Below are 56,297 nucleotides of genomic sequence, written 5' to 3' on the forward strand. Positions count from 1 at the left end.
AAACGGACCCACCGCCGACGCGAGTCTCCATCACGTCGGGCTTTTTCTTCGGGACGCTCGGGACGGCGTCGGGGACGGTGTGCGTAATGAGTCGCACGTCCCCGAGGTCACCGGCCTCGAGTGCGTCTCGTACCTGTTCCTCAGCAGCGTCCGGATCGTGGTCCTCCGGAACGTCCAGGGTCCGGTCGAGTTCCGAGTGGAACTCGTCGGTCCAGACTTCCGTCAGCGGACGCTGACCGTACGGCGTGTCTTCGTACGCTCGCAGGGCGACGGCGCGCATCGGCGGCGTCTCGATGACTGTCACCGGGACAGTCTCCTCCATCCCCTCGCGGGGAGAGTTGGGTTCGTCGTTGACGAGCACGACGTGTGTCATGCCTGCCTTGTAGCCGGCGAACCCTTGGACGCCCGGCTGCCCGTCGTCAGACGGCCAGCTGTTGAAGCGAGGCGTCTCGCTCGTCGAGCGCTTGCGCGGGCCGAAGCCCAGCGAGCCTTTGCGTGGTCTGCTTGGTTGTGGCATTCGTTTACTCCGTGAGGGTTAGACAGGTGAGGGAGGCGAACAGAGCTTCTTCCGTTCGCACGACCTCACTGCCCTGGTTCGGAACCGTATTCAGCCAGAGGTCGAACCCTTCTGGTTCGTCGCTCGTCTGGTCTCCCCCGACGGCGTCCGGGGCAACGTCGAGTATCGACGGTAACCCGCGCTCGGGTGCCCCGAAGGCGACGGTCATGCCGCCCTCGGCGTCGCGCCGCTCGGCCAACTGGCCGAGACGGGTCGACGTTACCGGCTCGCCGTATCGCGAGGACGCGATAGCGAGCCCGGCATCGTCGCGCGAGAGTGCCGCATCGAGGTCCGCGGCGACAACGTCGAATCCCGTTGTGGGGGCGTCGACGAGTTTCGCCCGGACCGGCCGTCGCGAAGAGACCCTGACGGTCACGCGCTCCCCCTGTTCCACGTCCATATCCGCTGGGACGGGAAGGGAGATCGGGTGTTGCATGCCGCAATTGACCCGGACGCGCCCATCAGCTCCGACCTCGGTCACGATTCCCTGTCTTAACGACCCCGAACCCTCAGATCCGGAGCCGGTCTGTGAACGCACGCGGAGCGGCGGCAGGACGCCGACGTACTCCAGTTCGTCCCGCTTACCCCACATCTCCTTTCGGAGGTGCGGGGGCGTCGCGGCGTACCGCAGCACGGTTTCGACGAACCCGTCTTCCCACTTGCCCGCCCCGTCAGGGTCGGGGTACACTGTCAGCCGATCAACCCGGTAGACCGCGGCCGCGCGGGCCACGTAACCGAGCTTGCGAGTTGCCTCGCGTCTGTCTTCGGCTTCCCGTGCGAGGGAAGACGGCACGAGTACGCTGGTCGTCATGCCGTGACGCTTCCACGTCGCGCCACTAGACTGTGCCGATATCTCCCCTTCCCGGGCTTAAAAAGGCCCCGTTTCGCGTTCGCGATGCGTCGCGTTCACATGGTCCGTCATGCCGGTTCGGGACCGATGGGACCGTTCACTGGATTGCCGCTTCCGAAAGGCCATGCCCCGTGAAGTCATCACACGATACGGCTCTCAGACGGGGCGGCGATTGCCCTCACTTCCCATGGTTTTCCCCGGAAAACGGAAGGCTTTTTACTCTCACCCCCGCCAGATTTGATTGCAACGAGGCGTTGCGCGCTGGTACCGAGCGGCCGACGGCCGTGAGGGTCAGTGCAGAACAAAGCGAGCGCTGGTAGTGTAGTTGGTATCACGTGACCTTGCCATGGTCACAACCTGGGTTCAAATCCCAGCCAGCGCATTTCTCTTCATCCAAACTCCTGAGCGGTGCGTTTTATCGCGCCGCGTACTGGATGCTGTAATCGCACTGGATTTGAGCCCTGCCAGTCGCAGCGCCCACAACGAGCGTAGCGAGTGAGGACACGGGTCTGTTTTTCCGTCCAGTTCCCTCAGTGAATGTCTGTCAGCAACCACCGTTTCGTGGGCCTCACCATTTGTGCGTCCGAGTTCTCACTGTGTAGAGTTATCATCTATCCGCAACAAAACCCGGCAGTTAACAGTCTGCAAGCCAGTTAGAGGGTACGATGGATTCTGCTGGGGATATCAGTGTACTCGTCGTTGATGACAGTGATTTCTTTGTCGAGATAGCGTCGGAAAAGCTCAGTGACGCACACGGCTTCACCACCAAAACGGCAAGTACAGGACAGGAAGCGCTTGCGTCGTTACGAGAGCAGCGTGTCGACTGTGTCGTCAGCGACTACAAGATGCCAGGCATGGACGGGCTGGAGCTGTGTACCGAGGTGAGTGAGGAGTTTGACATACCGTTTATTCTACTAACCGGGCAAGGCGGGGAGGACGTAGCCAGTGACGCAATCGGGACCGGTGTCGATGATTACCTTCAGAAGAAGAAAATCATAGACGGAGAACGACTCCAGTTGCTCGCCACGCGGATACGCAACGTTGTCGGGCAACACCGTGCACAACAGAAGTACGAGAAACTGGTCGACAATACACCGGACGAAATCGTGGAGGTCTCCACCGACGGACGAATCCGTGCAGCGAACAAGTCGATGGCGCGGGCACACGATACCACGCGCCCGGAACTCATCGACTCGCAGTTGTCGGACGCACTCCCGGCCGAAATAGCGTCCGACCGCCTCGAATACGGTCAACGCGCCATTACCGCCGGGAGCGCGGTGACGTTTCAGGATTCCATTGGGGTACGTCACTTTCACAACATTGTCACGCCGCTCAGCGAGACTGGGGACACAAACACTGTCCAGTTCATCTCCAGAGAAATTACACAGCAGAAACACGACGAGCAGAAACTCAAAAAGACAAAGCGAGAGCTCGAACAGTCCAACGAGAAACTGGACAAGTTCGCGAGCGTCGTCTCGCATGACCTCCGGAACCCGTTGATGGTTACGAGGGCCAGAGTGGATTTCGTCCGAGATGATGCGCCCACGGAGCACGTCGAGACGATGGAGAGGAACCTCGACCGGATGGAAACGATGATAGACGAATTGCTGACACTCGCTCGTGTGGGCGAGAGCATCACCGACTTGTCTCGGGTCGCACTCGCTGCCGTCGCTGAAGACGCGTGGGAACACACCCAGACAGACGGCGGGACGCTCGAACTGAACCTTACAAGAGATGTCGCGGTTGAGACAGACCGTGACCGCCTGCTACAGGTTTTCGAGAATCTCTTTCGGAACGCGTTCGACCACAACGACACGCCGCTGACTATTCGAGTGGGGACACTCGACGATGCGGACGAAACTGAGCTTTCGGGCTTCTATATCGAAGATGACGGCCGCGGCATCCCCCCAGAGGACCGGACGACTGTTCTTGAACACGGGTACACGACGAGCAACGACGGGTCCGGATTCGGACTCTCTATTGTCACGGACATCGTCACCGCCCACGGCTGGGAAATCACCATCAGTGAGGGCCGCGACGGCGGGGCACGCTTCGACATTTCTCTCTGATTCTGTAATGCCCTACGTGGCGGATTCGTCCCACAGGTGCCACTCGTTGTTATGCTATCGAAATCGACAGTGTCAGTGCCTGACGAGTAGCGGCGAATTCACACAGCGTACTTCTCTGTCCCGAATTGGAAGGAACCTGTCGCATGGGGTCGCGTAGCCCTTCGTACACACCCGTCAGTCGTCGTTCCGGTTCGACGACCTATTACGTGCCGTCGCGGGAGAGCTGTCCACCAGAGGGTGTATCGTGCCAGCCGAGACCCTGTTATTTCGGTCAGCTGTTCTGAGGAGGTCGGGTGCCGTTTTGAGTATGGAGTACCATTATTTGTTGTCCCATCGTCAGTCCGGTTGTATGACAGACGAGACGGTCCACGAGTCACAGGAAACGCGGAGCCGAAGAGGAATTGCGTCGTACTTCCGACGGCTGGCGAACAGGCTCAGCCGCGGTGAGCCGGCCCCGGCAGATGAGGAACAGACTGTGACGGTCACGCCGCCGGCCGAATCCGAGTTCGAGGTTGAGGTCGAGCAGGAAGACGGCACTGTCACACTTGAAATCGATATGCAGTGGGACGAAGACGAGGGGGAGGTAGCGACTGACGTGGCTGCGAGCAAGGCGACCTTCGAGGTGTACGAGGACAATGCCGAGCAGTACCGCTGGCGGCTCGTCCACGACAACGGAAACATCATCGCCGACAGCGGGGAAGGCTACGCCTCCAAGCAGAAGGCCGAACAGGGGCTCGAAAGCGTCAAATCCAACGCACCCGGCGCGTACGTCGTCGACGAGTCCAAAGACGACGACGGTGTTGTCGAAGAGGGGGGCAGCAAAGCGACGTTCGAACTCTTCAAAGACAGCGAGGGCAAGGCGCGCTGGCGGCTCCGCCACGACAACGGGGAGATAATCGCGGACTGCGGGCAGGGCTATGCCTCCAAGCAGAAGGCGAAGCAGGGACTCCAGAGCGTGAAGACGAACGCTCGCGGGGCTCCGGTCGAGGAAGGCGAGTAAGCGCTTCGAACGGGAGTTTCTTCGGTCCAGTCCCCAGGCGAGTACCACAGCGGTTAGGTCGCGGGCACGCGTCGGAACCGGTATGACCTGCATAGGGTTTCTCTCGGTCGCACCGGTCATCGAAGGGAGCATGTCTTCCTACGTCGCCGACGCCGTCGCGGCGCTGGAAGCGTTCGACGTCGAATACGAGACGACGCCGATGGGGACCATCATCGAAGCGGAGGACAGCGAGGAGCTGTTCGCGGCCACCCACGCGGCTCACGAGGCCGTCGGCGAGCAGAGCGACCGCGTGAGCACGTTCCTGAAGATCGACGACAAGCGGACCGTCGACCAGCAGGCGCGGGACAAGGTCAACGCCGTTGAGGAGCATCTGGGTCGGGCAGCCAGAAGCGACGCGGCCGAAGGCGGAGATTAAAGGGAAGGGTGCCAAAGACGGCGTATGGACAGTCTCAATCGGATGGCCACGGAACTCGTTGACGAGGCCATCGACTTCGCCGACGAACTCACGATAGACGTACACGCGCTGGAGGGCGACGCCGCGGTGCTGGACTTCGGCGTCGAGGTCCCCGGCGCTGTCGAAGCCGGAATGTTGCTCGCGGAAATCCAGACGGCCGGGCTGGCGACGGTCCAGTCCACGATGGCCACCGTCGACGGCGCGCCGCTGAACCACGTCGAACTGTCGACGGACCACCCGGCGCTGGCCCTGCTGTGCTCGCAGAAGGGCGGCTGGGAACTTGCCGTCGACGACTTCGAGGCGCTCGGGAGCGGTCCCGCACGCGCGCTCGTCGCTGAGGAGGAGGCCTTCCAGCGCATCGGCTACCGCGAGGACGCTGACTTCGCCGTGCTGGCCCTGGAAACCGACGAACTGCCGGACGAGGACGTTGCGAGCCAGGTCGCCGAGCGCACCGGCGTCCCCGAGACGGGCGTGTTCCTGCCGTCGTTCGCAACCGCGAGTGTCACCGGGAGCGTCGTCGCCGCGGCCCGGGCCGCCGAACTGGCCGTCTTCCGGCTGGCCGAACTCGGCTTCGACCCGGTGTCGGTGCTGTCGGCCAGCGGCCGCGCGCCGGTCGCGCCGGTCGCCGGCGACGAAGCGACCGCGATGGCCCGGACCACGGACGCGCTCGCCTACGGCAGCGAGGTCCACCTCACTGTCGACGAGTCCTTCGACCGCTTCGACCAGGTGCCTTCCGTCGCAGCCGAAGAATACGGCGAGCCGCTGGAAGGCGTCTTCGAGGACGTCGGCTGGGACTTCGCGGAGCTCCCCGTCGAACTGTTCGGCCCCGCGGCGGTCACCATCGACGTGGTCGGCGGCGACACGCACGTCGTCGGTGGGACGAGCGAGGGCGTCTTGGCCGAGAGCTTCGGCCTGTAATCGGGTATGCGTTACAAGGTCGCGCCACCGGCCCGCTCGCACTCGTTTCTGGAGAGCGCCAGAGACGCGATTCCGCTCGTCCCCGACAGCGAGGCCGACTGCTGTCGCGCGATTCAGACGGCGACTGACGTGTCCGACCGCGAAACGGCCCAAAAATATCTGGTTTTCCTACAGGCGCTGGGACTGGTCGCCGAGAGCGACCGGGGCTACTACCGGACGCGGACCGACCACGACCAGGCGGCCCTCGCAACAGCGTTCGAGAAATCAGTCTTCGGCGTCGACGTGCTCGTTGAGGCTCTCAATTCGGAGCCGGTAGATACTGATGATGCGTTCGATGCCCTTCGGGCTGAGATTCCCCGCTGGGAGCGAGAGCGTCACGCTGACTGGGAAGCCGTCTGGCAGGAGCGCACGGCGAATCTGCTGGAGTGGGCCGTACTGTTCGGACTCGCCGAGAAAACGACTGACGGCTACAGACAGCCGACTGAAGACGGGAAAGACCAGTGAGACAGCGGACCGCTACTCCGCCGGGTCGATGTCGGTGACGGTCCCGACGCCCTTCGAACTCCCCTCGCGGAAGACGAACTTCTGGCCTTCCTCGACGAGGTAGGAACGGAACTTGAACCGAACCCGGGCCTTGCCCGCGTCGCCCGGGAGCAACTGCCCGCCCTCTGGATAGAAGGCCGCGGCCTCGCTGACCGTTTCGAGGTGGACGACGGGTTCGTAGCCGTCGCCGATGCGGGTCGGATGGTTCAGCACCATCACCTCGGCCTCGAATTCCCGGACGGGCGAGGGGTCGGCGTCGGCCGGGAGCAGGACCATCCCGCGCTCGATGTCCTGCTCGCGGACGCCTTTCAGTGCGATACCAACGATGCGACCGGCCTTTGCCTCGTCGACCCGGTGGTAGTGCATCTCGATGGACCGGACCTCAACCTCGCGGAAGCTCCCGTCCTGCATCGGGCCGAGTAGCAGTTCGTCGCCAGCTTCGACCTCGCCGGATTTGATGGTGCCCGAGGCGACCGCGCCGACTCCCTGGACGTTGTACGTCCGGTCGACGTACATGCGGAAGTCGCCCACCTCCCCGGCGGTCTTTGGCAGGGCCTCGAACATCTCGTCTAAGTCGTCCAGCCCCTCCTTCGTGACGGCGCTTGTGGTGACGACGGGGACGACGGTCTCGGAGATTTCGTCGATGGCCGTGTCGACGCCGTGGCGCTCGACCCGAAGTGGCGTCTTGTCGACCTCCCGCAGTGCCTGTTCGACGTCCCGTTCGACTTCTGCGACCCGTTCCTCGTCCACCAGATCGGTCTTGGTGATGGCGACAATCGTCGGGAGATCCGTCGCCAGCAGGATCCCGAGGTGCTCCCGCGTCGTCTCGGTCACCCCGTCGTCGGCCGCGACGGTCAGGAGGCCGTAGTCGAGTTTCTGCCCGACGAGGCCGCGGATCGTCGTCCGGAGCCACGGCTCGTGGCCCACAGTGTCGACGAAGGAAACGAGCCGGTCTGATGCTTCGACGACCCGCGCTCGATCGTCCTTCCGGTGCGGATTGTCCATGCGGATCGGCTCACCGTCCTCATCGAAGCCGTAGACGCCGTAGGAGAGGTCCGCCGAGAGACCTCGGTCGACTTCGTGTGGTTGCACGTCGAGGAAGCCGCGTGTCCCGCCTTCCCCGTCGTCTGCGTCACCAGTGACCAGCGACCCCACGAGCGTGGATTTGCCGTGGTCGACGTGGCCGGCGGTTCCGACGACGATGTGGTCGTCGTCCGCGAGGACCGATCCCTCTGAGACGGTCGCGACACCGACGATGCCATCGGAGGCTGTCGACCCGTTCTCCGAGACGCCGTCGACGCCCCACGTTTTCACCTCTTCAATGTGTGCACCGGCTTCCTCTGCCAGCAGGCTGAGTACGTCCATCGACTCGGAGAACTCCGCCGGTGAGATGCCGGCCAGACCGCCGTCGTCGGTGACGCCGACGACGTACGTCGCCTCCCCATCCCCGGAGAGAACGCGGTGGCGGAGTTGCGCTGCAAGGGATTCGAGTCTGCCCTCTGACAGGTGGAGATCTTCGGTGAGCCGTTCTTTGAACTCGACGCTGCCGCCCTCCCGTTCACCGCGGTCAAGCGCGCGCCGGAGGACAGCCCGGTCGGGGCTCATACCCACCCGTTACTGTGGGGTAGATATAAGCCTTCCCCGGATTTACGGCTCCAGAGAACTCCTGAGAGCGGTGGCTGAGTGTATCTCTCACAGTATCAGTCGGACGGATATTTATACGCGAAGGCGCTGCCAGACCGGGTCGTGGACTGAGTCGCCACACGGAGTTTGCGGTTGTGTGACGCCGCTCCGTGTGCTGGGTTGCGCCGATGGCGTCACCTGTTTGCCCATCTGATTAGCGACTGGTCTAAAAGTGAATCACACGACTGTCACTCCCGGTACGGCGCGACCGCTTCGAGAAAGCCGTCGCCGTAGGTCCCGTCGGTAACCCGGTCGGCGCGTTCGAGCGCTGTCTCGTCGGCATTGGCGACGGCCACGGCCTCTCCAGCCAGGTCGAACATCTGGGCGTCGTTCACTGAGTCGCCGACGGCGAGGAACGTCTCCGGAGCGAGGTCCAGTTCAGCACACACCGCTTCGAGGCCCGTCCCCTTGTCGACGACCGGGTCTGTAACGTGGTACGCGAAGCCGGTGTCGAGGACGACGAGCCCGCGTGCCGCGGCCAGGTCCTCCAGCGGTTCGAGCGGCTGGTCGAGCGACACGACGAGTTCCGTCTCGCGCCATCGGTTTGCCAGGTCGACCTGTCCGAACCCCAGGTCGCGATAGGCCTCGCCGACCGCGAGCGCCGCCTCGTGGTCGCCTTCGAGTCTGAGCTCGTCGGTAGCTTCGACGAACACCACGCCGCCGTTCTCGGCGACGACCGTCCGTTCGATGCCGAGAAACTCACAGAGCGCAATTGGAAACGGCATCGCTTTTCCGGTCGCGATGACGACGCGTGCAGGCCACTCGCGAAGGACCGGCATGACGCGGGGGTCAATCGCTCGGCTTTCGTCAGTCAACGTTCCGTCGATGTCGACGATGAGCGGCGGCGTGTCGTTGTCCATACGTCCGGGTTCGGAGCGCCGCATATGGGAATTGCGGTCAGTCGTCAGTCAGCGTTTCGTAGGCCGCTTGCACCTGCTTGAACTCCCTTTCGCTCCCGCTGTCAGTGTCGGGGTGGACCTCCTTGACTTTCTCCCTGTAAGCCCGCTTGATCGTCCCCTGATCGGCGTCCGGCTCGATGCCGAGCCGCTGGTAGGCCTCCGCCGGACTCGGTCCCGACGACTGAACCCGCTGTCGGCGCTGCCGGCCGCCCGCTGCCTGGCGACGCTGTCGCTGCCGCCCCTGGCGACGACGCTGGCCACCCTGCGACGCTCGCGAGCGGCGCGCTCGCCGGCCGTCTCGTGGCGGTTCCCATTCTTCGCGTGGGCCGGCCCCGAACCCACCGCGGCGGGCGTTCCCCGTGTTCTGTGCCGCCTGTCGTTCGACCCGCTCGTAGAGGCTCGCAGCCATCTTCCCGCTGAGGTGGTAGTACATGAAATACGTCGACGCGCCGAACATGAGCGCCAGGAAGAGCACCGCGGGATTGATCACGAGGCCCACCGCTGTCAGGACGACTGTCAGGCCTCCAAACACCACTGCGATTCCCTTGGTGAGCCCGTCGTACTGCACGCACACTCCTTCGGTCCACAGACCTGTAAGCGTCCCGCCTCTCGCCTTCCATTCGGTCCGGCCTCGAACTGAATACCGGGCACGTTCCCGGATGGCACAGGGACGAACTGAGCTACCACCACACCATATCGACACCGCACGGACTGACAGGCCTGTTTCATCGAAACCGCACTACGGCGGGGCGTCTGACACAGCCTTATTACATCCCTACGCACTGTTGGCGAGCGTATATCCTCACCCGCAAACCCCCGCCAGTTTCCATTGGATATCTCGCTTACGTCTGGTGGTTCACAGGGCCGGGGTTTCACTTTCACCTCGGTCTGGACAGTATTAAGGAGAATCGACGGCATCTATTCCGTTGTACGCGGCTATCGTTTCACGCGTCACCAGCACAGTTCGTCGAGTACCGTAGCCACGACTCCCGAGATTGCTACGGCCGCCGCCGAATCGCAGACAAGAAGGATTAAACGCTATCGATGAATACGTATTCGCCGCCAGAAATGACAGGATCACGGGTAGCTACGACGAGGGGTATCGACCGACAGACGGCCGCTGTCGGGAGGAGGAGCGGGCGATGAGTAACAGCGACCTTTCCGCCGACGAGATCACGCTCCCGATCAAACGTACCGACGGTGACACTATCGAAGAGCGACTTACAGGCAACGCCTACCACAACATCCTCCCGGCTCGCTACCTCCGGAAGGACGCCAACGGTGACCTCATCGAGGAACCCGAAGATCTCTTCGACCGTGTCGCGAAGAACATCGCGCTCGCCGAGGCCGTGTTCGAGGCCAACAAGCAGGACGTCGACGTACACGTCTCGCCGGACCAGCTGAAGCCCGACCACCCGCGCCGCGACGAACTCGCCGACGAGGTGTTCGGCAAGGGAACGTCCGTCGACGACGACGTCGAGACCGAGCTCTCTGTCTACAACGTCAACAAGTTCGCCTACGAGACGGTCGTGCCGGAACTTCCTGAGGGCGTCCGCGACCACGTCGAATCGACCGCCGACGCATTCCAGGAGCAGATGGAGCAGCTCTCCTTCATGCCGAACTCGCCGACGCTGATGAACGCTGGCGACGAACTCCAGCAGCTTTCGGCCTGTTTCGTCGACTCCCCTGGTGACGACATCGACGACATCCACCAGACCGCCAAGGAGGCCGCACAGGTCTTCCAGTCCGGCGGTGGCATGGGCTACGCGTTCTGGAAGCTCCGCCCGTACGGCGACCCCGTCGGCTCGACCGGCGGCATCGCGTCCGGCCCCATCACGTTCATGCGGACGTACGACCAGATGTGCGAGACTATCGCCCAGGGTGGCGCCCGCCGCGGCGCACAGATGGGCGTCATGCGCGTCTCCCATCCGGACGTCATCCAGTTCATCCACGCCAAGAACAAGGACGTCTCGCTCGCCGAGACGCTGCGCCTGAACGACCCGGACGACTTCACGCACAACTCCTTCGCCGAGGCGCTGGAGGAGGCCCGCGAACTCATCGACGACGACGGAAAGGTGCCAAAGCACCTCCGCAACGCCGTCGAGGGCCACCTCTCGAACTTCAACATCTCCGTCGGCGTCACCGACGACTTCATGGAGGCGCTGAAGGCCGGTGAGGAGTTCACCTTCACCAACCCGCGAACGGGCGAGGCCCACATCGCCACCGAGGAGACGAAGGAACTGTACGACATGTTCGGCCTCGGCGAGCACGTCGAGGTCGGCGAGGAACTCTCGATTCCGGCCGAGGAACTCTGGGACGACATCGTCGAGGGCGCTCACGAGAACGGCGAGCCCGGCGTCATCTACCTCGAACGGGTGAACAAGCAGCACTCCTTCGACGTGGAGGAGCACCCCGACCACGAGATTCTCGCCACGAACCCGTGTGGCGAACAGCCCCTCGAAGAGTACGAGGCCTGTAACCTCGGGCACATCAACCTCTCGACGCTGGCCGCCACGGACGCGCCGGACTGGCGCGTCTGGTCGGAGGCCCACGCCGACGAGTACGACTCGACGGAAGCCGCCATCGACGCGTTCCTCGAGGACGCCATCGACTGGGACGAGTTCGACCGCCGCATCGAACTGGGCACCCGCTTCCTCGAAAACGTCGTCACGATGTCGGACTTCCCGGTCGAGAAAATCGAGCAGAAGGTCCGGGAGATGCGCAAGATCGGCCTCGGTATCATGGGCCTCGCCCAGCTGTACATCCAGCTCGGCGTCGCCTACGGGACCGAGGAGGCCAACGAAATCGCCCGCCAAACGATGCGCCACATCAACCACGGGTCCAAGGCTGCGAGCCACGAGCTTGCGACCGAGCGCGGCACCTTCGAGGAGTGGGACAACTCCAAGTACGCGAACCCGACGGACTACCCCGACTGGTTCGAGAAGCAGACCGGCGAGGACGCGGCGGACTGGGAAGACGGCTACCCGATCCGTAACCACAACACCACGACCATCGCCCCGACCGGGACGACTTCGATGATCGGCAACACCACCGGCGGGTGCGAGCCCATCTACAACGTCGCCTACTACAAGAACGTCTCCGACGACGTGCAGGGCGACGAGATGCTCGTGGAGTTCGACGACTACTTCCTCCGCGCGCTGGAGGACAACGACATCGACGTCGAGGCCGTCAAACAGGAAGCCCAGGAGCAGATGGCCAACAACGAGTTCGACGGCGTCGACGGGCTGACGACCGTGCCCGACGCTATCGGAGAGCTGTTCGTCACTACTGGCGACCTCTCGGCGAAGCAGCACGCGGGCATCCAGGTTGCCTGTCAGGAAGGCGTCGACTCCGCTATCTCGAAGACGGTCAACGCCCCGAACGACTCCACGACCGAGGACGCCGCCGAAGTCTTCGAGTACATCTACGACCACGGCGGCAAGGGCGTCACCTACTACCGCGACGGCACCCGCAGCAAGCAGGTGCTGACGACGCGCGCCCAGAACACGGAGTTCTCGGACATGGACGCCGACGAGATCGTCGCCCAGATCGAGGAGGTCTTCGGCGGTATCGAGGGCTTCCTCGAAGACGAAGCCGTGCAGGCGGCTATCGACGACTCCATCGAACAGGTGCTTGGTGTCGCCGACGGGGACGCCGAGTACGCCGAGAAGCAGACTCGGCCGGACGTGCTCCACGGCGTGACCCAGCGCATCGACACCGGCTACGGGAAGCTCTACGTCAACATCAACGAGGACCCCGAAACCGACCGGCCGTTCGAGCTGTTCGCCAACATCGGCAACTCCGGCGGCTTCACCGCCTCCTTCACCGAGGCGCTGGCCAAGACCATCTCGACGGCGCTACGCTCGGGCGTCGACCCCGAAGAAATCGCCGACGAACTGCAGGGCATCCGGTCGCCGAAGGTCGCCTGGGACAAGGGCGAGCAGATCCAGTCCATCCCGGACGCCATCGGCACGGCCCTGCGTCGCTACCTCGACGGTGACGTCGACAAGGCCTACCCCGACCAGACCACGCTGGAGGAGACTGCCGAGAAGGCCGACGGCGAGACCGCCACGCAGACCCAGACTGACGGCGGTGCGGCCGCCGCCGCATCTGACTCAGGTGGCGACCAGCAGGACATCATCGACGCCGGCGAGAGCCCGGAGTGTCCTGACTGTGGCTCGCTGTCGCTGTACTACTCGGAAGGCTGCAAGACCTGCGAGTCCTGTGGCTGGTCCGAGTGCTGAGTCGGTGACACACGGAGTCGGATTTCACCGCGATTGACGCCGTTTCTTTTCTAGTAACAGCGTGTCATAGAACTATTCGCAAACCCCGTGTCGGTTATTGATAAATTGTCAATACAGATGACATACTGATTAAAACATCAAAAACTATTGGTTAATATTATCCGCTCTTTCTCAATGGTTCCGGCAAGAGTGTCCACCCGGTATGGGGCCTATATGAGTTGGATCACAAAGTATTCACTCGATAACACTAACCAAACTGTAATGGATTCCTCACGATCGGTCTTTCTGGCAGTACTTGTCCTATGTCTGGTTGGCGCGGGTTGTGTGTCTCCGAATAGTTCTGAGATCAGCACATCAACCGAGTCTTTACGTGAGGATACAACAACCGATGAGCAAACTCCTCAACTAGTGGTAAATAACAGTGCAAAAAAACGAGCACTATCCGCTGAGGAGGATTATATTTTTAATCAGCTACAAAATGCTTCTTGTGCAAGTGGTGCACCTGGAGGGCAAACTGGAACGAAATATGCTGAAATAATAAATGAGACAAATCGTGGAAAGTATGTTGAGGTAAACGTCCCGTATCACTACTCAACGAAAGAATTAGAAGCGGATTACGAATCAAAGGCCCTCTATCTAATTGATGGTGCGAATATAATGAGAGTTAATGGAGATGAGATTACCCCTTGCTGAATAAACATCAGTTATTCTTATCACTCTATGAAATATTTAGTGTCGGTATCCGGTGCGTCCGCTACCGGAATTCCGTGACGTCGTACACACCAGTAATCGTCGTTTCCTCGACAGCCGCCGTGATTTCCGCGCCCTCCTCGGCCGCCGAGTCCGCGACGAGCGTCACCGGCTCGATAGGCTGGCGGCGGAGAAAGGCCGCGATCCGTTCGAGCCACGATGGCTTCCCGCCCTTGCGACAGACGATGACGTAGCGCGAGTCCGCGAGCGACGCCATCTTGGGCTCGAAGTCGTAATCCTCGTGCTCGGCCGGCTCCACGACGTGGATGACCTCGCCGGCAATCGTCTCGTCCATACCCACGATAGCGACTACAGCGGTATGTGCCGCTCGCTTTGCACTACGAATACTGCTTCGACACCCAGCCCGAGGGACCGCTGGGATAGGAGTCCGTTTCTTCTTCGGGCTGCACCTCGCCGCGCTGGTCGACCATTCGGACGACGACGGTGTGGCCGCCCGAGGGCAGGTCGTAGGTGTACTCCCACTGTCGCCACGCGTCCTCTGCGGGGCCGTTGCCGTCGGCCGCCGGCAGTTGGTCCGAGAGCGTCGCGTCAGCCCACGTCTCGCCGCCGTCGGTGGAGACTTCGACGCGCTGGACGCCGTGCAGGCCGGCGTAGGCGTGGCCACCGATGCGGCGGCGGCCGTCCGAAAGCGTCGACTCGTGGTGGAGTTTGGCAACCGGATTGACGGGGCCGGTCCCCTGCCAACCGCGTTTCTCCCAGTAGCCGTCGGCCTCCTCGTCGAGAATTTCGATCTCTGAGAGCCACTTGACGTTGACCTCGCCCCAGTGGCCGGGGACCAGTGCTCGGACGGGGTAGCCGTGGCCCCGCGGGAGGACCTTTCCGTTCATGCCGTAGGCGAGCATCCCGCCCCGGAGCGCGTCGATGGGGAACTCCTCGTAGTAGTCGTCCTCAGCCCGGAGCATGACGCATTCACAGCCGCTCTGAACGCCGGCTTCTTTGAGGAGGCTGTCGACGGGAACGCCGGTCCACAGCGCGGTGTCCGTCTTGTAGCCGTTGAGGCGCTCGCCCACGCAACGGAGCGTAACGAACCGGTTTTCGGCATCCATCTCCAGCAGGTCCGCGTAGGTGAGCGTGACCTCCTCTTCGACAGCACCGGTGATAGAGAGCGACCAGTCCGCGGCCGAGAGCTCCGGGTCGATGGAGTTGATGTCGACCTCGTAGAAGTTTTCGCTGACCAGCGGGTCGATATCGCCGAGGCCAAGGGAATAGTCTGCCGCGACGGCGAGCTTTTCGTCGACATCGTCAAGGTCCGCTCCCGGCGCATTCAGCACGGGCGCATCGTCACCCGTCGCGACGACCGACCGCTGGTTGCCAGTTGCGCAGCCGACCGTCGCCGCGCCGATGGCCGCGCCAACCGTCGAGAGGGCCCGCCGGCGTTTCGAGGAGATGGGCGTCATCGGACCGCCGAGTCCGTCCAGCGCCTGCGCGAGGCCGACCACGGCAGCGGCGGGAACCGCCGGACCGGCCGCGAGGACGACCTCGCCGGTGAGAACGACACTCACGGCCCAAGTTACGACGGCCGTTCCGACGACCGGGAGGGCGCGATTGTTCGCCAACTGGCCGGTGAGGATGGCCGCTCTGGCCGCCAGCGCGATGAACAGCCCCGCGAGGCCAATCGCGAGCAGGAGATTGAGTTGCTGACCGAGGCTACCGAGCGTCGAGATGGCAGTCGAGACGACGACGCCGGGCATCGACCGCGCGAGCGTCCGTTCGATTGGCGAGGCGATGAATGTGGGTGCGTAGCCGGTCACAGCGTAGGAGCCCGCCAGGCCTGCGACGGCGACGGCAACGCTAACCAGCAGCCGACCGCCGGGCGAGTCAAGGAGGTCGTCAGTCATGACTCAATCGAGGGTCTACCTCGCAAAAGGGATTGTTCCAATTTCGTCCGGATTCCGTTCCGAAACTCCGGAAGACACAAGCGAGCGGAGCTGTTCTACGAAATCATGGACGAGCAGCCCGGGGGTCGGCCCTGCCCACTCTGTGAACGGGCAATGTACCACCGACACTGCAAGTACGTCTGTCCGGAGCACGGCGTCGTATATGACTGCGCTGACACGTTCTACTGACGATACGCTCGCGGGTTTAATATCTTGGAACAACGAAAGAAGTGATATGAGTGGCCACGGGGGAGAGATTTCGGTGCTGCACGTCGACGACGACCCCGACCTTGGCGATCTCGTTGCGGTCCATCTGGAGCAAACTCACAATGATATCTCCGTCTGTACCGTGCGAAGCGCGGCAGATGGGTTACAGCGGTTGTCCGAGCGTACGTTCGACTGTGTCGTCAGCGATCACGACATGCCGGGCATGGACGGACTCGAATTCCTGAAGGTCGTCCGCGAGGAGTACGAGGAGCTACCCTTTATTCTCTTTACTGGCAAAGGAAACGAGGAAATCGCGAGTGATGCCATCTCCGCTGGCGTCACCGAATACCTCCAGAAAGGAGTCGGGACGGACCAGTACACCGTCCTTGCCAACCGTATCGAGCGGGCTGTCGGGGAACGGCGGGCCAAGGCCGCGCTCGAAGAGTCCGAGCGGATGCTGTCGACGCTCATCTCGAACCTGCCGGGAATGGTGTATCGCGCACGGAACGTGCCCGATTGGCCGATGGAGTTCGTCAGCGACGGTGCGACGGAGTTAGTCGGCTACAGTTCGGAGGCGCTTGAGAGCGGCGACGTCTCCTGGGGGACGCTGATCAAAGAATCCGAGACGGAGCGTCTCTGGGAGACGGTCCAGACTTGTATCGCCGCCGACGAACCGTTCGAAGTCTCCTACCAGATCGAGACGGCCGACGGTGAGACCCGCTGGATGTGGGAGCGCGGGCGCGTCGTCGGCACTGACGACGACGGGGTCGAAATCCTCGAAGGGTTCATCACTGACGTAACCGCGCGCGAGGAGCGCGAGCGCGAACTCGCGAATCAGCGGGCATTTACCGAGAAGCTCATCGACTCCGTCGACGATATGTTCTACGTTGTCGGTCCCGATGGCAGTCTGGTCCGATGGAACGACACCGTCTCGTCGGTGACCGGCTACACAAACGAGAAGCTAGCGTCGATGGGCATTGGGGAACTCATCGTGGATTCCGACCACGAGAAATTATGGCGAGTGTTCGAGGAGACGCTGGAGACCGGATACGGAACCGTTGAAGCAGGTGTCGAGACGGCTGACGGCAGGGCGCTCCAGTACGAATTCAAGGGCTCGCTCATCGAAGACGAGCGCGGCGACCTGTTCGGGATTGCCGGTATCGGCCGGGATATTACGGAACGGAAACGCCGGGAACGGGAGCTCAGGGAGTACCGGACGCTGGTCGAAAACGTCGGGGACCCGATGTACGTCCTCGATACTGACGGGACAGTAGAGATGGTAAACGAGGCGATGGCCGCCCATCTGGGGTACGACCGCTCGGAAATCGTCGGCTCGGAACCAGTCCGTTTCATGCCCGAGACGGATGTCGAAAGAGCGACAGCACTCATCTGTGACCTGCTCGACGACGACGAGCGGACGTGGGGGGCCTACGAGATGCGGACGATATCCGCTGACGGGACAGTCCGGATCAACGAGGACAGGATCGCACCGCTGTTCGACGAGGACGGGAACTTCGACGGCTCGGTCGGCGTGATGCGCGAGACGACGGAGCGCAAGCAACGCGAACGGGAACTCGAACGCTACGAGACGATCATCGAGGCCGTCGGCGACCCGGTGTACACCCTCGACGACGAGGGTGTGTTCACCTACGTGAACGAGGCGATAGAGCAACTGACGGGGTTCGAACCGGACGAGCTGATCGGCGAGCACATCTCGACGATCATGACCGGCGAGGACATCAACCGCGGAAGCGAGCTCATCCGGACCATCCTGTCTGACCCGACCCGACAGAACGTGACCTTCGAAACGGATATTGTCGACCAGACCGGGAATCACACGCCTATCGAGATCCATATCGCGTTGCTTCCAGCCGCGGACGGGGAGTTCAACGGCACAGCGGGCGTCATCCGCGATATCAGCGACCGGAAAGACAGGGAGCGACAGCTTGCGGAGTTCGCCTCTGTCGTTAGCCACGACCTGCGAAACCCGCTGAACGTGGTCAAAGGGCGAATATCGGTCGCTCGGACGTCGGGCGACGTCTCGCACCTCGAAGCGGCAGAGTCCGCGGCCGACCGGATGGACGAACTCATAAACGACCTGTTGACGCTCGCCAGACAGGGCGATACGGTCGGCGAGACGACGATGGTCGACCTCGCTGCCCTCGCGAGCCAGGCCTGGATCGATGTCGAAACCGGCGAAGCCACGCTCGAAAAACACGGGACAGCGGCGGTCGAAGCCGACGCGGCACGGCTTCGCACGGTGTTCGAGAACCTGTTCCGGAACAGCGTAGAACACGGCTCCACGAGCAGTCGGACGGAGTCCGACGACAGTGTGGAACACGGACGTTGTGCAGACGGCGCAGCCCCGGTCACTGTCTCCGTCGGAACAACGGACGACGGATTTTACGTCGCCGACGACGGCGTGGGAATCCCACCGGAAGAGCGAGATGACGTGTTCGAGCGCGGCTACACCACGAGCGACACCGGGACCGGGTTCGGGCTGGCAATCGTCGTTGAGGTCGCACAGGCCCACGGCTGGTCTGTGTCGGTGACCGAAAGCGAGGACGGCGGCGCGCGGTTCGAGTTCACGACGAGTTCGGAGCGCTGACATGGCGGTAAGCCGGGCCGGCGAGTACCAGCACAGCCAGTGCCGCGGAGAACAACAGGACGTGCGGGAGCGCGTCGACACTGAGCCCCGTGAGCGTCAGCGACCGCAGCGACGCGCCCGCGGTGACCTCGACCGCGACCCACGGAATCTCGCCGAGGAACGTCCCGACCGCAAAGGAGCGCGGCGAGACGCGGGCGAACCCGGCTCCATAAGAGACGGGGTCCGCAGGCACCGGTGAGAGCCGTGCCGCGAGCACCCCCCGCGTCTCGCCGGTCACCTCGATAATCCGGCGGCCTGAGTCCCCCAGCCAGCCGAACATCCCGCCCTGTTCGCCGGCCCGGAGCGCGAACCGGTAGGGGATGAGGCAGGTGACGAGTGCGCCCATCAGTGCGACCGGGAAGCCGTATTTGACGCCGAGGACGAACCCGACGAACGCGGACAGCGGCATCGTCGGCCACGCGAAGAACGGGCGAACTAGGTACAGCCCGACGATGACGCCCGCGAGGTAGACAGGGTGGTCGGCGAGATGCGTCGTCTGGGCTACCACCCGCTCGGGGGTGAGCAGCGTTGTCGCGACGGCGACGACTACCACCAGCCCGGCGGTCCCGACCAGTTGTCGCTTCGCGAGGCGGTCCATCTACCCAATTGAGCGGTAGCAATCGACAAACGCTTTGTGGTATCTTTTAGGTTGTTCGGGGTTGAATCGGCGATTGTGTCCGAGAGGCGTGATCCGGTCGAACTCGGCGTCGAACTGCTCGCCCATCTGGAACACGGGGAGCTGTCCGTCGCCGACGCGCTCGACCGTATCGAGACAGTGACGACCAACCCACAGGTCCAGCGCGAGATACTCGATACTGCAGTGATGCGTGGCCTCATCGAGCGCGAGAACGGCGTCGTCCGCCCGCGGTCACAGGGGTCGTACGTGAACTTCGACAGCGACGTGGTCGTCCGCGAGGGGGAGTTCTCGTGTCAGCGCTGTGGCGCAGCTATCAGTACGGGCCACTTCGTCCAGTTCGACGGCGGCGAACTGGGACCGTTCGGGTCGACGTGTATTCGGAAAGTGTTAGGGCGGGAGTAGCGAGGGGCGCGAGCGAAGCGAGCGGCCCTCGGAATTACGAGCGGCGAACGAAGTGAGCCGCGAGTAGCGAAGTCGTGGACGGAGTGAGCGCCCCTCGTTGTGAAGAACAGGCAGTCAAAAACAGACCGTTCAGCGGCCCTGGCGGAGTTCCTTGATGAGCTGTTTGATGGTGCGCTCCTGCTTCTGGAGCTGTTCGTTCTGGGCCTCGACAGCGGCGGTCAGTTCGGCGACCTGTGCTTCGAGTTCAGCGATATCGGGGTCTGCCGAGGTGTCCGGCTCGACCGAGTCGGTGTCTACGCTGGTTACGTCACTGGATTGGGTATCCGTCGTGGCTTCGGCGGTGGTTCCCTGCTCGGTGGTCGCTGCAGTCGTGGCCTGTGTCCCGGCGCTCGCAGATTCAGCTTCGGAGCCGTCACCGCCCTCCTCGTCGTTGCTCACGAGCGGGTCGATACCGGATTCGAGGCCGAGACCGTTGCCGGATTCGTCAGCATTCTTCTCGGGGTCGGCCCCGACCTTGGCGTTGAGGTCGGCAAGCGAATCAACTTCGTGGTACGCGAAGAGAGCCTCTTCGAGTGTTTTCCGGACCATCGGTGCCTGCTCGGACGGGGCCTTGATGCGCTCTGGCCGCTCGTTGAACGAGAGCACGACAGCCGTGGCGACGCTGCCCTCCTCGAACTCCAGACCGGTCACGTCGTCGAAGGAGAACGCCTCGTAGTCGGCGTCCCAGGTGACGTTGCCGATGTGCTTGAGTAGCTGGCGGTCGGTGACGACCAGCGTCAGTTCGCTGAACCGGAACACGCCGGCGAGACTCTCGTCTGGGGCGATACCGCCCGAGACGGTGAGCTTCCCTTCGAGCAGCCGTTCGAGGACGGCATCGCCGCGGCTGCCGGGAACGGATAGTTCGAGCTTCTCACTGGTGTAGATGAGCGAGAACTTGGTCTTGCGGCGGCCTTCCGAAACCGTGAGCCGTTCGAAGTCGTGCGGATAGCTGGCGACCTTCTCGTCGCTGAGAAGGCCCTCACCGCGGTAGACGAGCGTCCGGGTCGGTGTGAAACAGGCCGCGTCTTCGTCGCCGAGGTTGACACCGCCCCGGATCTCCTCGTCCCCGAGTTCCTGCTGGACGAGGTCTGGTATCTCCATACTGCCTGCATACCTGCGTGGTGGCTTAAATCCGCGGGTCGATTATCAGCGCCGATCAGGCGGACAAAGCGTGGGACTGTGCCACAGTCCCGGCAGAGATGAGAACCTTCAAGACGGCTAACGGCCAACGGCTGAATGCACCCGCGCCCGGGTGGCTTAGCTGGACATAGCGCCGCACTCATAGGGTCTTTCGACTCATGCGGCAGTGCACCCGTCATGACCCCGGGGCGCTCGTCACGCCCCAGACCTGGGCCATGCGGAGATCGAGGGTTCGGAGCCCTCCCCGGGCACTACTCTGAAACTTTACATACCCATCGGCAGAACCGGCATAGAGACGCCTCACTGACCGGTCAACACGGCGATGAATTATATAACGCAATAGATATTTCTTCAGATACTCCAGCGGAAACGGTGGGGTGTCTGTCATGAGCGGGCGCTCGTACTCCGGTGACCCGCTTGATGGCACCGTCCAGTACATCACCGAGCGGCCGGAACTGGACGATACCGGTGAGACCATCGATGTCGTCGATGACCGTCTCGATGCCAAGGGCGAGGCAACGGTCGAGAATGTCCCATTTCCCGACGATGGAAGTGAACGGTCCGATCCGGAGGGACAGACAACCCTCAATGACTGGAGGTGGTCGGCGTGACCGACCTGTCGTTGCGAGAACGCATCGAGAACTACCTCCAACGCAACCTCGACGCCAGTACGGTCGCCATCGCTGGGGCACTCAGCGAATCGCCAACCGCAGTCGCGGATGTCCTTGACGAGGATCCCCCTCATTCAGAGCAAAGTTCAAGTGAAGATACCGGAGACCGCTTTAGAGGGTCGTCATCACGGCCGCAGCGAGTCCCTGAGTGGGACCGTTGGAGCGACGCCGACTGGACCGACCCCGAGGCAGACATCTATCCGCCAGCGCTGCTTGACCGTGAGCAGTGGATGGGCCATCAAGACAAGAAGCCCTTCGCGCCGTGGGCTGATGCCGATGCCCCTGCCGAGTGCGGCGAGGACGGCCACGACACCGCAGCGACGTGTGACTGCGACGCCCGCTACAAGTGGGGCTACGACGGCAACTACCTCGACGGCGAGGGTATCGCGATGGCCGAGGTCGACCCACGGCTTGACGGTCGGGCGTTCCTGCAGCAGCCCGAGGACCCCTTCGCTTACGTCGACGGCGACGACATCCGTGACCCAGAGACCGGCGACGTCCATCCGGCGTTCATCGCAATCCTCGAACAGTTGGGGCTGACCTACGCCGATATTTCCCAGTCCGGCAGCGGGGCCCATGCCATCTACCGCGGCGAACTCCCCGAGGGCGTCAAGCAGGCGTCATGGCAACTCGACGACGACCCATGGGGCGACAACGAGGACCTTCCGAGCATCGAGATCTACGCCCGCAAGCGTGTCTGCGTGATGACCGGCGACCACGTCGCCGGCACGCCGACCGAGGTTCGGGAGTGGGACGACGACGTCCTCGAAATGCTCGTCGAAGCCAACGACCCAGTGGCATCCAGCCAGCGCGACCGCGTTGAGGACGTCGACACCGCTCGCGAAAAGTTCGACAGTTCCGACTACGAACCTACGGCGACCTCGACGGACGAGACGACGACTGATATCCGAGACATCTTCCACGCCCTGGACCGCCTCGACGCCCAGCGCGTCGCCGAAGCGACGATCGTCCACCGGTGGAACGACTCAGCGTCGACGAGCGATGGCGAGCGTGCCTTCGCACCGACCTGGGGGCCCAACAGCAACGGGACGGCGAACATCGTCAACGACCAGCGCTGGATGGACACCGGCGACCGTGGCGGCTACGGTGGCCCCGTCGTGATGGCGCTCATCGACGCCGGCGAACTCCGACCGGAGCAGGCTGCCGGTGGCGTCTCTGGCGCCGACTGGTGGACTGGTGTCGAGCACCTTCGGGACCTCGGCTTCGACATCCCCGAGCTCGAGGACGACTACGACCCCGAGCAGACCAGTGGCGGTGTCTCCGAACACTGGCCCATCGAGGAGTGCGAGCCACCGGGCCTGGACCGCCAGTCGGTCACGCCCGAGGACCGCTGGGACGAACTGCAGGGTGAGCGCTTCGAAGAGTTCGTCGACGCCGACGGGCCCGTTGCCTGGGCTGATGACCCCGGCAACGGCAAGACGACCAACGCTGCCATCGGCGCCGCAAAGCGGGATCGGCCACACGCTGTCCTCTTCGACAAGCACCAGAAGGCTCGGGAGTTCATCGAGGACGACCCGACGGCTGACGACTATTACCACCTTCGTGGTGGTGCTCAGAAGCGTGGCGACGTCTGCATGGACGTCGATCACGACGACGAACGGGATATGTGCCCCGAGCACGGCCACGTTGCCGACTGCCCGCATATGTGCCCCATCTACGACTTCGCGAAAGACCACGAGGGACGCAAGCGCTACGAGGTACTGGCTGGCGAGCTCGGACCGGTCAAGGCCCACCAGATACTCGCTGACGAACTGCCGGGCCACGACGAGCACGGTCACTGTGCCTGGCTCGACCAGTTCGACGATCTGTCGAGCGAGGACCGCGTCGTCGGTGTCCACCAGTACCAGCTCTTGAAGACGGTCCAGCGCCGCGGATCCGATGGCCCGCAGCGAGACATCCTCGTTGACGAGAGTCCGGACTCACTCCGGTCGGACCGTCGCGTCACCGTCGAGGACCTGGCCCGTGTCGGGAACGCGCTGGAGGGCATGGCCTCGAACGCTCACGAGGAGTATCAGGATGCACTCGGCGAGTTCGCTCGTTTCTCGCGAGACCTCGTCGACGCCATTACCGACCCCGACGGGCCTGACGAGCTTGCCGACCTGGACGCGCCGGCGGTCGACAGCGACACCATCACCCGCGAGGTTGACGTCGACGATCTCCCTGACAGTGTCGACGAGGACGACGTTCAGACCAAGACCGTTCGAGAGTACCCTGGGATGCCGCGCGAGGGGTACAAAGAGGTCGAGAAGGCCGTCGTTGAGGAGACGATGCTTGAGGAGTCGCTTGCCCAATGTAAGGTCCACTACAACGAGACCCTCATCGCACGGATGCGTGACGACCGATGGTCGGGAACCCCGCTCGTCTTCGACGCGCTACTCGGCGCCGCAGCGGCGGCCGGCCTCAACGAGGAGAGCTGTCGACAGGCCATCGCCGTTCCGACGACCCTGGACAACTGCCCCTGGTGTGCGTCCGATATCGTCTTCGACAACGGGGCCCGCCACTGCGAGGACGAGACCTGCGACTGGCACGAGGAAAAGCACAACATCACGCGTCGTGACGGCCCCACGGCCAGAGCACGTGCCGAGCTCGACCTCGAACCCGAGGAGCTTGACCAGCCTCAGGGCATCTTCTACGAGGAGCTTCCCCGGCCGACTGACCTCCCCGACTCGCCGCTGATCCTCGACGCCACGACGACGAAACGGAAGATCGCTGGGCTCTACCAGACGCCCGTCGACGAGGTCCTCGTCACCGGCGACGAGCCACAGTCGTTCAATCTCCGGGCCACGCAGGTCCTGGACGGCCAGTACCACGCAGGGACCATCGACGACAGCGAGTCTCTCCAGGAGCGTATCCAGCGCGTTATCAATACCGCCGCCGATGTCCACCAGTCACCACTGTACGTCGTCAAGCGCAGCCTCCAAGACCACTTCGAGTTCCCCCAGGGAGCGCCGGTACTGCACTATCACGCTGCTCGTGGGCTCAACTACAACGACTGCGACGCTGTCGTCGCCATCGGCGCTCCCCACCCGAAGGTCGAGGATCTCCAGCGCGAAGCCGAACTCCTCGCGATGGATCATCCCGACCTCGACGCTGGCGGGGCTGAGTACTCCACCCGTGCCGATACCGAGGACCCAGTCTACCGAAAGCTCCACTTCGAGGACGGCAACGGACGGGGCCGCGCCGTTCCCACGAAGCACTTCTCCGGGCTGACCGGCGATCTGTTCGAGGAGAGTCGCTCGAAGGAGCTGACGCAGGTCATCCACCGCACCCGGCCCGTACTGGCCGACGAGACCAAACACGCCTACCTGCTGACGAACGTCCCGACCGATGTTCCCATCGACGAGGTCGCGTCGTTCGACGAGCTCGCCGACCCGCTCGAAGCGATGCTTCCGGTTCCCGAGGGAGCCATCGATCTCCTAGAGGCCGTCGACGACGTCGTCCGTGGCGACGGTCCCGATGGGTTCCGCGCTGGGCGTCTCGTCGACGAGGGCGACGACGGTACGATCGCGAACAGAGTCGAAGGCTACCACCGACTGGCCCAGCTGTCAGGGCTCGATGTCACCCAGCGGACGGTCTACAACTGGGTCCACGCTCTGGAGGACGTCGGCCTCCTCTCCCCCGAGCGGTACGAACAGCACGCTGGGGTGGCTTATGCCATCGATTCTGCTACTTTGAAATCAGCGTTATCAGTACTATCTAGTAACGGGAGTTTCAAAGTAGCGGCCAAGCGCCGCTTACGGTCGCTACTTGCCGAATCGGAATCTGGCCTCGACTGGCTGGAGTGGGCCCAACGCGTCTTCGAACTCCACAGTGAGGAATCGGGGGCGGTATCCCTCGGTGGAGGTGCCTCGTCGGCGTGACTGGCCCTGAGTCGGGACGGTTCGACGACCTCCCGCCCAGTGCCAAGTACGTCTACCGCGTCCTCGACGAGGAGGGTCCGCTGTCTCGCAAGGAGCTACAGGAGGAGACACAGCTCTGCGAGAGCACTCTCGACGACGCTGCCGATACTCTCGAAAAATGCGACTTTATACTCAGGACCCGCGATACCGACGACCTCAGACAGGTAGTCATGAAAACCGTGACTATGCGGACGTATAACCCCTCCCGGAAGTGATATAAGATCGACTGCTTCCCCAGCCGCTCTACACCGGCGGTGACCCCACCAGCCATGTCTATCCAGTTATCACCTACCACGAGCATCGCGACCGACGATGTCGCCGTTCCCGAGCAGCCGGGCGACATCTTCGAAACACTGGTCGCCGATTCCGAGCTCTGCTGCCAGCAGTGCTACCGCCGCATCGGGGCACGGCACAACTTCGACCATCTGTCGGGCCGTCGATGGGGCGATATCCTGAGCTTCGTCGACTACGACCTGCCCGAAGACGAGCCCCGGTGGAACACCTCGGACCGCGAGTACCATGAACAGGCGCAACTCGCCGATAGGACTGAGCATGCGAACCCACCGGGCGACGACCTTGACTCGGGCTCGGCCTGCTCGTTCTGTGGCGCCATCGACTCGCACCGATCGCCGTCGACTCGGTCTCGCAGCGAGGCCCTGGAGGCGGCGGTGGGCATCATCACGACACTGACCGAGTTCGGCTGTTCGCACGACCCGCTGGCGCTGATCGTCGAGGTCGGGGACCTCAAGCGGGATCCCGATTACGCCGGAGACGATTTCGCGACGTTCCGGATGGCAACCGAGCGGGCCGTTCGGGCCGGGCGTCGGCCCCGATGACCTGCCATGTGTTCTCTACCCCCATTTCTCCCATCCACCGACTGGCAGCGAGGGTCCGCACCGTACGTTAACCGGCCGGCCCCAGCTTGTCCCTGACGTCGGCCGCCCAGTCCGGATCCAGTGCGCTCACCGAGAGCGCGGGGTGCAACTCCCCAGCCGGACAGTTATGATACAGCACTGTACCGACGACTCACCCGGTTCTGGGGTTGGGGCCCACGATGCATCATGAGCCATACAACTCCACGACGTCCCTGGTACGTTCCGGACGCACTGGCCGACGACTACTGCGAGATCGCACTCTCGGGCGGTGATCTCCGGATGCTTAAGACGCTGAAAATCTTCCGGAGCATCCTCGTCAACGCCGGCATCATCGGCATCACGCTCACAGCGCTATTCCTGACTGCCGCCGACGCGACCATCATCACCGTCCTGAGTCTCTCAACGCTCGCACTCTACAATGGCGTCGAGGTGGCCGACTACGCTGCTCTCGCAGCCGCCTTTGCTGAGGTTCGAGCACAGCAAACGGAGGAGGGGGAGAAGTGACGATGTCCCGCACCCGTCCCATCCGTACCGTCGTCGCCGGCGGTGTCATCGTCGCGTTCCAGGCCATCTGGGCCGCGATGCTCTGGGCTGACCGTGAGCTTGACACGCTCATCCTGCTCCTGGGTGTTGCCATCCTTCTGGGCGCCGGGTACTACCTCTGGGACGACGCGATGGGCGAGGGCGTCGACGCTGCACAGGAACTCCAGAGTGCCGGTGGCGAGGATGGAACGGAGAATGACTCGTGAAAGAGCTCATGTTTGAGAACGGCGAGGTCCGGGACGCCGATCAAGACGATGTCGACAGCGAGGAGACTGAAGACTGATGCTCCCCAATCCGTTCATCGAACTGTTTCGGTCACCCGTCGAAACGCTGGCGGCGCTGGGTTACGCCCTCTTGCTTGCGACACTACTGGTCCTGACCCTGGCCGCCTGCTGGCGCAACGCTATTACAGTCTACGTCCGCTGGGACCGCCAGCGTCCTGGCCAGTGGGAGTACGTCCCACCGCTGGCGTGGCTGGTCCGCGTCGCCGCTATCCCGTTCGTCCTCGCCGTCGACGCGTGGGCTGTCGCGGCGCTCGTCTGGCTGCTAACCTCATGAACCCCCCAGAGTCGGTGATAACCCCATGAGCCCCAACATAGACTACGGAGAGCACGGCCGTTGCGAGGCGACCGCCAAGTCGACTGGCGAGCGCTGCGGACGTCCTGCAGTTGGCGACCATGGGAAATGTGACATCCACGGCGGCGACTCTCCGAAAGGAGAGGACAGTCCGTCGTTCAAACACGGTCTGTTCTCGGACCACCTCAACGAACAGGATCGCGAGGCCGTCGCGGCTCTGGAAGATCTTGACAACACCGAAAAGCTCGAGGAACTGATCAACTGGCGGCTGGCCCGTCTCCGCCGATACCTCCGGCAAAAGAACGACGCCGAGCGCGAATCGTTCTTTGACAAGTTCGATGCGATGGTGCGGGAGGGTCGAAAGAACGGCGAGCCAGGCCTGTCGGCGAAACAGATCAAAGAGCTCGCGAAGGCACTGAGCATGAACAACCGCGCGGCTCAGGAAGAGATCGACCTCGTCCGAAAGCTGATCAAAGCCCACGACAAAATCGCCGGCGACGGTGGCGGGGTCGGCGGGCTTCGTGATCTCTTTGGAGGTGATGGTGAGTGAGCTCCGACGCCGCCGATATCGACCTGTCGCGATACACTGACGGCCGCGACAGGTACGTCAACTTTGCCGAAGAGGTGCTTGACATCAGACTGACCGAGCAGCAGCGTCGGCTCCTCCGTGCACTGGCCGAACACCGGCGTGTCATCATCATGTCGGGTAACGGTCCGGGGAAGTCCTTTGGCATCGCCATCGCGAAGGTCGCGTTCCTGGTGACGAACCTCAACTCCACAGTACTAGGGACGTCGGGGTCGTACTCGCAGTACGTCGACGCTGTCTGGCGGCCGATGAAACAGCTCCACGCGCAGCTGAACGCGCGCCTGCCGGTCGACCTCGGGACGCCGAACGACGGCGGCCAGCCAACACTCGAGATTGAGGACGACTGGTTCGCGAAGGTGGTTTCCCCACGTGACCCTGGCGACCTCGAGGGACGGCACGCCGAGTCGATGCTGGTCATCATCGAGGAGGCAGACAAAGCGTACATCACCGAGGAGCACTTCGACAGCGCGGGCTCGTCGATCACCGACGGCAACGACCGCATGGTCGCCATCTGCAACCCACCGGAAGACGAGGCCAATCCGGTCTACCAACGGCTGGAGTCCGATCGCTGGCACACCATCCAGTTCTCCAGTCTGGAGGCGCACAACGTCATGGTCGACGCCGGCGAGATTGACGCCGAGAAGATACCTGGAGTCGTCGGGCTGGAGATGGTTCGCGAGGACTGGGAGGCCTGGAACGACGAACCGTGGCCCGGTCTTGAGGAAGCCCGTCGCGTCTCCGACCCCGACAGCGAGGACTTCCGCGAGGATCTCGACGCTCGCTGGTATCGAAGGCGGGCCGGAGTGGTCCCGCCGGCTGGCGCCCGGGCCCACCGTCCGTTCACGAAGTCCGACGTCGAGGCGGCGTGGGAGCGTGAACCCGAGTACTACCCAGCTCAACCCGAGGCGTGGTCCGTCGACGTGGCCCGTGCTGGCGGTGACGAGACGGTCGCCGGGGCTGTCTTCGGTGACATGCTTGAACTGCCGTACCGCTCCCAGGGCACCGAGCACGTTGAGCAGGCTGAGCGCATCACACAGACGTTCGAGTCCTACGACGACGGCCCGGCCGCCGTCGACGCCGTCGGTGAGGGATCTGGACTGGCAGACATGCTTGCCGCCCGGTTCCCTGAGGTCATCCGGTTCAACGCCGGCGGTGAACCTTCTGACACCAAGTCCTTCTACGACGCGTGGGCTGAGGGTCTGCATCTGTTGGGGAAGTGGCTCCAGGAGGGCGGCTGCATCGACGATCGGAAGCTCTACGAAGAACTCCTCGTGGCCGCTCGCACGCTTGAGTTCGAGGAGCGCCACCTTGCTAGCCGTGGCCACTCCGGGTCAAAGGTCCTAAAACTCACGTCGAAGTCAGAACTGAAAAAGCAACTCGGCCATTCCCCCGACCGCCTCGACGCCGCGTACATGGCTGTGTGGGCCCGGGACGCCGAGGCCGGTGTCCCATCGGCGACAGCGTCGCTGGGCGGGGACAACGACGACGCCCGCAACGAGTTCAAGAACTCCGAAATCGGGCAGGCTGTCGCTGAGTTTCAAGAGCGCAACCGGAAAGGGTTCCGGCGATGACGCTGCGTGGCCCCATCGATCACCCGGTTGAGAACCAGCGGCCGGCGGACCCACCCGAGACTATCCAGGCGCCACTGGAGACCATGCCGACGTCGTCGTTCTCGTCGACGAACGTTCACTCGGCACTGTACGACTTCGGCCAGAACGAACTGTACGTCCGGTACCTGCGCGACGGTCCGGACGCCATCTACCGGTACTGGTCAGTCGGTGCGCAGACGTGGTCGGGACTCGTCGACGCAGGTTCAAAAGGCGGATACATCAACCGAAACATCGCATACGACTTTCCGTACACGCTGCTGACGAAGGGCGACTTCCCGCAGCGAGGCCACGGGCTGGACAACGACCTCGCTCGACGGTTCGTGACCACTCCGTAGGAGGACTGACATACATGGGCATCTTTGATGACGCGACCCGAGAGGTAGCGAACCGGATAGACACCAGCGGCAGCGACGACGCCGGCGCCGCAGACGCGGCCTCGATGGCCCGGGCGACAGACGCCCGCGAGGTTACAGCGACCGTTGAGGGCAAGTCGGTAAGCATCAAAGACCCCGAGACAGTCAAGACCGACGAAGAGGGAACATGGCTCACTGGGACACAGTCTTACGGGCGACCCCGGGGCAGCGAAGCTATCGAGGCTCGGGAGATCGTCCAGACGTCGGCGATGCAGGCCATCGGTAACGGCATCGTCGATCAGTTGCTCGGTGGCGACCTCACGTTTGAGTCTGAGGTAGACACCGTCAGCAGCACGGAGGCCGCGGTGCGGGACCTCATCCGGGACGTCCTCACAGGCCCACATCTGGGCAGCAAGGATCTAGACGACCTCATCACCGGCGCCGTCTTCGACATGCTCGGTCCAGCACAGGCGTACTGGCAACTCCACCCGTCGGAGAGCGATGAGTTTCCCGTCGTCGCGCTGTCAAACCTCGATGCGCTGACCATCCGGCACAACGTCGACAGGCACGGCATGTGGGACGACCCGCCGTTCTACCAAGCGACGGGAGCGTTCTCCGGCGACGGCGTCGGTACGCTCGGCAATATCAACCCGACAGCACTCCAGGACGAGCAGCTGGTCGTGATGCACTACCCGCGCGGCGAGCGGCCGTACCGATACTACCCGATGTCGCCGTCGCTGCAGGTCAAGGAGTGGCTGGAGATCCTCGCCAACTCGACGACCCATCACAACCGGTTCTACGCCGACAACGAAATTCCGCCGGGCCTGATCCAGGTGATGGGAGCTCAGAACGTCAGCGACATCAAAGAGAAGATCGAGGCCGCCAGCGGTGACCCGCGGGATGTCCCCGTCATCGGCGGCGATGGCGGCGCCCAGTGGCTGGAGCTCGGCGGGACTGCGGTAAATCTCAACATCATCGAAGAGCAGCGGTGGTTCTTCAACATGTGCCTTGGAGCACTCGGCCTCGGCAAGCACGAGCTCGGCTTCACCGAGGACGCGAACCGGTCGAACGGCGAGATAGAAACGACGCGCATCTACAAGCGCATCGCCGGCCCGTTCAGCAAGCAGTTCGAACGTGCGTTCCACCACATCGCCAGCCAGTTCGACGTCTATCAGGCGCTCGAGCAGCCCTTCGACATCCGTCTGCGCTTCACCGACCCGCGGGAGGAGCAGGCTCGCGAACAGCGTTTGCGAGAGATGTGGCAGGCCGGCGGCCTCACCTATCGGCAGTACGTTCGGCGCCGCGGCGACGATGACCTCGCCGCAGAGGACATGACCGTTGAGCTGAACGGCAACATCATCGACTACGGCGCGTACCCGAAGCACGTGCTTGACGCACTCCTCCGGGACGCCCGGTCGGACCCTGATGCCAACGCCGACATGGGTGACGGCGATAGCGGCGGCGAGGATCCACTGACGTAGACGCCGTCACTGACTCCCGATGACCGCGGCCCACCGTGGGGTCGCGACGGTCAGGGCAGCATCACCACGGCTCGCTTCTAGAGGATATGAATTGATATGACCGACCACGACGACGCGCAGCATCGCGCCTATCACCAACCCAGCGCCGTGCGGGTGTTCGTCCGCGAGACCGATGACGACGGCGTCTTCGTCGTGCGGATGCCCATCGCGTCAACGGGCGAGGTCCGCAACCAAGGCGACGAGCCACTCACTCGGGACGAACTCGACGGTATGGCTGAGCAGATCGAGGGCGGCGGCGCCGGCGTGTTCCTCGACCACGGCTCGAACATGGATATCTCGGGGTCACGCTACTCGGCGGTCGGCAAGGTCGGCGAGTGGCAGAATCCCGACCTGACCACAAACGACGCCGGCGAGACACTCCTTGAGGCAGAGGCGCGGATGATGGATCCCGAGACGCTGTCGGAGACGACCGGTAGCGTTCGGGAAGCCCTTTCTGCGCTGAAGGCACAGGTCGACCGCGACATCGGCCTGTCCTCGTCCATCGGGTGGCGGGACGACGACTCGTCTCCCGGCGGTGTCGACCTCATGGAGGCGTCGATCGTCGGCATCCCGGCCGATCCACGGACGACGTCGCAGAACGCAGCCGCCGCGATGGCGCGGGCTGTGGTGATGGGCTCTGATGCCGACCAGCACCGCCACCTTTCCGCTCAACAGGCCGAGACTGCCGAGACACTTCTTGATGCCTATCGCAACGAGCAGGGCAACGGCAGTGTCGAAAACTTCGAGAGCTGGCTGTGGAACGTCGCGTACCACCAGTTCGATGACAACGAGTTCCACGCTGCACAGACCGCACTCCAGGAGTTTTACCGCGAGACGACACCCCTGGAAGAGCCGGTCGATACGCAGTTCATTCCGTTTCTCGACAGCCAGCAGTCCGGCGACGAGAGTGGCGATGACAACGACGACGAGGGCGGTGACGCCCGTGATTCTGTGACTAACAGCAACACCCAGTCCGGCGACAACCCGGACAACACGAACGACGACCAGGACGGCATGGACCAGCAGGAGTACCGCGAGTCCATGCTCGAGATGCAGCGCCAACAAACCGAGACGCTGTCGGCGCTCGCCGACTCGCTTCGCGATGACGACGATGACGGCGATGATGACGATGACGACGATGAAGACGAGGGCAACGAGCAGTCCCTCGACATCGACGGCGACGAGGTGACCGCCGAGGACGTTCGCGAGATGCGCGAGCAACTCGGCGACGCCGAACCCGACACCGACGGCAACCGTGACGCTGACGACGACAACGAAGAGCCCGACGACCAGCGCGACGCTGATCCGAAGAACCTCCTGTAGGAGGCACTGATGTCCGCAACTTCTGACACTAACAACTTCGACGATCTGCAGACGGACCGCGACATTGCGGCCCGACTCGCAACGCCAACCGACAACAACGCCCGCACTATCTACGACACTATCCTGCGTGCGATGGGGCTCCCCGAAGTCCCCATCGAGCGCGGTCGTGTGGGCATACCCATCTCGCACATCCAGGACAAGCTCGTCGATTCTCACCGCGAGCACGGCGATGACCCTGAGGCGACCACGCGCGCCGAAGAACAGTTCGGCACGCGTTCGCCGTTCGCCGCTGCGGCGGCCGCCGGCGAGGGGTATCACGACGTCGACGAGAACAACCGAATCGCGCCGGTCGAAGACATGTCCGAGCGCGCTGCCATCGACTACTCCGTCGTCGGCGCCGCATCGCCGGTCGAAGTCGACCCACGACTCATCGACATCCAGCGGGGGGCAGCGCCGGTCCTCAGCGTGATCCCCACGCAGGCACAGGCCGGATTCGAGGCGCAGTACAACATCATCGACGGCCGCAACGACCCCATCGGGATGGTCTCCGAAGCTGAAGCCGCCGGCGACATCTCCAGCCTGAGCGAGGGCGACTTCTCCATCTCGACGGACAACAAGAAGATGAAGATCTACCTCGACCAGGCCCGGATCTCGGACTACTCCCAGCGTGCTGAGGACACGCTGAACTACATGGACCTGTCCCAGACGACCCTCGGGCAGCGCACCATCGCCCATGCGCTATTCAAGGCGAAGCAGATCTTCTACGGCGACCCCAGCGTCGGTGCTGGAGACAAGTCGATCGAGGATGGCGACGCCTACGAGGGTATGGCGAAGATCTTCGATGGTGCCGGAAACTCCATCGACAAGACGACGACGTCCTCGGGCTTCCTCGAGGACATGCTGGACGAGGTGACCGTCCAGGTCACCAACACTGGCCTGATGTGGGACGCCGCCCGCTACCTCGTCTCGCCCCAGTTCTACAACGCTATCTACGACGAGGTCACGCCAACCGTCCGTCTGGACGGCTACGATGCCGACGTCGAGTACGGGCCCCAGGGTCTCGCGATCGGGACCGAACAGGGGAGCGTCCAGATTACGCCCTGTGACAACATCCGCAGCTACAGCGGTCTTACTGGCGTTGGGTCCAACTCCGACAACGGCGACGTCTTCCTCATCGACGAGCGCGCCACGCAGTTCCGCCAGCTCGCGCCGTTCTCGACCGTGCCGCTGGGACGGACCGGGCTCGCCGACAAGGTCGCCATGTTCGAGTACGGCACCCTCATCGACAAGGCGCACGGCAACCACGGCCTCTGGCTGCAGGGGTACGACATCTAACTGGAGTGTGACATGACGCACACCACTACCGTCGAGGACCGACTGTCGGCGGGGAACTTCAAGAGCGTCGTCGCGACGCTCGACATTACCGGCCTCGACAACGCCAACAACGAGGCGTTCAACGCGGCGGCCGAACTCGGCTTCGACACCGTCTTCGGCGTCAGCGTGCTGGGCGTAGAGAACGCCGACTCCTACGTCGTCCAGTGGGACCACCTGGAGACTGATCTCTACGTGGAGGGTTACGGCGGCACCGATCCCACAGCTGGCACTGACGTCGGGGAAGTGCGCGTCCGCGTCGACGGCGACCCGGGAGCGTAACCATGCGTGTCGAGCATCCCAACGCCGGCGAGGGCGACGGCGTCGCGCCGGCGCAGGTCGACGTCGACGGCGACAACACACCTGTCGGAGAGGAGGGTACGTTCGAGATACCAGACGACGCCACCGGCTGGCTTCGTCGCTTCGCCGAGCGTCACGGAGTCGACCCTGACGACGTCGTTCGTGAGGAGGACGGTCCTCCTGATGCCGGTGGCGCTGATGCCCCGGATCCGAGCGACCACCCGGTCGCAGATCTCCGCGATATCCTCAACGATATCGACGACGTCGACGTGCTGGAGACGGTTCTCGAACGCGAACGCGACGGCAAAGACCGCGAGACTGGCGTCGAAGCCATCGAGAGCCGTATCAACGCTGTCCAGGAGGACTAACGGATGGCGACGGGATACTGCGAAGAGAACGATGTCCGCAAGGCGTTACAGGACAAGAACCTCGACGAGACAAACGTATACGGTCCAACCGGAACGGAGTTCGTACTGGCTGCTGTCGAGAAGGTGAGCGACTGGCTCGCCAAACAGAGCAATCGACACTTCTACGACTCCAGTGGCGCCGACAGTGATGCGGTCCCGACAACTGCAGCGTCTGCGTCGATGGTCCGGCTCGACGTCCCGTCGTCACCCCACGCCCAGCGCGGGCAGTTGTTCACATCGGCTGATGGCGCGCGGTATCCTGTCACCAACCATGGCCCGTACGTTCGAATCACGCTGCCACACGGTTACGTGTCCTCGCTCAGCTCGCTGGAGGTGCGGCAACTCGGCGGCGGTGTTGAGGACTGGGTCGCTGCTGTGGATCGGGACGAGGGCCGCGGCGAGGACTATTACGTCCAACGCGAGGGTCAGGACTCCTACGGCCGCACCCATCTGTACATCAGGGCGCGGTCAATCGGGAAGCGCTACAATTTCGATGGCCTGCTGACGCTGAAATACGACTACGGCGCCGACGCCGGTGAGGAGTCGTGGCAGGATGTCCGTCGAGGCGTCGCCCAACTCGCTGCTGCAGAGCTGGTCATCGAGGATGACGTGGTCACGTCGATCCCCGACAATGGCCAGTTGGTCGGGGTCGACACACAGCGCCAGCAGCTCGTCGACGACGGAATGGACGCGCTCGAACCCTATCTCACGCCGCCAGGTGGTGCGTGATGCGCCGATGTCTGCCGCTAAGACCTCGGTTACCATCGAGTTCGACCTGGAGTTCGAGACTGACCCCGTCGGGGCGACGCTCGATATCGCCGTCCCGAGTGCGCCATCCGATGAGGCCCGGCAGGCCCTGCTCGACAACGTCGAACAGACTATGGTCGGCGCTCGCGACAACCTCGTGTTCCAGTCGGTCCAGCGCGTCCACGGTCGGCTGGAGCGGTACGCCGGCCGAGTCGGCGACTACAAAGTTGAGTCGCTCATCGAGAGCTTCGCCGGCGTCGACTACCAACGCGACCGGACGTCAATCCACGTCGAGTGGTCGTGGGCCCACGAGGCGTTTCGGTTCATGGAGTTCGGCACCAGCGATCACACCGTCGAGGGCGATCCGCTGCTGGTCTTCGAGTTCGATGCCGGCGAGTACCCCTACCTCGAGGACATGTTCGGCGACGGGCCGGCGTTCCTCCCCGAAGTCGAGGTCTCGGGCCTGCCGGAGGCTCGTGCGGTGCGCGACTCGCTCAACTGGCTCCGTCGGGAGGTCGGACAGTGAGCGCTGACGTTGACTGGGTCCTGGACCAGCTGGCCAGCGTCGTCGACAGCGTTGCGACGGACTACTCTATCACCAACCAGGACGGCACGGCCTCCGACGTGGTCATCAAGCGCGTCGACCGCGACGATGCCCAGGTCTACGAGGGGTCCCAGTCAGTCGACATGACGACGCCGATCACCGAGCGCACCGGAGAGTTGCAGACGGGCTGTTTCATCGGTGCGACGCAGGCATCGGGAGCCGAGGAACCGATCGGCACGGAGTACGACCTTGATATCGAGCACGTCGTCGGCCTGCGCGTCGAAGGCCTGCACGAAAGCCAGTTCGGTCACGTTGATCCCGCCGGCGAGGACGGCATTCCGTTCGACGAGCTCAAGCATCGCATCCGGATGGCGCTGTACAACGGGCGCGAGTACCCCAGCGCCGGCCGTTCGAACGTCTCGTTTACGCATCTGCAGTTGACGAACCCAGCACCGCAGTCCGACGACTGGCAGCACTACTTCCGCTGGGACGTCGACGTCGTCTTTGACGGCTTCGAGGACCTCTCCTAACCCCTTCTTTTCGAGTGATAGATATGATACACACACACCGAGACGAGGCCACGTTCAGGCCCGTCACTGACGGAGGTATCGAGTAATGCCGGGTGCGGGTAGCGGCAACCTGGCGTTCGGCAAAGAAACATCGTTCATGGAGAGTCTCGCTGATGAGGACAACGACGGCAACCCAGACTACTGGCAGTTCGGCCGAAATCCCTCGTTGACCGAGCTCTCGCTGGACAACCAACTTCAGCGGATGCGAGACGCGGGCGTCGTCGAGAACGTTGAATCCGTCAAACAGGCCTTCGAGGGCGCGGTCGGCGTTGAGGCAACCATCTCTTCGGACACGTTCGACGACGTGGAGGACATCGTCTTCAACGACGCGGGGACCTCGTTCACGAGCGGCCAGGCGGCCTCGTCCCGTATCTACGCCGGCGTCGACTACGTCGGCGGGACTGCCGAGCGGGAGCTGATTGGCTGTATCCCAACGGAGTTCACCCCGATCAACTACACCGAGGGTGGGTTGCTGACGTTCAGTATCTCGTTCCTCTACGCTGACGAAAACAAGTCTGCGTCGATAACGCCGTCGAACGTGAACTCGGTCAGCAACGCCACGTCGGCACCAGACCACGCTCTCACGCTGGATATCGACGGTGTCACGGTCACTCAACTGCAGTCAGCACAGCTCTCTATCAGTAGTATCGCCCGCTTCATCCGCGGCGCTGCAGGGCCGGCGCCCGTCGACGCTGTCATCGCGGCGCCAGAGTCGACTGTCGAGACATCGGCTGTCTTCGGCTCCGACTCTCCGTCGCGCCTGGAGCTGGCTTACGGGTCGGCCGGCGCGACCTCGCCCGAAGACCTCGTCGGTGGTGTCTCGGCGACGCTAGACGTCACGGTCAACGGCACTCAGGTCTCGACGTACAACCTCACGGTGACGCCCGCGTCGGGATCCTGGGACAACGTCATCAACACAGAAAACACGGAACAAAGTCTCACATGGAACGTCGACGGCGGGGTGAGTGTTGCATAGATGCCCCTCCAAACTGACACCTACGACCTGGCCGACGAAGCCGAGCGCCTCAAGGAGGAGTGTCGCGAGACGGCTGAGAAACTCGCGCCCCTGGACGCCGAGAACCCAGCGGCGCCACGGCTGCAGCGGCGTGGGAACCAACTCCAGTCCCAGCTGGACGGCGTCCGCTGGGCCCGATCGGAGTGGGACGTCGACGCGGTCACCCTCGGAGGACTCACCGGTGGCGAATATGGCCACGTCGAGGACGAACTCCCAGCCGCTGGAGGGTCCGGTGCTCGGCGTGTCTACTACGTCGCGAAGGGGACTGTCGATGCGCCGTATCTCGACGATGATATGGACTTTGACGCTCGCATCGCTGCGGCGTCGGACCTGCCCATCGGCTTCCTGCGCTGGGCCGAAGCCCGCATCGACGACCTCTCCAGTGTGACTGAGGGAAACGAACCGCGCTTCGCAGACTGGCTCGCGGACGCACGGAAGGAGCAGTCGACCGACGAGTAGTCCTGCAGTATGCTCGTGCTATCGCGATGCACCGCGGACTCGACCCCCGTATCGTGGACGACCTGCCGTGGCGGGACATCGACGCGTACCTGACCGTGCACGATCTGCTTGAAGCCCGCTCTACACTGGGCGGCATCCCGGACTAACCCATGAGTGAGTTCACAACTGAAGCCGATCTGCTGATCAGCGATGTCGACGGAGCCAGAGCGGCGATCGAGGACGACCTCGGGACACTCTCCGTCGACGTTGAGACCAACCAGCCGATGAGCGCTGGCGGGGACGGCGGCCCGTCGTCGCTACTATCTCAGGGTGCGACGGTTGGCGCCGTCGATGTCCTGGACGACCAGCTCGAAGTTCTCGAGGACATCCACGACGAACTCGAAAAGCTTGGACAGTCGGCGGCCCTCGCTGGCAGCGGTGGTGGAGATGAGAGCTCCGGATTCATTGGCTCACTTACTGGTATTGCAGCCTCACGATTACCGTCTCTGAGTACTCTCGGAGGAAGTGGTGCAGCGGCTGCAGGAGGTGGAACAGGAACGCTATTGGGAGGCGGCGCTGCAGGTATCGGGCTGGGTTTGGGAGGTGTCCGTGGCCTCCAGGAAGTAGGCGCGACACAGGAGATTCGAGGCACTGGACAAGACGTCCAGTCACAGATCGGGAGTGACGAAACACAACTCGCCGCGGCTGGAATCTCACAGCTGTTACCGGGTTCCGTGGAGAATACGGCTGCAGTCGGCGGTGCAGCACTCGGCCTTGCCCAAGGCGATGTCGATAGAGCTAAGCAAGACTCCTCGCAGGCTGTGAAAACTGTCTCTATTGACTCCAGTGATCTCGATGCGCTGAACAGTGCACTCGGTGAGCCAGAGTGGCTCTCGACGCTGTCGGACCCGTCTATTTCAGAGCCGACTTGGTTGACGGCGTTGTCCAATCCGACGATCTCCGAACCGGCGTGGCTGTCTGAGTTTGCGAACCCCGAGTTCAACATCGAAGAACCGGCATGGGTAAGCAACTTTAGTGGCAGTGACATCGGACTCACTCTTGAAGTCCCTGCACCAGACCTCAACTTTTCGACAGGGAACATCCGTAGTGAGTTGGACTCGGAATTAGAGAGTTTCAAGAGAGAAGTTGTCGACGAAGCGGTGCGCGAAGTCCAGTCTGTGTTCTCTGGACTGGGCTGACGGTTCTCACACCCCATTTAATACATGACATTACACAAAGCAATACTCACTGTAGAGGCAGATGTCGACGGCGACGGCACCTTCGAGACCGGCGAGTTTCACATGGCCGGCAACATCGAGATTGTCCCGTCGCTACGCACCGGATTCGTGCTGGACAATCGTGGCTCGACCATCAACTCGGTAGTCAGCTCCACTGTCGGCTCAGGAGAATCAAAGCGCAAGGGTATCTACCTCGACCTCGGCGGTGGTGTGCGATCGGTGGAGGTATCCTTCGACGGCTGGGAAGGGTCTTCAGAACAGTGGGGCGATACTGGCGATGGGGGCCCGACCAAGGCAGATGCGACAGGTGAGGACCCCCTCACACAGCTCGAAGTACTGTTTCAGTACCTGAGTGTTGCCGAGATCGACTCGCGAAACCCCGCCACGCTTGAGTACGGCGAGCATTATTCAGACGGACTCTACGACCCACTCGATGTCGTTCTCGAAAGCCCGCAAGGGACGCGAACGGCGGAGAACGGGTCGACGTTCAGCGGGTCGCTCGCGTTCCTCAGTGTTCAGGCGATCAGCGACGTTGTCGACGGCGCCAACAGGACAGGATAACCCATGCCAGATCGATTACTCCACGCACTCAACGTGCCGAGCGATGCCCAGCAGGAATCTGGATCGACCCGACAGCGAAAACTATCGAAGCAGGGCGTGCTACAAAGCGACGTCTCGTCGACGGAGACGATCTCTTCACAGCCCGGTCGGCAAACGATTGCAGGACAGGTTCGTGGCCGACTCGCACCACTCATCGCTGCGGAACTCGAAGAACTGTTCAACGCATCCGGTGTCGACGTTGTTCCGTACACGCTCCGCGAGGGCGACAGTACCACTGACGGCTACTACTCTCCGGAGAATATCAATGAGGACTTCGCAGATGCTCGCGATGACCGGATCCAAGACTTCGACGGCACACTCACACCGAAGGGCACTCGGCGATCACACTGGCGGGCTGTCCGCACTAATCCCCAAACTGAAGACAACCCGTTCGGGACAGCATCCACCCCAGAGATTGGTCTGTCAATCCGAGCTCGCAAGGTACGCTGGTTTGACGATGTCGGAGGAGCCGTCGTCGACGCAACGCCGCAGCGACGGGTCGAGGGCGAGCACGATTACCTCGATATCTACGATGCCAGTGACCCGGCGTTTGACAGACCTGTGCTCATCTACGACATACCCTACGCTGATGAATACCGTACAGATTGTACGATCTGGGATACCTACAACCGACCGAAGATCTACAAAGAGTCGGGTGATGTGGCTACGGTTGGGTCAGCAACGGTTGGGTCGGCCACGGTCTCAGGATACGACATCTACGTAGCCAGTCAGTGGCAGCGAGTCTACGTCACGGACCATGACTGGATCGGTGACATGGTCTTGGAGACAGATCGGCTACGGCTCGTGATCGACCAGCCCGAGGATGTCCTCCGTGCGTATCGCTGGTCGCCGGCAGATGGACAGTATACAATCGTCCAGCTGGGCAACGCACCGTGGCGGCTCTGGGATATCGATCTCACACATGTCGGCCTCGCTCGCATCGAAGCCCAGATCGAGTTTGAGGACCTCAACACTGGCGACCGGCACAACCTCAATGCGACGCTCGTCCGGGGCCTCGATGACGTCGTGTTCACGGTCCCGACGAACGGCTCCAGCCCGCCACAGGGTCTGATCGACCGGCTTAATCCGATCGCTGACGACTCTGATAGGGTTGTGCAGGCTGCAGGCGATGTCGTCAAGCGGACGGAGGTGGACCGGTGACTGTCCCTGCAACTGGCTTCTACGTGGAGGTGGACAATCCAAACACGGGCCATACCTGGGTCGCGGATCCGCTTGACGATGCACAGTGGCTACCAGCCCTGAACGCGAAACCGGAGGTGCGCATCCCGGTCCCGCCAAAGGATCGGTGGCTCGCGGCCGACTTCGAGGGTGTTGAACCCACGATGCGGGTCTGGCTCGATGGCCAACGGCTCCCGATCGACGAGCTGCGCACGGTCGAGCCAGGCAATTCCGAAGTGGTGCTGGTCGGCGAGGGTGGTAAAGAACTGGACAAGCCCATCTCACGCGAGGTCGACCAGGAGGAGGCGTGGCTCGAGGCCCGCGACACGATCCAGACCGAGACCTCGTACGCCACGAACTTCGATGACCCGGCAACAGACTCAGAGGAGATCCTATTACAGGACATCGCGACGGAGAGCGAGTTCAAGACTGTCCTTTCTCAACAGGCCACTGATGCTTATCAGGTTGTCAACGGTGGTGTCGAGCCATGTCAGACCTGTTTTACTACAGAGGCCGAAGACTCGGACAGCAGCAGTTCGCCAACAACCAGGTCTGACGGAGTTTATAGTAGCGGGACTGCCGCCACGTTCGGATCGTCCGGCCAGTCCAGATCGTGGGACTTTACCACTCAATACGATATCGACCCAGACGACTTTGATATCGCGATCCGGTGGACGACAAATGGCAGTAGCACTAGCTCTGCAGATGTTGAGTGGTCAATTGATGGGGATGTTGTGTCAACGTATTCTCCAGCTGATGGAGGGACCGATGAACCGGATTGGGAGTCGACAATTATAGCTGCTGAATCAGCTGATGGTGGTCTTGATTCGACGCTCTCTGCTGGCTCGCATAGTTTAACAGCCGAGGTAATTGGGACTGGCACCGACGACTTCGTTGTTGACGTCGTTGCCCCGCTGGACACGCGTTTCAACTATACATTCGACAATACACTCGATGATGGAGGGGCGCTTGACGGCCCACAGTTCTACCCCGACGGGCCGGCATTGGATTTCGCCGACGCAGAGACGGTACGTAACGTTGTTGGTGGGCGTGCAACCACATCGTTCAGCAGTGTCGACGATGGACAGCAACTTGCTTTATCGAATGACCGTGGGAAAAACTACAAGACAGCGAGCAACACGGAAACCATCGATAAGTCCTTCGCCGAAGCCGGTGCGTCGTTGCGCTTGCAGGCCACGCTTGGACGGACTGGGTCTCAATCGGTCACCCCGAAGACAGGGATCGAACCACAATGTATCGACAGCTACGAGCTGTATGCGACGGTCGAGAACAGTCCGGTGCTGGAGAATCGTCGAACAGAAGCGACCGTCGGCGAGTGGCTGCGGGAGATTGCTGACTACTCTAACTCGCTATACGAGCTCACGTATGACGAGTCGGTGCCCGGCATTCGTGTAGAGTGGACGCGATCCGGCCAGCGAACGGGGACAGCAGACGAGGCCATCGTCGACTACGATATCGATAAGGATCTTCGAGTATACAAGAAGGCGACCGTCCGAGGCTCAGCCCAGTCAAGGGCTGGTGAGCAGATCACAGCCAACCACGGGACTGCCGTTGGTCTTGATGAGGACGAACTCGTCACGGCCAAGGAGTCTGTCCGGGCTGCGTCGGATGGCACGCTGTACGAGAATAAAGTCGACTACACAGTTGATTACAAGAACGGGTCGATTACGACGCTGTCTGATGGGAACATCGCAGATGGACAGTCCATCATCGTCGACTACCTCTACGAGCCGGTCGGCACGTACGAAGCGTCCGACTACGACCCATCAACGGATCGGGCACTGCCGTCGAAAAAGATCAACAGCGTCACGACACAGCGACAGGCTGAACAGGGAGCACTCGTCCTCCAGCAAAATCTTGATACGCCACTTGTGGAGGCAACAGTCACACTCTCACGGGCGGATGCACAGCGGTCACTAATCGAGGCTGTGCAGTTGTCGGACTTGCCAACAGATGTGAACTTAGAGACCCAATCCGTGGAAAACAGCCCCGAGCAAGTAGTGCTCCAGTTAGGCTCTCGGGACCAGATCAAGGAGGTTATCCGGGATCTCGAGCAGCGACTGGGTGCGACCGAGCAGCGGGCCTGAGCTTACTGCGATGACCCTGTGACGACGGGCGAGCCCCTTGCAGCACACTCTGGAGTGAATTTTTGACACATGGCAAGCAACGAGACCACAGTCTCTGGTGACGTCCTCTATCAGGACGGGGACGACCTCTCGGAGACAAACCTAACGAGATCCGCAGCGAGGAGCAACGCAACTGACTACGTCGAGCGCGGGATGGGCGTCATCGTCGACGCTGCAGCCGGGACCATCGATATCGGCTCGGGGCACTGCATCGTCCAGGACGGTATCCATGCGTTCGATGTCTTCCCGAACCAGATCACAGATATCTCTCTTCCTGCGCCGAACGGGACAAACCACGTCTACCTGGTCATCGACGAGACGGTCGACGACGATATCGCGTACCACGTCGACGATGACGACACGCCGCCGGCGAACCCGTCGTTGAAGATCGCGACGGCCGATGGCGATGCGGGGACGTCCACGCCCGTGAACCCGCGGCCGGATGTGCAACTCGGCGACACGGACATCCAGCGGCTGGTCGCAGCGCTGGACGCGAATGGTCAGGATATCCAGAACGTTGGCACGCTTGACGGTGATCTGGTCAGCACCAGTGTGAATAATACTGTCCGAGTCCAGCCAACTGACGACCTCGTATCTGTCGTTGCGAACGATCTCACGGCAGGCGACCACTTAATCATCGACACAGGTGACACGACAGACGCGCATGCTGTCGATTCGACGGTCACGTTCAGTGTCCCCTGCAGTATCGAGTTTCGCGGCTATGTCAAGCCCACCGGGGACTTCACCGCTATCGAGCTCAACAACGTCAGCGGCTCCTACACTATATATCCGAAGGGCCGCGAGGGGTTCGTCGTCAGCGACGACGACGGCGTGACGACAGCCGGCAGCCACGGGTTTGTCACACACAACGGGTATCAAATGGCCACTCAGGGACGTGCCGATGGCTTCGGAGGCCATGGAGTGTTCCAGCATCAGGCAAGCAGTGGCGACAAGCTCAATCATTGTATCGTCGACTGGTTGATTGGATCAACGGGGGGCAATGGCTTCCGCAACGAGAACACTACCGGCAACGCGAGCAATGTGAATGGTCACTACGGCCGCGTCCAAGTGTTCGGGAGTGAATCCAACGGCGTCGAAATGGTTGATGGAACCCGGAATCGGATGACTGTCGTCGGTGCCTCGGGCACGGGCGGGAATAGCGCGCTCAACGAGGGCGACGGGGCCGGCAAGAACCTGTACTGGCTCGAGGAGGAGGGATGGGGCAACAACCCGTCAGTCAACTCCACCAGCCGCCTGTGGGTGCTGTCGTCCGACAATATATCGCAAGGTGGCTGGCATGCCGGCAACCCTCGTCGGGCGGTGACTTTCCGGGGGAGCGATGGCGTGCTTGATGTAGAGGCATATTATGAGTTCCACTGCGACAGTGGGTCGCCGCATACCTTCTCACTGCCCTCGGACGCCCCCCAGGGCACGGATGCCATCATCAAGGACTTCGACGGCCAGGCCAACACCAACAATCTAACAATAGACACGGAAGGGTCAGGGACGATCGACGGCAACAGTTCCATCAAGATCGATACAAACTACGGCTACAGACGATTGTTGAACGTCAGCTCTGGCGACGGTGGTAACTGGGTCATTGTTGGCTCAGACTGAGTATGCATCTATTCCTGATCACAAATCATAGATAGTAAATATGTGGTAAGTAATCACCTGCTGTGAAACTCAACACACGGGACTCTGTACTTGTATTTGTTGCCAGCATTTTGCCGGCAGTTGTGTTGTTGCCAGTGATTCTCTCGCCAGTTCCAGTCTATCTCACCAACCCGGCAGTGGAGGTCGCGGGCTACTTTCAGAGCTTGGCCATCCTGAGAGAGCCCTTTGCGTCATATACGTACCTAACTATTCAGGAAAGCTACGCTGCGTTGCACCTCCACAGCGTGGTGAGCGCTCCGCTCTTAGCCTTGGGGATTCAGCAGGCTGGTCGGGTAGTGAGCGTACTCTCAACTATATTCGCGGCGCTTTTGCTTTCCAGTATCGCATTCAGATTAGAGGGACGGCGGGCCGCCTTGCTGGCCCCAGTACTGCTTTGGATTCACCCAATCACCGTCCGGATTTCTGACCGGTGGTTTCCAGAAACGCTCGGAATTGTTCTTACGACTGCCGCTGTATATCTCTTAATTCGCTATCTGGACGAGGGACGTGAACGTTGGTATTATTTGTCACTTGCTGTCGTCGCAATAGCTGTCTCCAACCATATGTGGGAGGCATCGATTCTCCTCCCGATGGTGACTCTCTTGGTATATCACGAAAAGTATCGTAAGGCAGCTGGCGCTGTCGCAGTTACGGGCGCTGCGATCGCCTCAGTCTGGGCACTAACACTCCTCCAGCCGAGTGGCGCAAGTACTTACACATTCTTCGGAGTTCATAACGATCCCCTGATTTTCTTGGACCTGAGCTGGTGGAATTACATCACGAAGTTCCCAACCCATCCGCTGCAGATCGCCCGAACCTTCACCATGCCACTCGCAATCGCTGGAATCGGCTGGGCGGGATGGCGAGCCTATACCACGAACGAACGAAAATATTTCCTGCTTAGTTCGTGGCTTGCCAGTGGCTTATCAATTCCAGTTCTCCTCCCACTCGGGATGAGTCATATCTACTACCTGTGGGCCCTCTTGGCTCCTTTAGCACTGTTGGGCGCAACTGTAATTGGAGGCAATCTACCGAAGACTCTTCCCGCAGTCCGCAGCACTGACATGGGGCGCATCGTCGCGATTGTTCTCCTACTTTTTGCAGTCCAATACGGATTATTTTTCGAAACAGCAGTCTTTGCTGGGACAGCAGTCCCAGTCCTAAGCGACATCGATAGTTCAGCTACCACTAGCCCGAATCAGGTCGCAGAAGGCGAAGCGGTCGAGGCAGGTCAGCAACTCCAATCCTTCGACATTCAGCAAGCTGATTCAGTGACGTTCGTTGGACCGTGGGTTCAAGAGAATGCCACTCGCTGGCAAGGGGCCACACCGGCAACTCGTGTTTTGATTTACGGTAAAGTGCATGGCAAAGAAGCGCGGAATCTGTACTCGAAGGGCTCTTCGTCGTTCGTTGAAAACAAATCTCAGATTGAAGACTGCAAGGCCTACGTGGAGAAAGATGGGAAGGAAGTCCATGTCGGGAGTTGTGAAGATGTAGGTGAATAAGACGAGTGGCGTGATCACTACGCCGGCGTCGACTGGCAGCCCCATCCCGGCATCGAGAAGGCACAGTACCTGCTCGATATCGATCCTGCAGCGGACGTCGACGACATCCGATCGCAGTAGCCTCGCTGTTTCTCAGTCTTAATCTACACTTCAGGGCTAATGCCGGTTTCCGTTGGTTAAGACCTGAGCGGGCTCGCCAGCGGCAGCGCTGTCGGCCCACCCACCCCCACAGATAACAATCAGTATTTGTGAAACTTGCACCACCCGGCGAGTGTTCCCCGAGGTGGTCTGGGCTCAGACAGACGGTTGTGAAGTTGAAGCTGTCACGTCTACCGTTTACTCCGGAAGCGGTGGTGTGTCTCTCGCTGCGGACCACCAATCACAGCCAGCGAGTCGGCACATTGGTTAGACGCTCGCGACCGTGCTCCCGACCCAGACACCAAGCGCTGCGCCGGCGATCCCCAGTCCTAGCAGCGCGTAGTTCGCGAGTGGGTTCTTCGCTTTGACTAAGTCAAGCGAGTAGCGCGTCTCGTCGACGGGACTTAGTGGCCGGACGCCCGCCGGCGTCAGTGCGTCGGCGGCGACGTGTGAGGCGATGGTTCCGGCACCGACGATGAACCCTGTCACGGCTGATACGACGGGGCCAGTGATGGTAAGCGCCACCGTACCCGACGCCGTGAGCACGCCGACCAGCAGCGCGAACCAGACCGTGTGGGTCAGGCCGCGGTGCGTGACACCCGGTACCCGCTGATCGAGATCGGGCACCATCGCGAGGGCAACCGCCGTAATCCCGGCGACGAGGGCGAGCTCGACGAAGCCGGCAGCAATGAGGAGCGCGCCGATCGGGGCGATGAACAGCAGCGCTGCGCCGTAGTGGCCGTTCTGGTACATCGGCCTACAACTCGTCCATCAGTTGCTCGGTCTTCTCGCGACGGGCCGCAGCCTCACGGACCTCGTTCAGTCCGTCGACGTTTAGGTCAACGTGCATCCCGCCATCACGACTGTCCTTTTTGATGACCTTCCGCCGCTCCAGTTCCGATGCGGCTTTCGAGACATCGCTGGTCGTCGACACTCCCAGGCGCTCGGCGACGGCGTCGTAGGACACCCAGCTGCCCTCGTCGATGATGGTTGCGAGCACACCCTTGATGTACCGTGGTGAGCAGGTAGCTTCCTCTTTCGCGCCGTCGATGGCTGCCCGGACGGCGTCGTCCTCAAGGAACGACTCGTAGTCGGCCAAGGGTTCCAGCGTCTCCGTTTGCTGCTCCCGAAGTCGCTCGTTCTCGGCTTCGAATTCGTCGACGCGCTCGCGAAGGTCGGTGATTTCCTCGTCAGTAGTGCCAACGCCGGCCTCCGGATCCATTACGTCGACATCCACGTCAAAAGCACTGGCCAGTTCCTGGACGTGCTCAGCGGCCCCGTCGAAGGCTGCCCGGACTTCTTGGACCTCGACCTCTAGGTCGGCGACGTCGTCCTGGAGTCCATCGCGCTCGTCGCGGAGTTCGTCGATAGTCGCCTGCTGTTCGTCAAGACGCTCCTGTAGATCGTCGCGCTCGGCCTTCAGTTCCGACACGCGCTCCTGCAGGTCCGCCACGCCTTCCCCAACGTCCTGGGCAGCGGCTGGTGCGGCATCACCACTGTCCGCGAGATTTTTCAGCGCATCGCCGAGCCGCGAGGTATCGGCCAATTCCTGCTCCAACTCCTCTTTCTCCTCGCGTAGGCGCTCATTCTCCTCACGGAGCTGTTCAAGTTCGTCCTGGCGCTGCTCACGACGCTCGCGCTCGGCCTCGACCTCCTCCTGAATGTCCTCGAGGACGTTGCTCAGTTCGTCGGGAGTCTCGGGGAGCTCGAACGACTCTTCGCGAGGGTCCGGGCTCGATCGCTTGCGGACTGTGGTCGGGCCTACGAGGTCGCCGTCCGTGATGGACTCGCCGCGCGCGAGGATCTCCCCGGTGCCTAGGTTCGCCAGCTCCTCCTCGGAGCAGCGCAGCGCGTCAGCCGTCCGGTCAACGTCCTCGTCACCGGGTTTGTGGGCGATGTAGTCATCGCATAGCTGGATGATGCCGTTGTGCAAAAACGCCCGGCGCTGGTAGCCCGTGATGACCGAGATACCCTTGTTGCCACCCTCCGTAGCGACCTTGATGAGTTGCCCCCGACAGCGCTTGACGTGTTCGTCGAGTTCAGGCTCCGGAGCGCTGTCTTTCGGGGCCATGTAATGGACCTCATCAACAGCGAGTAGCGACTTCGTCCGGTCGCCGCTGCGGTACTTCTCATGGGCCCGGTCGTTTAGGCTTCGGACCGCCCGGGCCGCCGCTTCGTGGACCCGGCTGCCCTCGGCCTCGTAGTCGGCGTAGGTGCTGACATCCAGCAGGACCTTCATGCCGCGATCGAGAACCCACGAGCCCAGCTGGTCGAGATCCTCCAGCCCGACGGCGAGGTCGACGCCGTCCTCTTGGCGAGCACCGACCACGACGATATCCTCGTCTTCGAGGCGGACTGGCGACAGCGCCCCCAGTCGTTCGACGATGAGCGTCGGGATGGCCACGTCGGCGAGGTCCTCCAGGATGACGGCCAGTGTGTTGCTCTTTCCAGTGCCGCTGGTCCCCTCGACGGACAGCCGGAAGTCCTGCTCTGCAACGGGGTCGAACTGGACATCGCCGAGCGTGACAGTCGAGTCGGACATCTCCTCAGGGTCGAGTTGTGCCTGTTCAGGCATCGTCTTTCTCCTCACAGACCACCGCCCGAACCTCCTCCAGCAGGTCGGGGTGATGCTCTTTTAGGACCTCGATGTCCTCCGTCAACTCCTCCTCGACGCGCCGGCGAACGCGAGACGTCGCCTGGTAACGCCGGTCCTTGCCGTGGTCGCCGGAAATCTGCTCCCGTTCGGTTTCGGTGAGCAGTGCGCGAGTTTTGGCCATGCCCCGCTGTTTTGCTGTTTCCATTGTAGTATTTGCTAACCTCTTGTACATGCGTACTTAGCGCATCTACTAATAGTTAGTGTTTGTTCTAACCTTAGCGCAAATGCTAACCTTTATGGAGTTAGCAAATGTACTAACTACTGTGAAGCGGGACGCCGGTCGCAGAAAGGCCGGGACGTGCTGTCACACGTCCGACCGCTTGCAGGAAGCAAGCAATGCAAGACTACATCGCACCCACCGAAAAGAGTACTGTTCCCGACGGCGCTGCGCTCGTCGGCACCGATTCCGAGGGTCGCACCCACTACTACATGGCAGCTGCCGCGTATGACGAGCGCGTGTTCGTCGTCGACGGCGATGACGTCCAGGTGTTTGACCTTGCCGGCACCGGCCGCGACATTGACGACTGGGTCCGCCACGTCAAGGCGTGGGACGACCTCCGGTTCGACGAGGGCTTCGACGACATGCTCGCCCGCGCCATGGAGGCCGGTGCGTGATGGTGGTCCACCGGCCCAAATCGTCCACGGACAAGCAATCGGACCTCCAGCAGGCAATGACGGCCGCGGTCGACGACGCGACTGTTCTGCAGGACCGTGTCTACGAGTCGATCAGCCAAGATGAGCAGCTCAAACGGTTCTGCGACGCGGCTGCGTACGCTGACACCGCGGCCGACTATTGGCCCGAACCCAGTGACGACGAACTGACGAGCGCGGCACACCAAGCGTGGGGGCGACTGTCCCACGCCGCCCGAGAGCGCGCTCTCGAAGTTGTTGCAGAATGCTGTGTCGAAGTCATTATTGACGGCGACGAGTGGGCCGACACGGACCACGTTGACGCCGAGGACGTGACCGTCGCACAACGCCGTGCCCGGGACTGGCTGCAAAGCCACACCAATATCGCGGTTCGCGTCGGCGCACTGGAGGCGATTGCCGATGAGTGAGTCCGACGACCGGCCGCCGCTCCATGTCGGCGACCACGTCCACGACCGTGAGCAGGATCGTGACGCGCCGCTGGTCGTCGTTGCGATGCTGGCCGCCCGCGCCGACGAGCACGAGTGCGGCGATGGTGCGACAGTCGCCAACTACAACGAGGAGTACCCAGCCGACGACCGCGTCGTTGAGGCTGTCTTCGCCCAACGGACCACCGTCGATATCGAACGCGTCCAGCGCTACGCCTACCCGCGTTCACGACTCCGACTGGAGACGCCGGTTCACGACGACGAGGAGGGTGAGGACTGATGGCGGCAGCTGTCGACATCGACGCCCTCGCCCAGCTGGACCAGCGTGACGTGGCGGCGCTGACCGAGCACATGGACGTCTACCCGGACGACCCCGCCACCCGCGACGAGCAAGTCGCGGTCTACAACCGCGGGCAGCGCTACATCGTCACGCCCCACGTTCCCTGCTGTGACTGTCCGGACATGATCCACCGGCGACCCTCCGATGGCTGCAAGCACATCCGACGCGTCGAGTTCGCACGCGGCGAGCGCGCAATCCCCGCCGGCGTTGATTACGACGCTATCGACGACGGCCTACACATCGATACCGGGGTGTCCCGATGAGTCCGGACCAGACCGACGCGGTCGTCGTGCGACGCGAGCCACTCCGGGGGCCAGCCCAGCGGGATCGCTACGAACCGCGTGACGAGGGCGGCTGGCGGCGCGTCGAGGAGCGCTGGAACGGTTGTCAGTGGGTCTACGTTGGATCGGAGATCGTCGATAGCATCGACATCGAAGGTGCGGAGGTCCTGGCATGACCGAGATGCAGTACGGGCAGGGCCGCATCGACTGGGCCCATGTCGAGCTCACGCCGCTGTCCTCGCTACGGCTGGGCGTGTACGTGCCGCTCCCTCGCGACAGACTCGCGTTGTTGGCGTACCGACGGTCGAGTGGCTTGGAGGTCGATCTCAAATGAAGTCCTTCGCTGACCCGTCAACGACGTTCGAACTCGTCTTCGAGGAGGCCTCGGTCGGGCAGGGCGGGCTGACCGCACGCCGGCCGACCGGCGAGATTCGGTGTACCGAGTGTAGGGCTGTGGCGACGAACATCGACGACTTCCCACACGAGCAGTGGTGCCCACAGCGGTTCGTGCATAGCCGCTGGTACGCTGAGCAACTGCAGGGCTGACCACTTCCTATTCTTGTAGCCTTCGGATGGCCGGCGGTTGGTTACCCAATATCAGCTGTTGTGAATGCAGTGAATCCATTTGTAGCATGAACAGTACAGATGGGAGGTCGATAGAGTGTGTTAGGTTCGCCGGTGAGGGTCGAATGAGATCACATGACTATAATAACACCAATCCACATATCTATAGGATTCATCTGCAAACAATACTCTGAGCCTAAAGCAGTGTGAAGGGTATAAAAGACTAACCGCTACTTATAATATCAACAGACGATAGACAGATATCAGGGCGAGATATCTTATATCCTATGCCGGATGATTCTGAATCCAGATGGGCGCACTACGGGTCAACAGACACTGATCAAGATACTGACGGAGTTGAACCCGATGTAGATGACTTAATTAAGGGGTATATTCAGTACAGCGAGGAGTCCAGATATAGAGATGGTATCATGCATAACTCGTATTACTTTGTTTTATTCGCAGTTGCGATATTCACTGGACACATCGTGTCACTAGATCTCAGAACCTTCGAGATTTGGTCGCTGAAATCTGGTATTTTGTTTTTATCTGTTGGTTTAGTTCTATTAGGGATCTCTGTCGTCATGAAGACATATAATAGAAAACGGATAAATGCCGAAGACCGACGTTACGTTATTGAAAATATATTAGACGAGACTTTCTCAAAAAGTGGTATTTTCCAGATTGAGGATAACGAACAGTTCGACCCTCGAGAGGAGGATAACCCCTTTGCGATACAAGAAAACGTCATACACCGGAACAAAAAAACTGTAGAAAATTTAGTCCAGAACGAATTCAACATTGGTTGGCTAGCCAAGCTCAGTATTTGGTTCGGAATAGTGACAATTGGTTTCGGCGCCGGTATTGTACTGGCCAATCTTATTTGATACCGGAAACGGTTATGTTTCAGTGTGGCTGTATCCAATTCTGCGAGGGGGTCGGGCATATTCGCACCCAAGATACGAGTCCCCTATGACCGATCCACCACAGAGTTCTAGAACTGTAGCCGTAAATCTGGATCACCGGACGTGTGCCTGAAGGACTTTCACTCCATCTGATTAAACAAAGAACCCAGACCCACGACAACTGATGGTGGCCAACATCCGGACATCACGCACCCATTTATATACCACGCTATCATCAGTCGCTGACATGATTGCGGACCGGTCGGTCTTTGACGATGAGTACCCGCCCCAGCGCCTTCTCCACCGTAACGCCGCCGTCGACCGGCTTGCCACCGCCCTCGCCCCCACAAAGCGCGGCCGGCAGGGTAACGACCTCCTCATCGAAGGGTCGCCCGGCGTCGGGAAGACTGTCCTGGCGCGACACACACTCAGCCAGTTGTCCGAGCGCCACGATCTCGACTACACCCACGTCGAGTGTATGGGAGCGTCGACGGCAAGCATCATCCGAGAAGTGCTGGCGGCGGTCGGACCCAAACCCGCTACCAACACGCCGCTCGAAGACCTGTGTCTCTCCTTGCGCGAGCGAGTTGAGGACCCGCTGGTGGTTATCCTCGACGAGGCCTCTGACATCCACGACACCAAGGCGCTCGAACGGCTGGCAGATGTCACCGGGATTTCGCTGGTGGTCATCTGCTACGACGCTACCGAGTGGCTGACCCACGCCCCCAGACGGATCACCCATCGGTTGCACGGACAGACGCTGGCGCTGGATCGCTACGGCACCGATGAGCTGGCCGACATTCTCGAACCCCGCGCGGAAAAGGGACTGGACCATGGCGTCGTCGCTCGACGCCAGCTCGAAATGATCGCCGACGAGGTCGCCGGCGTCGCCCGCTTCGGGATCTACTCGCTGCTGGCCGCAGCGACGCTGGCACAGGATCGGGACCACCACACCGTTCGCGATGAGGACGTCGCCGGCGCATATCCATTGGCCCGGGAGTGGATGCGGCAGGCAGCGCTGGACTCGCTGTCGTTCCATCATCACCTGCTCTACGCGTTGGTACGGGACGCCGGGGAAATCGATGGTGAGACGCTGCACGACCGCTACGACGCTGTCGCCGACCGAGCGTACGACGGCCGCTCGCGAACGCCACTGGCGGAGCGGTCACAGCGCCGGAAGCTCCGGAAGCTCGATGAGTACGACCTTGTTGAGCGGCTGGGCTCAACGCGGGATCGTCGGTATGCGGTTATCGACCAGAGTGTCCGGTCCGGCTACGATATCGACCTGAGTAGAGCACTCCAATCTGGCCTGCAAGATTGATTGCTGTGCGGGGGTTTTCTCAGGCCGCTGGGTGAGTGCTAAATCATGTACCTGCAGGACATCGAAAAGGGTGCTGCGGCTGATGTGTGTCGAGACTTCAGCCAACTGTTGTCGAATTGTGAGCCGACAAGCCGATGGCGGATAGGCCACTGTCGTCGGTATCGGCCGTTTCGAGTATATCCTCACTCATCTGAAAGGCTGAAATAGCTACGGTCAATGAAAAGTTGAGAGAACTCCAGCGTATTACCCAAAAGAAACAGCACCTAAGTCTTATTTACGTGACTAACAGTAATGTACCTAGCACAGCCGTTCGGCCACATAGGAAGATTCCAGAACAATGGCAGACGATATCGATACCAGATCCCCTAATAAATCGTATTCCGATACGGGTACCTCCCACCACAGGACTGTAACTGAAGAAGAGTATCGCGATGACCTGCCTTTTGACCCTGAATCAGCGGGTTCTGACGAACTATTTGAAGCGCTGAGCGAAATTGGTAAGTATAGTACTGGATGCAAAGACCAGATCTACGAGTTGGCATATAACCATTTTACGCAGGGTATAGATCCCAGTGATCTAAAAATAAAGAATGGAGTATATCTGAGACAAATTATCGAATATGCTAAATCAAGTAGACCAGAGTGGACTGATTCACTACAAAAGTTCGAAAGTCAGTTTTTTGAAGGAATTGAAGATAGTAACTTCACTTCCGGCAATACGCGCTCAGCTATTGATGATCCAATTAGTCCAAACCAGGCGAGAGAGTATTTAGAAAAACGGAAGCGACAGTTCACCAGCGCCGCTGAAGCAGCTTTTGGATCTTCTAATGAATCAACAAATAAGGTCCTGATTCGAAAGGCACAGAAGGCATATCTTTGGAATATATGGTGGTCTATTCAAAACTCTGAGATCGAAGACCAACCAAAATTAGTCCAAAAGGTTGTGCATACTAAGCAACTAAGTGCATGTCAATATTGTGGACGAGAGCAAGGTCTTATCGGAAAATACGATATCTGGTTGTGTAGACAGTGCTTTCAAAGCCTTGCATCGAATATGGGTTTTAGAAAATATAGTTAGATCAAGTCTCAAGATCTTTTATTGCTTGGATCCCGATATAAGACTTCGCTAGTTTTTCACCTTCCTCTCCGTCTACACTTTTTTCAATCACTTCAACAAACAGTCCTTCGTCATTAAAATTTGAGTGAGCAAATTCACCAATAATATAGGCCAAATTCTCTACCCTTTGTCCAGGAACTAGTCCATCATCACAGCAGCCTTCTGCAAATGTTTTAATGGGTTCGTCCTTCTGGCTATACTCATCTCTCAATAATTTTAGATCATTCTCATCAAAAATTTCTTTGTGCCATCCATCCTCGGGAGCCTCCATCTTGACTCAACATTAGCGTTCACTCGTTCAAAATAATATGGGATAGCCAGATTGAGGCCCCAGTTATGATTATCATTTGTGTTATAAATGCTAGTAATGGTAGCACGCCTATATCAAAGTCAAAGATATCAGAAAAAACCCTGAGAGATATCGTAGCTACAGTTATAATGACTGATCCTAAGATCACCAAAATTCCGTACTTCAACGGCTTCAACCTGAGAGGAGATATAGAATCTCGATTCATTGATCTGTATTCGCCGAGCAGAAAGATCAGGATCACAAAGTCTAGTGAGAGTGATATGCGGAGGATCATGCTGATCTGATTAAGGACACTATTACTGATCATGACCACAGTCTATGTATAACTCCTCCTGTCATAACAGCACATCACTGAGCTTTGTTTAGACGTGCTATGGTTTTCGGAAGCCAGGTGGTATGCTGATATTGTTTCAGTTGTACCGCCCACGCCACGACCAGACCCACCAAACGAACAGCGGATAATATCGATGGGCATCGCGTCCCGATTATTCGGACATCTAGCACCTTTTTAAGCAATATCCACCCCTCGGTGTGGCGTGTATGCCACAGAAAATGAGTATCCGGGACTACGCCGGCAACGAAGTTGAGGTGCGCCAGCAGGGCCGCAGCGAGGACGGCCACCGACTGAAGGTCACGCACCCCGATGGCCGGCGCTGGATCTGCCAAGTCAGTCTGTCCGGCGAGATGGACGTCGAGAGCACGTACCGCGATGGGGAACTCGCCGATATCGAGACGCCCGACTGGCTGGAAGATGAGCTATCGTTGATAGCACAGCCCGCGTGAGAATGTCAGGACTCGTCGACAGGGTCGAGCGTGCTGGCGTCGAGTTCCTCGTCAAGATAGGCAATACCATGGTCAGTGATGCCGTAGAGACCACGGTGGACACGGGTAAGCAGTCCATACTCCGCAAGCTCACTGCAACGCTGGCTCGCGTGCTGCCGCGATATGTCTCCTTTGTCG

General features: G+C 61.3%; 61 protein-coding genes and 2 tRNA genes (2 of these 63 running past the window's edge). 49 read left to right on the forward strand and 14 right to left on the reverse strand.

Annotated features, from left to right (window positions below):
• Nucleotides 1-517, reverse strand: partial view of a 50S ribosomal protein L3 gene (gene rpl3p / locus AV929_RS05685; protein WP_008312890.1) — the 5' portion only. 500 nt of this gene lie to the left of the window's left edge; only the first 517 of its 1,017 coding nucleotides appear in the window; the start codon lies at nt 515-517; the stop codon falls past the left edge of the window.
• A gap of 4 nt (nt 518-521) precedes the next feature.
• A complete protein-coding gene (locus AV929_RS05690; RefSeq protein ID WP_064287667.1) occupies nt 522-1,367 on the reverse strand; it encodes a putative RNA uridine N3 methyltransferase in 846 nt (281 codons plus the stop codon).
• Nucleotides 1,368-1,716: 349 nt separating this feature from the next.
• On the opposite strand from AV929_RS05690, the gene AV929_RS05695 reads away from it, so the two are divergent.
• From AV929_RS05695 to AV929_RS05720, 6 genes are all read left to right on the forward strand, one after another.
• Nucleotides 1,717-1,788: transfer RNA gene (locus AV929_RS05695), tRNA-Gly, on the forward strand.
• 283 nt (nt 1,789-2,071) lie between these two features.
• Complete coding sequence (locus AV929_RS05700; protein ID WP_064287668.1) at nt 2,072-3,475, forward strand: hybrid sensor histidine kinase/response regulator; 1,404 nt, start codon at nt 2,072-2,074, stop codon at nt 3,473-3,475.
• 349 nt (nt 3,476-3,824) lie between these two features.
• Nucleotides 3,825-4,475 (forward strand): HVO_2922 family protein, encoded by a 651-nt coding sequence (locus tag AV929_RS05705; protein WP_050007733.1) that lies wholly within the window; start codon nt 3,825-3,827, stop codon nt 4,473-4,475.
• Between the two features lie 82 nt (nt 4,476-4,557).
• The gene (locus AV929_RS05710) at nt 4,558-4,890 is read left to right on the forward strand and encodes an MTH1187 family thiamine-binding protein (protein ID WP_064287669.1); all 333 of its coding nucleotides are present in this window, start codon (nt 4,558-4,560) and stop codon (nt 4,888-4,890) included.
• A gap of 24 nt (nt 4,891-4,914) precedes the next feature.
• A complete protein-coding gene (mch, locus tag AV929_RS05715) occupies nt 4,915-5,847 on the forward strand; it encodes a methenyltetrahydromethanopterin cyclohydrolase (RefSeq protein WP_064287670.1) in 933 nt (310 codons plus the stop codon).
• Nucleotides 5,848-5,853: 6 nt separating this feature from the next.
• Nucleotides 5,854-6,351: a hypothetical protein gene (locus tag AV929_RS05720; RefSeq protein ID WP_014040880.1), complete on the forward strand. Its 498-nt coding sequence runs from the start codon at nt 5,854-5,856 to the stop codon at nt 6,349-6,351.
• Between the two features lie 12 nt (nt 6,352-6,363).
• On the opposite strand, the gene AV929_RS05725 is transcribed toward AV929_RS05720, so the two are convergent.
• The 3 genes from AV929_RS05725 to AV929_RS05735 all read right to left on the reverse strand — a co-directional run bounded on the left by AV929_RS05725 (nt 6,364) and on the right by AV929_RS05735 (nt 9,540).
• Nucleotides 6,364-7,995: a GTPBP1 family GTP-binding protein gene (locus tag AV929_RS05725; RefSeq protein ID WP_064287671.1), complete on the reverse strand. Its 1,632-nt coding sequence runs from the start codon at nt 7,993-7,995 to the stop codon at nt 6,364-6,366.
• A gap of 266 nt (nt 7,996-8,261) precedes the next feature.
• Nucleotides 8,262-8,933: a phosphoglycolate phosphatase gene (locus tag AV929_RS05730; protein ID WP_064287672.1), complete on the reverse strand. Its 672-nt coding sequence runs from the start codon at nt 8,931-8,933 to the stop codon at nt 8,262-8,264.
• A 37-nt stretch (nt 8,934-8,970) separates the two neighbouring features.
• Complete coding sequence (locus AV929_RS05735; protein WP_064287673.1) at nt 8,971-9,540, reverse strand: J domain-containing protein; 570 nt, start codon at nt 9,538-9,540, stop codon at nt 8,971-8,973.
• 574 nt (nt 9,541-10,114) lie between these two features.
• Here AV929_RS05735 and AV929_RS05740 point away from each other — a divergent pair.
• Nucleotides 10,115-13,216, forward strand: coding sequence for an adenosylcobalamin-dependent ribonucleoside-diphosphate reductase (locus tag AV929_RS05740; protein WP_064287674.1), 3,102 nt, complete (start codon nt 10,115-10,117; stop codon nt 13,214-13,216).
• 261 nt (nt 13,217-13,477) lie between these two features.
• Nucleotides 13,478-13,909, forward strand: a complete 432-nt coding sequence (locus tag AV929_RS21750; protein WP_154020788.1) for a hypothetical protein — start codon at nt 13,478-13,480, stop codon at nt 13,907-13,909.
• Nucleotides 13,910-13,970: 61 nt separating this feature from the next.
• Here AV929_RS21750 and AV929_RS05745 read toward each other — a convergent pair whose 3' ends face one another.
• Nucleotides 13,971-14,261 carry a hypothetical protein gene (locus tag AV929_RS05745; RefSeq protein WP_014040885.1) on the reverse strand — a complete coding sequence of 97 codons (291 nt, stop codon included), beginning with the start codon at nt 14,259-14,261 and terminating at the stop codon, nt 13,971-13,973.
• 43 nt (nt 14,262-14,304) lie between these two features.
• Nucleotides 14,305-15,825, reverse strand: a complete 1,521-nt coding sequence (locus tag AV929_RS05750; protein ID WP_064287675.1) for a sulfite oxidase — start codon at nt 15,823-15,825, stop codon at nt 14,305-14,307.
• Nucleotides 15,826-15,930: 105 nt separating this feature from the next.
• Here AV929_RS05750 and AV929_RS22855 point away from each other — a divergent pair, with 105 nt between their 5' ends.
• Both AV929_RS22855 and AV929_RS05755 read left to right on the forward strand, forming a co-directional pair.
• Entirely contained in the window at nt 15,931-16,053 is a 123-nt protein-coding gene (locus tag AV929_RS22855) for an HVO_2523 family zinc finger protein (RefSeq protein WP_004591539.1), read from the forward strand.
• Between the two features lie 46 nt (nt 16,054-16,099).
• Nucleotides 16,100-18,679, forward strand: a complete 2,580-nt coding sequence (locus AV929_RS05755; RefSeq protein ID WP_064287676.1) for a PAS domain S-box protein — start codon at nt 16,100-16,102, stop codon at nt 18,677-18,679.
• Here AV929_RS05755 and AV929_RS05760 read toward each other — a convergent pair.
• Nucleotides 18,657-19,316, reverse strand: a complete 660-nt coding sequence (locus AV929_RS05760; RefSeq protein ID WP_014040888.1) for a TVP38/TMEM64 family protein — start codon at nt 19,314-19,316, stop codon at nt 18,657-18,659. The two genes, AV929_RS05755 and AV929_RS05760, sit on opposite strands and share 23 nt — an antisense overlap.
• Before the next feature lie 51 nt (nt 19,317-19,367).
• On the opposite strand from AV929_RS05760, the gene AV929_RS05765 reads away from it, so the two are divergent.
• Nucleotides 19,368-19,757 (forward strand): DUF5830 family protein, encoded by a 390-nt coding sequence (locus tag AV929_RS05765; protein WP_008312872.1) that lies wholly within the window; start codon nt 19,368-19,370, stop codon nt 19,755-19,757.
• 129 nt (nt 19,758-19,886) lie between these two features.
• Here the strand turns inward: AV929_RS05765 and AV929_RS05770 are convergent, their stop codons facing one another.
• Nucleotides 19,887-20,897, reverse strand: a complete 1,011-nt coding sequence (locus AV929_RS05770) for a hypothetical protein (RefSeq protein WP_014040890.1) — start codon at nt 20,895-20,897, stop codon at nt 19,887-19,889.
• A 145-nt stretch (nt 20,898-21,042) separates the two neighbouring features.
• Here AV929_RS05770 and AV929_RS05775 point away from each other — a divergent pair.
• The 27 genes from AV929_RS05775 (at nt 21,043) to AV929_RS05905 (ending at nt 46,629) form a co-directional block, all read left to right on the forward strand.
• A tRNA-Met gene (locus tag AV929_RS05775) sits at nt 21,043-21,187 on the forward strand.
• Nucleotides 21,188-21,322: 135 nt separating this feature from the next.
• Complete coding sequence (locus tag AV929_RS05780; RefSeq protein WP_064287677.1) at nt 21,323-21,547, forward strand: hypothetical protein; 225 nt, start codon at nt 21,323-21,325, stop codon at nt 21,545-21,547.
• Complete coding sequence (locus tag AV929_RS22590; RefSeq protein ID WP_230458842.1) at nt 21,544-25,488, forward strand: hypothetical protein; 3,945 nt, start codon at nt 21,544-21,546, stop codon at nt 25,486-25,488. Before AV929_RS05780 ends, AV929_RS22590 begins: the two co-directional genes overlap by 4 nt.
• Nucleotides 25,485-25,742 carry a MarR family transcriptional regulator gene (locus AV929_RS05790; RefSeq protein WP_064287678.1) on the forward strand — a complete coding sequence of 86 codons (258 nt, stop codon included), beginning with the start codon at nt 25,485-25,487 and terminating at the stop codon, nt 25,740-25,742. Before AV929_RS22590 ends, AV929_RS05790 begins: the two co-directional genes overlap by 4 nt.
• A gap of 54 nt (nt 25,743-25,796) precedes the next feature.
• Complete coding sequence (locus AV929_RS05795) at nt 25,797-26,363, forward strand: hypothetical protein (protein ID WP_064287679.1); 567 nt, start codon at nt 25,797-25,799, stop codon at nt 26,361-26,363.
• 225 nt (nt 26,364-26,588) lie between these two features.
• Nucleotides 26,589-26,906, forward strand: coding sequence for a hypothetical protein (locus AV929_RS05800; protein ID WP_064287680.1), 318 nt, complete (start codon nt 26,589-26,591; stop codon nt 26,904-26,906).
• Between the two features lie 2 nt (nt 26,907-26,908).
• Nucleotides 26,909-27,151, forward strand: coding sequence for a hypothetical protein (locus tag AV929_RS05805; protein ID WP_064287681.1), 243 nt, complete (start codon nt 26,909-26,911; stop codon nt 27,149-27,151).
• A 76-nt stretch (nt 27,152-27,227) separates the two neighbouring features.
• On the forward strand, nt 27,228-27,503 hold the full coding sequence (locus tag AV929_RS05810) for a hypothetical protein (protein ID WP_064287682.1): 276 nt from the start codon (nt 27,228-27,230) through the stop codon (nt 27,501-27,503).
• 25 nt (nt 27,504-27,528) lie between these two features.
• Nucleotides 27,529-28,071 (forward strand): hypothetical protein, encoded by a 543-nt coding sequence (locus AV929_RS05815; RefSeq protein ID WP_064287683.1) that lies wholly within the window; start codon nt 27,529-27,531, stop codon nt 28,069-28,071.
• On the forward strand, nt 28,068-29,678 hold the full coding sequence (locus tag AV929_RS05820) for a hypothetical protein (RefSeq protein ID WP_064287684.1): 1,611 nt from the start codon (nt 28,068-28,070) through the stop codon (nt 29,676-29,678). The genes AV929_RS05815 and AV929_RS05820 overlap by 4 nt, the downstream gene beginning before the upstream one ends.
• Nucleotides 29,675-30,052 carry a KTSC domain-containing protein gene (locus AV929_RS05825; RefSeq protein WP_064287685.1) on the forward strand — a complete coding sequence of 126 codons (378 nt, stop codon included), beginning with the start codon at nt 29,675-29,677 and terminating at the stop codon, nt 30,050-30,052. The genes AV929_RS05820 and AV929_RS05825 overlap by 4 nt, the downstream gene beginning before the upstream one ends.
• 14 nt (nt 30,053-30,066) lie before the next feature.
• Nucleotides 30,067-31,551 (forward strand): phage portal protein, encoded by a 1,485-nt coding sequence (locus AV929_RS05830; RefSeq protein WP_080510043.1) that lies wholly within the window; start codon nt 30,067-30,069, stop codon nt 31,549-31,551.
• A 96-nt stretch (nt 31,552-31,647) separates the two neighbouring features.
• Nucleotides 31,648-32,913 carry a hypothetical protein gene (locus AV929_RS05835; RefSeq protein ID WP_064287686.1) on the forward strand — a complete coding sequence of 422 codons (1,266 nt, stop codon included), beginning with the start codon at nt 31,648-31,650 and terminating at the stop codon, nt 32,911-32,913.
• 9 nt (nt 32,914-32,922) lie between these two features.
• Nucleotides 32,923-34,248, forward strand: a complete 1,326-nt coding sequence (locus AV929_RS05840; protein WP_080510044.1) for a hypothetical protein — start codon at nt 32,923-32,925, stop codon at nt 34,246-34,248.
• Nucleotides 34,249-34,260: 12 nt separating this feature from the next.
• Nucleotides 34,261-34,566, forward strand: a complete 306-nt coding sequence (locus tag AV929_RS05845; RefSeq protein WP_064287687.1) for a hypothetical protein — start codon at nt 34,261-34,263, stop codon at nt 34,564-34,566.
• Nucleotides 34,567-34,568: 2 nt separating this feature from the next.
• The gene (locus AV929_RS05850) at nt 34,569-34,952 is read left to right on the forward strand and encodes a hypothetical protein (RefSeq protein ID WP_064287688.1); all 384 of its coding nucleotides are present in this window, start codon (nt 34,569-34,571) and stop codon (nt 34,950-34,952) included.
• Nucleotides 34,953-34,955: 3 nt separating this feature from the next.
• On the forward strand, nt 34,956-35,720 hold the full coding sequence (locus AV929_RS05855) for a hypothetical protein (protein ID WP_064287689.1): 765 nt from the start codon (nt 34,956-34,958) through the stop codon (nt 35,718-35,720).
• Nucleotides 35,721-35,727: 7 nt separating this feature from the next.
• Nucleotides 35,728-36,264: a hypothetical protein gene (locus AV929_RS05860; RefSeq protein WP_064287690.1), complete on the forward strand. Its 537-nt coding sequence runs from the start codon at nt 35,728-35,730 to the stop codon at nt 36,262-36,264.
• Nucleotides 36,261-36,812 carry a hypothetical protein gene (locus tag AV929_RS05865; protein WP_064287691.1) on the forward strand — a complete coding sequence of 184 codons (552 nt, stop codon included), beginning with the start codon at nt 36,261-36,263 and terminating at the stop codon, nt 36,810-36,812. The genes AV929_RS05860 and AV929_RS05865 overlap by 4 nt, the downstream gene beginning before the upstream one ends.
• An 85-nt stretch (nt 36,813-36,897) precedes the next feature.
• Nucleotides 36,898-37,827 carry a phage tail tube protein gene (locus AV929_RS05870; protein WP_064287692.1) on the forward strand — a complete coding sequence of 310 codons (930 nt, stop codon included), beginning with the start codon at nt 36,898-36,900 and terminating at the stop codon, nt 37,825-37,827.
• The gene (locus AV929_RS05875; RefSeq protein WP_064287693.1) at nt 37,828-38,325 is read left to right on the forward strand and encodes a hypothetical protein; all 498 of its coding nucleotides are present in this window, start codon (nt 37,828-37,830) and stop codon (nt 38,323-38,325) included.
• 149 nt (nt 38,326-38,474) lie between these two features.
• Nucleotides 38,475-39,503: a hypothetical protein gene (locus AV929_RS05880; RefSeq protein ID WP_064287694.1), complete on the forward strand. Its 1,029-nt coding sequence runs from the start codon at nt 38,475-38,477 to the stop codon at nt 39,501-39,503.
• A gap of 24 nt (nt 39,504-39,527) precedes the next feature.
• The gene (locus AV929_RS05885; protein WP_064287695.1) at nt 39,528-40,103 is read left to right on the forward strand and encodes a hypothetical protein; all 576 of its coding nucleotides are present in this window, start codon (nt 39,528-39,530) and stop codon (nt 40,101-40,103) included.
• Between the two features lie 3 nt (nt 40,104-40,106).
• Nucleotides 40,107-41,303: a hypothetical protein gene (locus AV929_RS05890; RefSeq protein WP_064287696.1), complete on the forward strand. Its 1,197-nt coding sequence runs from the start codon at nt 40,107-40,109 to the stop codon at nt 41,301-41,303.
• Nucleotides 41,300-43,429, forward strand: a complete 2,130-nt coding sequence (locus AV929_RS05895; RefSeq protein ID WP_064287697.1) for a hypothetical protein — start codon at nt 41,300-41,302, stop codon at nt 43,427-43,429. The genes AV929_RS05890 and AV929_RS05895 overlap by 4 nt, the downstream gene beginning before the upstream one ends.
• A gap of 69 nt (nt 43,430-43,498) precedes the next feature.
• A complete protein-coding gene (locus tag AV929_RS05900) occupies nt 43,499-45,085 on the forward strand; it encodes a hypothetical protein (protein ID WP_064287698.1) in 1,587 nt (528 codons plus the stop codon).
• Nucleotides 45,086-45,147: 62 nt separating this feature from the next.
• A complete protein-coding gene (locus AV929_RS05905; RefSeq protein ID WP_080510045.1) occupies nt 45,148-46,629 on the forward strand; it encodes a glycosyltransferase family 39 protein in 1,482 nt (493 codons plus the stop codon).
• A gap of 405 nt (nt 46,630-47,034) precedes the next feature.
• Here AV929_RS05905 and AV929_RS05910 read toward each other — a convergent pair whose 3' ends face one another.
• The 3 genes from AV929_RS05910 to AV929_RS05920 are packed head-to-tail and all read right to left on the reverse strand — an operon-like array spanning nt 47,035 to nt 49,544.
• The gene (locus AV929_RS05910) at nt 47,035-47,520 is read right to left on the reverse strand and encodes a metal-dependent hydrolase (protein WP_064287700.1); all 486 of its coding nucleotides are present in this window, start codon (nt 47,518-47,520) and stop codon (nt 47,035-47,037) included.
• Between the two features lie 4 nt (nt 47,521-47,524).
• Nucleotides 47,525-49,342, reverse strand: coding sequence for a hypothetical protein (locus AV929_RS05915; RefSeq protein ID WP_064287701.1), 1,818 nt, complete (start codon nt 49,340-49,342; stop codon nt 47,525-47,527).
• A complete protein-coding gene (locus tag AV929_RS05920; protein WP_064287740.1) occupies nt 49,335-49,544 on the reverse strand; it encodes a hypothetical protein in 210 nt (69 codons plus the stop codon). Before AV929_RS05920 ends, AV929_RS05915 begins: the two co-directional genes overlap by 8 nt.
• Before the next feature lie 215 nt (nt 49,545-49,759).
• On the opposite strand from AV929_RS05920, the gene AV929_RS05925 reads away from it, so the two are divergent.
• The 10 genes from AV929_RS05925 to AV929_RS22595 all read left to right on the forward strand — a co-directional run bounded on the left by AV929_RS05925 (nt 49,760) and on the right by AV929_RS22595 (nt 54,988).
• Nucleotides 49,760-50,038, forward strand: coding sequence for a hypothetical protein (locus AV929_RS05925; RefSeq protein ID WP_064287702.1), 279 nt, complete (start codon nt 49,760-49,762; stop codon nt 50,036-50,038).
• Complete coding sequence (locus tag AV929_RS05930) at nt 50,038-50,481, forward strand: hypothetical protein (protein WP_064287703.1); 444 nt, start codon at nt 50,038-50,040, stop codon at nt 50,479-50,481. The genes AV929_RS05925 and AV929_RS05930 overlap by 1 nt, the downstream gene beginning before the upstream one ends.
• On the forward strand, nt 50,474-50,779 hold the full coding sequence (locus AV929_RS05935; RefSeq protein WP_064287704.1) for a hypothetical protein: 306 nt from the start codon (nt 50,474-50,476) through the stop codon (nt 50,777-50,779). The genes AV929_RS05930 and AV929_RS05935 overlap by 8 nt, the downstream gene beginning before the upstream one ends.
• Nucleotides 50,779-51,102, forward strand: coding sequence for a hypothetical protein (locus tag AV929_RS05940; protein ID WP_064287705.1), 324 nt, complete (start codon nt 50,779-50,781; stop codon nt 51,100-51,102). Before AV929_RS05935 ends, AV929_RS05940 begins: the two co-directional genes overlap by 1 nt.
• Nucleotides 51,099-51,296: a hypothetical protein gene (locus tag AV929_RS05945; protein ID WP_008312796.1), complete on the forward strand. Its 198-nt coding sequence runs from the start codon at nt 51,099-51,101 to the stop codon at nt 51,294-51,296. The genes AV929_RS05940 and AV929_RS05945 overlap by 4 nt, the downstream gene beginning before the upstream one ends.
• Nucleotides 51,293-51,454: a hypothetical protein gene (locus AV929_RS21755; protein WP_155120727.1), complete on the forward strand. Its 162-nt coding sequence runs from the start codon at nt 51,293-51,295 to the stop codon at nt 51,452-51,454. Before AV929_RS05945 ends, AV929_RS21755 begins: the two co-directional genes overlap by 4 nt.
• Nucleotides 51,451-51,666, forward strand: coding sequence for a hypothetical protein (locus AV929_RS05950; protein ID WP_064287706.1), 216 nt, complete (start codon nt 51,451-51,453; stop codon nt 51,664-51,666). Before AV929_RS21755 ends, AV929_RS05950 begins: the two co-directional genes overlap by 4 nt.
• Nucleotides 51,667-51,971: 305 nt before the next feature.
• Entirely contained in the window at nt 51,972-52,571 is a 600-nt protein-coding gene (locus AV929_RS05955; RefSeq protein ID WP_064287707.1) for a hypothetical protein, read from the forward strand.
• Nucleotides 52,572-52,836: 265 nt separating this feature from the next.
• Nucleotides 52,837-53,910: a Cdc6/Cdc18 family protein gene (locus AV929_RS05960; RefSeq protein WP_064287708.1), complete on the forward strand. Its 1,074-nt coding sequence runs from the start codon at nt 52,837-52,839 to the stop codon at nt 53,908-53,910.
• 943 nt (nt 53,911-54,853) lie between these two features.
• The gene (locus AV929_RS22595) at nt 54,854-54,988 is read left to right on the forward strand and encodes a 30S ribosomal protein S14 (RefSeq protein WP_230458848.1); all 135 of its coding nucleotides are present in this window, start codon (nt 54,854-54,856) and stop codon (nt 54,986-54,988) included.
• Nucleotide 54,989: 1 nt separating this feature from the next.
• Here the strand turns inward: AV929_RS22595 and AV929_RS05965 are convergent, their stop codons facing one another.
• The gene (locus AV929_RS05965; RefSeq protein ID WP_064287709.1) at nt 54,990-55,298 is read right to left on the reverse strand and encodes a hypothetical protein; all 309 of its coding nucleotides are present in this window, start codon (nt 55,296-55,298) and stop codon (nt 54,990-54,992) included.
• 579 nt (nt 55,299-55,877) lie between these two features.
• Here AV929_RS05965 and AV929_RS05975 point away from each other — a divergent pair.
• On the forward strand, nt 55,878-56,120 hold the full coding sequence (locus tag AV929_RS05975) for a hypothetical protein (protein WP_230458844.1): 243 nt from the start codon (nt 55,878-55,880) through the stop codon (nt 56,118-56,120).
• A gap of 5 nt (nt 56,121-56,125) precedes the next feature.
• On the opposite strand, the gene AV929_RS05980 is transcribed toward AV929_RS05975, so the two are convergent.
• Nucleotides 56,126-56,297, reverse strand: the 3' portion of a protein-coding gene (locus AV929_RS05980; RefSeq protein WP_080510047.1) for a helix-turn-helix domain-containing protein. The gene runs 92 nt beyond the window's last position; only the last 172 of its 264 coding nucleotides appear in the window; its start codon lies beyond the right edge, outside the window; the stop codon is at nt 56,126-56,128.

The sequence above is a fragment of the Haloarcula sp. K1 genome (assembly GCF_001647155.1).
Classification (GTDB): Archaea; Halobacteriota; Halobacteria; order Halobacteriales; family Haloarculaceae; genus Haloarcula; species Haloarcula hispanica.

Bases quoted from the DNA above. Each gene is read 5' to 3' on its own strand.
- AV929_RS05690 (WP_064287667.1), bottom strand. From the start codon at position 1,367: ATGACGACCAGCGTACTCGTGCCGTCTTCCCTCGCACGGGAAGCCGAA.
- AV929_RS05700 (WP_064287668.1), top strand. From the start codon at position 2,072: ATGGATTCTGCTGGGGATATCAGTGTACTCGTCGTTGATGACAGTGAT.
- AV929_RS05705 (WP_050007733.1), top strand. From the start codon at position 3,825: ATGACAGACGAGACGGTCCACGAGTCACAGGAAACGCGGAGCCGAAGA.
- AV929_RS05710 (WP_064287669.1), top strand. From the start codon at position 4,558: ATGACCTGCATAGGGTTTCTCTCGGTCGCACCGGTCATCGAAGGGAGC.
- mch (WP_064287670.1), top strand. From the start codon at position 4,915: ATGGACAGTCTCAATCGGATGGCCACGGAACTCGTTGACGAGGCCATC.
- AV929_RS05720 (WP_014040880.1), top strand. From the start codon at position 5,854: ATGCGTTACAAGGTCGCGCCACCGGCCCGCTCGCACTCGTTTCTGGAG.
- AV929_RS05725 (WP_064287671.1), bottom strand. From the start codon at position 7,995: ATGAGCCCCGACCGGGCTGTCCTCCGGCGCGCGCTTGACCGCGGTGAA.
- AV929_RS05730 (WP_064287672.1), bottom strand. From the start codon at position 8,933: ATGGACAACGACACGCCGCCGCTCATCGTCGACATCGACGGAACGTTG.
- AV929_RS05740 (WP_064287674.1), top strand. From the start codon at position 10,115: ATGAGTAACAGCGACCTTTCCGCCGACGAGATCACGCTCCCGATCAAA.
- AV929_RS21750 (WP_154020788.1), top strand. From the start codon at position 13,478: ATGGATTCCTCACGATCGGTCTTTCTGGCAGTACTTGTCCTATGTCTG.
- AV929_RS05745 (WP_014040885.1), bottom strand. From the start codon at position 14,261: ATGGACGAGACGATTGCCGGCGAGGTCATCCACGTCGTGGAGCCGGCC.
- AV929_RS05750 (WP_064287675.1), bottom strand. From the start codon at position 15,825: ATGACTGACGACCTCCTTGACTCGCCCGGCGGTCGGCTGCTGGTTAGC.
- AV929_RS22855 (WP_004591539.1), top strand. From the start codon at position 15,931: ATGGACGAGCAGCCCGGGGGTCGGCCCTGCCCACTCTGTGAACGGGCA.
- AV929_RS05755 (WP_064287676.1), top strand. From the start codon at position 16,100: ATGAGTGGCCACGGGGGAGAGATTTCGGTGCTGCACGTCGACGACGAC.
- AV929_RS05760 (WP_014040888.1), bottom strand. From the start codon at position 19,316: ATGGACCGCCTCGCGAAGCGACAACTGGTCGGGACCGCCGGGCTGGTG.
- AV929_RS05770 (WP_014040890.1), bottom strand. From the start codon at position 20,897: ATGGAGATACCAGACCTCGTCCAGCAGGAACTCGGGGACGAGGAGATC.
- AV929_RS05780 (WP_064287677.1), top strand. From the start codon at position 21,323: ATGAGCGGGCGCTCGTACTCCGGTGACCCGCTTGATGGCACCGTCCAG.
- AV929_RS05795 (WP_064287679.1), top strand. From the start codon at position 25,797: ATGTCTATCCAGTTATCACCTACCACGAGCATCGCGACCGACGATGTC.
- AV929_RS05800 (WP_064287680.1), top strand. From the start codon at position 26,589: ATGAGCCATACAACTCCACGACGTCCCTGGTACGTTCCGGACGCACTG.
- AV929_RS05805 (WP_064287681.1), top strand. From the start codon at position 26,909: ATGTCCCGCACCCGTCCCATCCGTACCGTCGTCGCCGGCGGTGTCATC.
- AV929_RS05810 (WP_064287682.1), top strand. From the start codon at position 27,228: ATGCTCCCCAATCCGTTCATCGAACTGTTTCGGTCACCCGTCGAAACG.
- AV929_RS05815 (WP_064287683.1), top strand. From the start codon at position 27,529: ATGAGCCCCAACATAGACTACGGAGAGCACGGCCGTTGCGAGGCGACC.
- AV929_RS05825 (WP_064287685.1), top strand. From the start codon at position 29,675: ATGACGCTGCGTGGCCCCATCGATCACCCGGTTGAGAACCAGCGGCCG.
- AV929_RS05830 (WP_080510043.1), top strand. From the start codon at position 30,067: ATGGGCATCTTTGATGACGCGACCCGAGAGGTAGCGAACCGGATAGAC.
- AV929_RS05835 (WP_064287686.1), top strand. From the start codon at position 31,648: ATGACCGACCACGACGACGCGCAGCATCGCGCCTATCACCAACCCAGC.
- AV929_RS05840 (WP_080510044.1), top strand. From the start codon at position 32,923: ATGTCCGCAACTTCTGACACTAACAACTTCGACGATCTGCAGACGGAC.
- AV929_RS05845 (WP_064287687.1), top strand. From the start codon at position 34,261: ATGACGCACACCACTACCGTCGAGGACCGACTGTCGGCGGGGAACTTC.
- AV929_RS05850 (WP_064287688.1), top strand. From the start codon at position 34,569: ATGCGTGTCGAGCATCCCAACGCCGGCGAGGGCGACGGCGTCGCGCCG.
- AV929_RS05855 (WP_064287689.1), top strand. From the start codon at position 34,956: ATGGCGACGGGATACTGCGAAGAGAACGATGTCCGCAAGGCGTTACAG.
- AV929_RS05860 (WP_064287690.1), top strand. From the start codon at position 35,728: ATGTCTGCCGCTAAGACCTCGGTTACCATCGAGTTCGACCTGGAGTTC.
- AV929_RS05870 (WP_064287692.1), top strand. From the start codon at position 36,898: ATGCCGGGTGCGGGTAGCGGCAACCTGGCGTTCGGCAAAGAAACATCG.
- AV929_RS05875 (WP_064287693.1), top strand. From the start codon at position 37,828: ATGCCCCTCCAAACTGACACCTACGACCTGGCCGACGAAGCCGAGCGC.
- AV929_RS05880 (WP_064287694.1), top strand. From the start codon at position 38,475: ATGAGTGAGTTCACAACTGAAGCCGATCTGCTGATCAGCGATGTCGAC.
- AV929_RS05885 (WP_064287695.1), top strand. From the start codon at position 39,528: ATGACATTACACAAAGCAATACTCACTGTAGAGGCAGATGTCGACGGC.
- AV929_RS05890 (WP_064287696.1), top strand. From the start codon at position 40,107: ATGCCAGATCGATTACTCCACGCACTCAACGTGCCGAGCGATGCCCAG.
- AV929_RS05900 (WP_064287698.1), top strand. From the start codon at position 43,499: ATGGCAAGCAACGAGACCACAGTCTCTGGTGACGTCCTCTATCAGGAC.
- AV929_RS05910 (WP_064287700.1), bottom strand. From the start codon at position 47,520: ATGTACCAGAACGGCCACTACGGCGCAGCGCTGCTGTTCATCGCCCCG.
- AV929_RS05915 (WP_064287701.1), bottom strand. From the start codon at position 49,342: ATGCCTGAACAGGCACAACTCGACCCTGAGGAGATGTCCGACTCGACT.
- AV929_RS05920 (WP_064287740.1), bottom strand. From the start codon at position 49,544: ATGGCCAAAACTCGCGCACTGCTCACCGAAACCGAACGGGAGCAGATT.
- AV929_RS05925 (WP_064287702.1), top strand. From the start codon at position 49,760: ATGCAAGACTACATCGCACCCACCGAAAAGAGTACTGTTCCCGACGGC.
- AV929_RS05930 (WP_064287703.1), top strand. From the start codon at position 50,038: ATGGTGGTCCACCGGCCCAAATCGTCCACGGACAAGCAATCGGACCTC.
- AV929_RS05935 (WP_064287704.1), top strand. From the start codon at position 50,474: ATGAGTGAGTCCGACGACCGGCCGCCGCTCCATGTCGGCGACCACGTC.
- AV929_RS05940 (WP_064287705.1), top strand. From the start codon at position 50,779: ATGGCGGCAGCTGTCGACATCGACGCCCTCGCCCAGCTGGACCAGCGT.
- AV929_RS05945 (WP_008312796.1), top strand. From the start codon at position 51,099: ATGAGTCCGGACCAGACCGACGCGGTCGTCGTGCGACGCGAGCCACTC.
- AV929_RS21755 (WP_155120727.1), top strand. From the start codon at position 51,293: ATGACCGAGATGCAGTACGGGCAGGGCCGCATCGACTGGGCCCATGTC.
- AV929_RS05950 (WP_064287706.1), top strand. From the start codon at position 51,451: ATGAAGTCCTTCGCTGACCCGTCAACGACGTTCGAACTCGTCTTCGAG.
- AV929_RS05955 (WP_064287707.1), top strand. From the start codon at position 51,972: ATGCCGGATGATTCTGAATCCAGATGGGCGCACTACGGGTCAACAGAC.
- AV929_RS05960 (WP_064287708.1), top strand. From the start codon at position 52,837: ATGATTGCGGACCGGTCGGTCTTTGACGATGAGTACCCGCCCCAGCGC.
- AV929_RS05965 (WP_064287709.1), bottom strand. From the start codon at position 55,298: ATGGAGGCTCCCGAGGATGGATGGCACAAAGAAATTTTTGATGAGAAT.
- AV929_RS05975 (WP_230458844.1), top strand. From the start codon at position 55,878: ATGCCACAGAAAATGAGTATCCGGGACTACGCCGGCAACGAAGTTGAG.